Annotated in this window: 60 protein-coding genes and 1 pseudogene; 34 read left to right on the top strand and 27 right to left on the bottom strand. The window is 68.6% G+C overall.

What is annotated here, in order from left to right:
* Positions 1-52: 52 nt before the first annotated feature.
* Genes VRZ77_RS14675 through tsaD form a run of 4 tightly spaced genes read right to left on the bottom strand, consistent with a single transcriptional unit; the run spans position 53 to position 3,214 of the window.
* Positions 53-781 (bottom strand): class I SAM-dependent methyltransferase, encoded by a 729-nt coding sequence (locus tag VRZ77_RS14675; protein ID WP_414593383.1) that lies wholly within the window; start codon positions 779-781, stop codon positions 53-55.
* Positions 736-1,161: an EVE domain-containing protein gene (locus VRZ77_RS14670; RefSeq protein WP_414593382.1), complete on the bottom strand. Its 426-nt coding sequence runs from the start codon at positions 1,159-1,161 to the stop codon at positions 736-738. The genes VRZ77_RS14675 and VRZ77_RS14670 overlap by 46 nt, the downstream gene beginning before the upstream one ends.
* A 2-nt stretch (positions 1,162-1,163) precedes the next feature.
* On the bottom strand, positions 1,164-2,150 hold the full coding sequence (locus VRZ77_RS14665; RefSeq protein ID WP_414593381.1) for an NAD(P)H-dependent glycerol-3-phosphate dehydrogenase: 987 nt from the start codon (positions 2,148-2,150) through the stop codon (positions 1,164-1,166).
* A complete protein-coding gene (tsaD, locus tag VRZ77_RS14660) occupies positions 2,150-3,214 on the bottom strand; it encodes a tRNA (adenosine(37)-N6)-threonylcarbamoyltransferase complex transferase subunit TsaD (RefSeq protein ID WP_414593380.1) in 1,065 nt (354 codons plus the stop codon). The genes VRZ77_RS14665 and tsaD overlap by 1 nt, the downstream gene beginning before the upstream one ends.
* A 63-nt stretch (positions 3,215-3,277) precedes the next feature.
* Between tsaD and hemC the strand changes: the two genes are divergently transcribed.
* The 4 genes from hemC (at position 3,278) to VRZ77_RS14640 (ending at position 7,911) form a co-directional block, all read left to right on the top strand.
* A complete protein-coding gene (hemC, locus tag VRZ77_RS14655) occupies positions 3,278-4,207 on the top strand; it encodes a hydroxymethylbilane synthase (protein ID WP_414593379.1) in 930 nt (309 codons plus the stop codon).
* A gap of 4 nt (positions 4,208-4,211) precedes the next feature.
* On the top strand, positions 4,212-4,916 hold the full coding sequence (locus VRZ77_RS14650; RefSeq protein WP_414593378.1) for a uroporphyrinogen-III synthase: 705 nt from the start codon (positions 4,212-4,214) through the stop codon (positions 4,914-4,916).
* Positions 4,917-5,008: 92 nt separating this feature from the next.
* Positions 5,009-6,274, top strand: coding sequence for a COG4223 family protein (locus VRZ77_RS14645; RefSeq protein WP_414593377.1), 1,266 nt, complete (start codon positions 5,009-5,011; stop codon positions 6,272-6,274).
* Complete coding sequence (locus tag VRZ77_RS14640) at positions 6,271-7,911, top strand: heme biosynthesis protein HemY (protein ID WP_414593376.1); 1,641 nt, start codon at positions 6,271-6,273, stop codon at positions 7,909-7,911. Before VRZ77_RS14645 ends, VRZ77_RS14640 begins: the two co-directional genes overlap by 4 nt.
* Positions 7,912-8,209: 298 nt before the next feature.
* On the opposite strand, the gene cobT is transcribed toward VRZ77_RS14640, so the two are convergent.
* From cobT to VRZ77_RS14625, 3 genes are all read right to left on the bottom strand, one after another.
* Positions 8,210-10,147 carry a cobaltochelatase subunit CobT gene (cobT, locus tag VRZ77_RS14635; RefSeq protein ID WP_414593375.1) on the bottom strand — a complete coding sequence of 646 codons (1,938 nt, stop codon included), beginning with the start codon at positions 10,145-10,147 and terminating at the stop codon, positions 8,210-8,212.
* A gap of 213 nt (positions 10,148-10,360) precedes the next feature.
* Entirely contained in the window at positions 10,361-11,359 is a 999-nt protein-coding gene (gene cobS, locus VRZ77_RS14630) for a cobaltochelatase subunit CobS (protein ID WP_414593374.1), read from the bottom strand.
* 49 nt (positions 11,360-11,408) lie between these two features.
* Positions 11,409-12,032 (bottom strand): J domain-containing protein, encoded by a 624-nt coding sequence (locus VRZ77_RS14625; RefSeq protein ID WP_414593373.1) that lies wholly within the window; start codon positions 12,030-12,032, stop codon positions 11,409-11,411.
* Positions 12,033-12,143: 111 nt separating this feature from the next.
* On the opposite strand from VRZ77_RS14625, the gene VRZ77_RS14620 reads away from it, so the two are divergent.
* Positions 12,144-12,455, top strand: coding sequence for a BolA family protein (locus VRZ77_RS14620; protein ID WP_414593372.1), 312 nt, complete (start codon positions 12,144-12,146; stop codon positions 12,453-12,455).
* Positions 12,456-12,623: 168 nt separating this feature from the next.
* Here VRZ77_RS14620 and VRZ77_RS14615 read toward each other — a convergent pair whose 3' ends face one another.
* A complete protein-coding gene (locus VRZ77_RS14615; protein ID WP_414593371.1) occupies positions 12,624-13,460 on the bottom strand; it encodes an META domain-containing protein in 837 nt (278 codons plus the stop codon).
* Between the two features lie 242 nt (positions 13,461-13,702).
* On the opposite strand from VRZ77_RS14615, the gene VRZ77_RS14610 reads away from it, so the two are divergent.
* Entirely contained in the window at positions 13,703-14,224 is a 522-nt protein-coding gene (locus tag VRZ77_RS14610; protein WP_414593370.1) for a hypothetical protein, read from the top strand.
* 13 nt (positions 14,225-14,237) lie between these two features.
* Here the strand turns inward: VRZ77_RS14610 and VRZ77_RS14605 are convergent.
* The 3 genes and pseudogenes from VRZ77_RS14605 to VRZ77_RS14595 all read right to left on the bottom strand — a co-directional run.
* A pseudogene (locus VRZ77_RS14605) lies at positions 14,238-15,032 on the bottom strand (transporter associated domain-containing protein); the annotation flags it as partial.
* A gap of 97 nt (positions 15,033-15,129) precedes the next feature.
* Positions 15,130-16,263: a 3-dehydroquinate synthase gene (gene aroB, locus VRZ77_RS14600; protein WP_414593369.1), complete on the bottom strand. Its 1,134-nt coding sequence runs from the start codon at positions 16,261-16,263 to the stop codon at positions 15,130-15,132.
* Positions 16,260-16,856 carry a shikimate kinase gene (locus VRZ77_RS14595; protein ID WP_414593368.1) on the bottom strand — a complete coding sequence of 199 codons (597 nt, stop codon included), beginning with the start codon at positions 16,854-16,856 and terminating at the stop codon, positions 16,260-16,262. The genes aroB and VRZ77_RS14595 overlap by 4 nt, the downstream gene beginning before the upstream one ends.
* Positions 16,857-17,060: 204 nt before the next feature.
* On the opposite strand from VRZ77_RS14595, the gene VRZ77_RS14590 reads away from it, so the two are divergent.
* The 4 genes from VRZ77_RS14590 (at position 17,061) to VRZ77_RS14575 (ending at position 21,164) form a co-directional block, all read left to right on the top strand.
* Positions 17,061-17,204: a hypothetical protein gene (locus VRZ77_RS14590; RefSeq protein ID WP_241621702.1), complete on the top strand. Its 144-nt coding sequence runs from the start codon at positions 17,061-17,063 to the stop codon at positions 17,202-17,204.
* Complete coding sequence (locus VRZ77_RS14585) at positions 17,201-18,184, top strand: site-specific tyrosine recombinase XerD (protein ID WP_414593367.1); 984 nt, start codon at positions 17,201-17,203, stop codon at positions 18,182-18,184. The genes VRZ77_RS14590 and VRZ77_RS14585 overlap by 4 nt, the downstream gene beginning before the upstream one ends.
* Before the next feature lie 117 nt (positions 18,185-18,301).
* Positions 18,302-19,255, top strand: a complete 954-nt coding sequence (locus tag VRZ77_RS14580; RefSeq protein WP_414593366.1) for an acetyl-CoA carboxylase carboxyltransferase subunit alpha — start codon at positions 18,302-18,304, stop codon at positions 19,253-19,255.
* Between the two features lie 112 nt (positions 19,256-19,367).
* Positions 19,368-21,164 carry a L,D-transpeptidase family protein gene (locus tag VRZ77_RS14575; RefSeq protein ID WP_414593365.1) on the top strand — a complete coding sequence of 599 codons (1,797 nt, stop codon included), beginning with the start codon at positions 19,368-19,370 and terminating at the stop codon, positions 21,162-21,164.
* 453 nt (positions 21,165-21,617) lie between these two features.
* On the opposite strand, the gene VRZ77_RS14570 is transcribed toward VRZ77_RS14575, so the two are convergent.
* Positions 21,618-21,989, bottom strand: a complete 372-nt coding sequence (locus tag VRZ77_RS14570) for a nuclear transport factor 2 family protein (RefSeq protein ID WP_414593364.1) — start codon at positions 21,987-21,989, stop codon at positions 21,618-21,620.
* Positions 21,986-24,784 carry a preprotein translocase subunit SecA gene (secA, locus tag VRZ77_RS14565; protein ID WP_414593363.1) on the bottom strand — a complete coding sequence of 933 codons (2,799 nt, stop codon included), beginning with the start codon at positions 24,782-24,784 and terminating at the stop codon, positions 21,986-21,988. The genes VRZ77_RS14570 and secA overlap by 4 nt, the downstream gene beginning before the upstream one ends.
* 389 nt (positions 24,785-25,173) lie before the next feature.
* On the opposite strand from secA, the gene VRZ77_RS14560 reads away from it, so the two are divergent.
* Positions 25,174-26,154 (top strand): peptidylprolyl isomerase, encoded by a 981-nt coding sequence (locus tag VRZ77_RS14560; RefSeq protein ID WP_414593362.1) that lies wholly within the window; start codon positions 25,174-25,176, stop codon positions 26,152-26,154.
* A 100-nt stretch (positions 26,155-26,254) separates the two neighbouring features.
* Here the strand turns inward: VRZ77_RS14560 and VRZ77_RS14555 are convergent, their stop codons facing one another.
* Entirely contained in the window at positions 26,255-26,689 is a 435-nt protein-coding gene (locus tag VRZ77_RS14555; protein ID WP_414593361.1) for a hypothetical protein, read from the bottom strand.
* A 35-nt stretch (positions 26,690-26,724) separates the two neighbouring features.
* Positions 26,725-27,162 (bottom strand): glycosyltransferase family 2 protein, encoded by a 438-nt coding sequence (locus VRZ77_RS14550; protein ID WP_414593360.1) that lies wholly within the window; start codon positions 27,160-27,162, stop codon positions 26,725-26,727.
* Positions 27,163-27,367: 205 nt separating this feature from the next.
* On the opposite strand from VRZ77_RS14550, the gene argJ reads away from it, so the two are divergent.
* Complete coding sequence (gene argJ / locus VRZ77_RS14545) at positions 27,368-28,606, top strand: bifunctional glutamate N-acetyltransferase/amino-acid acetyltransferase ArgJ (protein ID WP_414593359.1); 1,239 nt, start codon at positions 27,368-27,370, stop codon at positions 28,604-28,606.
* A 19-nt stretch (positions 28,607-28,625) separates the two neighbouring features.
* Positions 28,626-29,036 (top strand): 8-oxo-dGTP diphosphatase MutT, encoded by a 411-nt coding sequence (gene mutT / locus VRZ77_RS14540; RefSeq protein WP_241621711.1) that lies wholly within the window; start codon positions 28,626-28,628, stop codon positions 29,034-29,036.
* Positions 29,037-29,088: 52 nt separating this feature from the next.
* On the opposite strand, the gene VRZ77_RS14535 is transcribed toward mutT, so the two are convergent.
* Complete coding sequence (locus tag VRZ77_RS14535) at positions 29,089-29,967, bottom strand: methyltransferase domain-containing protein (RefSeq protein ID WP_414593358.1); 879 nt, start codon at positions 29,965-29,967, stop codon at positions 29,089-29,091.
* 131 nt (positions 29,968-30,098) lie between these two features.
* Here VRZ77_RS14535 and VRZ77_RS14530 point away from each other — a divergent pair, with 131 nt between their 5' ends.
* From VRZ77_RS14530 to VRZ77_RS14515, 4 genes are read left to right on the top strand one after another with little or no spacing between them, the layout of a single operon-like run.
* Positions 30,099-30,926, top strand: a complete 828-nt coding sequence (locus VRZ77_RS14530; protein ID WP_414593357.1) for a ComF family protein — start codon at positions 30,099-30,101, stop codon at positions 30,924-30,926.
* 55 nt (positions 30,927-30,981) lie between these two features.
* Positions 30,982-31,239 (top strand): glutaredoxin 3, encoded by a 258-nt coding sequence (grxC, locus tag VRZ77_RS14525; RefSeq protein ID WP_414593356.1) that lies wholly within the window; start codon positions 30,982-30,984, stop codon positions 31,237-31,239.
* A 32-nt stretch (positions 31,240-31,271) separates the two neighbouring features.
* Positions 31,272-32,189: a carbon-nitrogen hydrolase family protein gene (locus VRZ77_RS14520; protein ID WP_414593355.1), complete on the top strand. Its 918-nt coding sequence runs from the start codon at positions 31,272-31,274 to the stop codon at positions 32,187-32,189.
* Complete coding sequence (locus tag VRZ77_RS14515) at positions 32,186-32,653, top strand: DUF1178 family protein (protein ID WP_414593354.1); 468 nt, start codon at positions 32,186-32,188, stop codon at positions 32,651-32,653. The genes VRZ77_RS14520 and VRZ77_RS14515 overlap by 4 nt, the downstream gene beginning before the upstream one ends.
* A 101-nt stretch (positions 32,654-32,754) precedes the next feature.
* On the opposite strand, the gene VRZ77_RS14510 is transcribed toward VRZ77_RS14515, so the two are convergent.
* The 8 genes from VRZ77_RS14510 to VRZ77_RS14475 all read right to left on the bottom strand — a co-directional run bounded on the left by VRZ77_RS14510 (position 32,755) and on the right by VRZ77_RS14475 (position 38,232).
* The gene (locus VRZ77_RS14510) at positions 32,755-33,306 is read right to left on the bottom strand and encodes a hypothetical protein (protein ID WP_414593353.1); all 552 of its coding nucleotides are present in this window, start codon (positions 33,304-33,306) and stop codon (positions 32,755-32,757) included.
* Positions 33,307-33,447: 141 nt separating this feature from the next.
* A complete protein-coding gene (rplS, locus tag VRZ77_RS14505; RefSeq protein ID WP_414593352.1) occupies positions 33,448-33,858 on the bottom strand; it encodes a 50S ribosomal protein L19 in 411 nt (136 codons plus the stop codon).
* A 127-nt stretch (positions 33,859-33,985) separates the two neighbouring features.
* Positions 33,986-34,699 (bottom strand): tRNA (guanosine(37)-N1)-methyltransferase TrmD, encoded by a 714-nt coding sequence (trmD, locus tag VRZ77_RS14500; RefSeq protein ID WP_414593351.1) that lies wholly within the window; start codon positions 34,697-34,699, stop codon positions 33,986-33,988.
* A gap of 63 nt (positions 34,700-34,762) precedes the next feature.
* Positions 34,763-35,305, bottom strand: a complete 543-nt coding sequence (gene rimM, locus VRZ77_RS14495; protein WP_414593350.1) for a ribosome maturation factor RimM — start codon at positions 35,303-35,305, stop codon at positions 34,763-34,765.
* Between the two features lie 190 nt (positions 35,306-35,495).
* Positions 35,496-35,864 carry a 30S ribosomal protein S16 gene (gene rpsP, locus VRZ77_RS14490; RefSeq protein WP_241621718.1) on the bottom strand — a complete coding sequence of 123 codons (369 nt, stop codon included), beginning with the start codon at positions 35,862-35,864 and terminating at the stop codon, positions 35,496-35,498.
* Positions 35,865-35,906: 42 nt separating this feature from the next.
* Positions 35,907-37,451 (bottom strand): signal recognition particle protein, encoded by a 1,545-nt coding sequence (gene ffh / locus VRZ77_RS14485; protein WP_414593349.1) that lies wholly within the window; start codon positions 37,449-37,451, stop codon positions 35,907-35,909.
* 200 nt (positions 37,452-37,651) lie between these two features.
* Positions 37,652-37,774 (bottom strand): hypothetical protein, encoded by a 123-nt coding sequence (locus tag VRZ77_RS14480; protein WP_414593348.1) that lies wholly within the window; start codon positions 37,772-37,774, stop codon positions 37,652-37,654.
* Between the two features lie 56 nt (positions 37,775-37,830).
* Positions 37,831-38,232, bottom strand: a complete 402-nt coding sequence (locus tag VRZ77_RS14475) for a DUF930 domain-containing protein (protein ID WP_414593347.1) — start codon at positions 38,230-38,232, stop codon at positions 37,831-37,833.
* Positions 38,233-38,430: 198 nt separating this feature from the next.
* On the opposite strand from VRZ77_RS14475, the gene VRZ77_RS14470 reads away from it, so the two are divergent.
* The 4 genes from VRZ77_RS14470 to VRZ77_RS14455 all read left to right on the top strand — a co-directional run bounded on the left by VRZ77_RS14470 (position 38,431) and on the right by VRZ77_RS14455 (position 41,615).
* Entirely contained in the window at positions 38,431-39,945 is a 1,515-nt protein-coding gene (locus tag VRZ77_RS14470; RefSeq protein ID WP_414593346.1) for a pyruvate kinase, read from the top strand.
* A 97-nt stretch (positions 39,946-40,042) separates the two neighbouring features.
* Positions 40,043-40,777, top strand: a complete 735-nt coding sequence (locus VRZ77_RS14465) for a heme ABC transporter permease (protein ID WP_414593345.1) — start codon at positions 40,043-40,045, stop codon at positions 40,775-40,777.
* Between the two features lie 8 nt (positions 40,778-40,785).
* On the top strand, positions 40,786-40,995 hold the full coding sequence (ccmD, locus tag VRZ77_RS14460; protein WP_414593344.1) for a heme exporter protein CcmD: 210 nt from the start codon (positions 40,786-40,788) through the stop codon (positions 40,993-40,995).
* Complete coding sequence (locus tag VRZ77_RS14455; protein WP_414593343.1) at positions 40,992-41,615, top strand: DsbE family thiol:disulfide interchange protein; 624 nt, start codon at positions 40,992-40,994, stop codon at positions 41,613-41,615. The genes ccmD and VRZ77_RS14455 overlap by 4 nt, the downstream gene beginning before the upstream one ends.
* 16 nt (positions 41,616-41,631) lie before the next feature.
* On the opposite strand, the gene VRZ77_RS14450 is transcribed toward VRZ77_RS14455, so the two are convergent.
* The gene (locus VRZ77_RS14450) at positions 41,632-41,964 is read right to left on the bottom strand and encodes a hypothetical protein (protein ID WP_414593342.1); all 333 of its coding nucleotides are present in this window, start codon (positions 41,962-41,964) and stop codon (positions 41,632-41,634) included.
* Between the two features lie 152 nt (positions 41,965-42,116).
* Between VRZ77_RS14450 and VRZ77_RS14445 the strand changes: the two genes are divergently transcribed.
* The 9 genes from VRZ77_RS14445 to leuB all read left to right on the top strand — a co-directional run bounded on the left by VRZ77_RS14445 (position 42,117) and on the right by leuB (position 47,792).
* Positions 42,117-42,314: a hypothetical protein gene (locus tag VRZ77_RS14445; RefSeq protein WP_414593341.1), complete on the top strand. Its 198-nt coding sequence runs from the start codon at positions 42,117-42,119 to the stop codon at positions 42,312-42,314.
* A 102-nt stretch (positions 42,315-42,416) separates the two neighbouring features.
* Positions 42,417-43,838, top strand: a complete 1,422-nt coding sequence (leuC, locus tag VRZ77_RS14440) for a 3-isopropylmalate dehydratase large subunit (RefSeq protein ID WP_414593340.1) — start codon at positions 42,417-42,419, stop codon at positions 43,836-43,838.
* A 10-nt stretch (positions 43,839-43,848) separates the two neighbouring features.
* Complete coding sequence (locus VRZ77_RS14435; protein WP_414593339.1) at positions 43,849-43,983, top strand: hypothetical protein; 135 nt, start codon at positions 43,849-43,851, stop codon at positions 43,981-43,983.
* 6 nt (positions 43,984-43,989) lie between these two features.
* A complete protein-coding gene (locus VRZ77_RS14430) occupies positions 43,990-44,433 on the top strand; it encodes a metallopeptidase family protein (protein ID WP_414593338.1) in 444 nt (147 codons plus the stop codon).
* Positions 44,434-44,497: 64 nt separating this feature from the next.
* A complete protein-coding gene (locus tag VRZ77_RS14425) occupies positions 44,498-45,058 on the top strand; it encodes a cytochrome b (protein WP_241621728.1) in 561 nt (186 codons plus the stop codon).
* 103 nt (positions 45,059-45,161) lie between these two features.
* On the top strand, positions 45,162-45,767 hold the full coding sequence (gene leuD / locus VRZ77_RS14420; protein WP_414593337.1) for a 3-isopropylmalate dehydratase small subunit: 606 nt from the start codon (positions 45,162-45,164) through the stop codon (positions 45,765-45,767).
* 8 nt (positions 45,768-45,775) lie between these two features.
* Positions 45,776-46,156 carry a RidA family protein gene (locus VRZ77_RS14415; protein WP_414593400.1) on the top strand — a complete coding sequence of 127 codons (381 nt, stop codon included), beginning with the start codon at positions 45,776-45,778 and terminating at the stop codon, positions 46,154-46,156.
* A gap of 29 nt (positions 46,157-46,185) precedes the next feature.
* Positions 46,186-46,581 carry a VOC family protein gene (locus tag VRZ77_RS14410; RefSeq protein ID WP_414593336.1) on the top strand — a complete coding sequence of 132 codons (396 nt, stop codon included), beginning with the start codon at positions 46,186-46,188 and terminating at the stop codon, positions 46,579-46,581.
* A 101-nt stretch (positions 46,582-46,682) separates the two neighbouring features.
* Positions 46,683-47,792: a 3-isopropylmalate dehydrogenase gene (gene leuB, locus VRZ77_RS14405; RefSeq protein WP_414593335.1), complete on the top strand. Its 1,110-nt coding sequence runs from the start codon at positions 46,683-46,685 to the stop codon at positions 47,790-47,792.
* A 143-nt stretch (positions 47,793-47,935) separates the two neighbouring features.
* On the opposite strand, the gene VRZ77_RS14400 is transcribed toward leuB, so the two are convergent.
* Together VRZ77_RS14400 and VRZ77_RS14395 are read right to left on the bottom strand one after the other, a co-directional pair.
* Positions 47,936-48,214, bottom strand: coding sequence for a hypothetical protein (locus VRZ77_RS14400; RefSeq protein ID WP_414593334.1), 279 nt, complete (start codon positions 48,212-48,214; stop codon positions 47,936-47,938).
* Between the two features lie 111 nt (positions 48,215-48,325).
* On the bottom strand, positions 48,326-49,246 hold the full coding sequence (locus tag VRZ77_RS14395; RefSeq protein ID WP_414593333.1) for a polyprenyl synthetase family protein: 921 nt from the start codon (positions 49,244-49,246) through the stop codon (positions 48,326-48,328).
* Between the two features lie 183 nt (positions 49,247-49,429).
* On the opposite strand from VRZ77_RS14395, the gene VRZ77_RS14390 reads away from it, so the two are divergent.
* From VRZ77_RS14390 to VRZ77_RS14375, 4 genes are all read left to right on the top strand, one after another.
* A complete protein-coding gene (locus VRZ77_RS14390) occupies positions 49,430-50,101 on the top strand; it encodes a YoaK family protein (protein ID WP_414593332.1) in 672 nt (223 codons plus the stop codon).
* A 96-nt stretch (positions 50,102-50,197) separates the two neighbouring features.
* Positions 50,198-50,878, top strand: coding sequence for a monofunctional biosynthetic peptidoglycan transglycosylase (mtgA, locus tag VRZ77_RS14385; protein ID WP_414593331.1), 681 nt, complete (start codon positions 50,198-50,200; stop codon positions 50,876-50,878).
* A gap of 192 nt (positions 50,879-51,070) precedes the next feature.
* Entirely contained in the window at positions 51,071-51,256 is a 186-nt protein-coding gene (rpmF, locus tag VRZ77_RS14380; RefSeq protein WP_018387408.1) for a 50S ribosomal protein L32, read from the top strand.
* 341 nt (positions 51,257-51,597) lie between these two features.
* Positions 51,598-53,328: an EAL domain-containing protein gene (locus VRZ77_RS14375; RefSeq protein ID WP_414593330.1), complete on the top strand. Its 1,731-nt coding sequence runs from the start codon at positions 51,598-51,600 to the stop codon at positions 53,326-53,328.
* Positions 53,329-53,451: the final 123 nt, after the last annotated feature.

Genomic DNA, 53,451 nt, shown 5'->3' with positions numbered 1-53,451 from the left:
TCGCGTGCCGACAAGCGGAGCGCCGCGAGACTTTGGTCGTGAGGCAAATTGCTTACGACGACCGGCCGAGGGCGTGGGGCGCAAGATGGCGCGGCCGCCACACCGCTGTGCGCTTGATCTCACAATCCTCCAGCTCGCGCGAGACCGGTACGCCATATTCGGCGAGCTTTTCCAGCGCGTCGCGCGGCAGGTAGGTGCGGCCGGGATCGCCGATCAGCACCCGCGCGCCGCGCGCGGACAGGGCGAGCAACCAGGCGAACACCCGCGCGCTGAGCTCGCGCTCATAGGCGATGTCGCCCGCCAGCACCACATCCCAGCCGCCATCGCTACCGATCAGGTCGGCGCCGGTGGGGGTGATGGCGTCGACGCCGTTGAGCTGCGCGTTGAGCGTGATCGCGGCTTGCGCGAACCGGTCGATATCGGCCGCCTCGACCGATGCCGCGCCGGCCTTCATCGCGGCAATGGCGACGAGGCCGGAACCCGAGGCAAAATCCAGCACGCGACGGCAGGCCACCAGCTCGGGATGGTCGAGCACATGGCGGGAGAGCGCCTGCCCGCCGGCCCAGGCGAAGGCCCAGAACGGCGGCGGCAGCCCGATCTCGCCCAGCTCCTCCTCGGTGCTCTGCCAGATCGGCACCGCCTCGCTGGCAAGGTGCAGGGTGATCTCGGGCACCATCGGCACCGGCAGCGGCCGGGTCTGCGCGCGGATGAAGGCGTGGGGATCCCTGACGGCGCTCACCGGGGCGCGCCGGCGCGGGACATCTCCAGCACGATCGCCCATTCCTCGTCCGTCACCGGCTGCACCGAGAGGCGCGAGAACTTCATCAGCGCCATTTCCGACAGGCGCGGCTCGGCCTTGACGGCGGCGAGCGTGACCGGGTTCGGCAGCGCCTCCACCGCTTTAATGTCGACCATGACGAACTTGCCGGTCGGGTCGGAGGGATCGGGATAGGCTTCGCGGATCACCTCGACGACGCCGACGATCTCCTTGCCCTCGTTGGAGTGATAGAAGAAGCCGCGATCGCCGATCTTCATCGCCAGCAGCTGCTGCTTGGCGAGGTGGTTGCGCACGCCGTCCCAATGCGTGCCCTTGGCGCCGGCGGCGACCTGCTGGTCCCAGGACCATTTGAAGGGTTCGGACTTGTAGAGCCAGTGGGCCATGGTCACGCTTCCGCTTTCTGCGGCCGGGCCAGCAGGGACCCAATCGCCTGTTCGATGTCGCTGCGCCCCGCCAACACCGCCTCGACGGCCCGGCAGATCGGCATGTCGATGCCGCGCGCCTGCGCCATGGCGACCAGCACGCCGGCGGTGAGCGCGCCCTCGGTCAGAGCGCCGCCAGGCGAATGCTGGCCACGCCCGAGCGCGAGGCCGAGCGCGTAGTTGCGCGACTGCGCGGTGGAGGCGGTGAGGATCAGGTCGCCGAGGCCCGAGAGCCCGGTCAGCGTCTCCGAGCGCGCGCCGAACGCCCTGCCGAATCGCGTCAGCTCGGCGAAGCCGCGCGCGATCAGCGCCGCCGCCGCGCTGGCACCAAGCGCCCGCCCGCCGACGATGCCGGCGGCGATGGCGAGCACGTTCTTCGCCGCGCCGCCGATCTCGACGCCGCGCACGTCGTCGCTGTGATAGAGCCGGAACGAGGAGGAGCCGAGCGCGGTCGCCAGCGCCTCAGCCAGTCCCGCGTCGCGGGTGGCGAGCGTGACGGCGGTCGGCAGGCCGGCGGCGACATCGGCCGCGAAGCTCGGCCCGGACAGGATGGCCGGCACGGTGTGCGGCGCCGCCTGCTCCAGCACCTCGGTCATGAACAGCGAGGTGCGGCTCTCGATGCCCTTGGCGCAGGTGATGAGCGGCACGCCGGGCAGGATGTGCGGCGACAGCTGCTCCGCCGCCGCGCGGCTCGCCTGCGCGGGCACGACCAGCAGAACCGCGTCGCAGCTCGCGGCGCGGATCAGCGAGGTGGTCGGCGTCACGGCCTCGGCCAGCTCCACGCCGGGCAGATGCGCGTCGTTGCGCCGGGTGCGGGCGAGGGTGGCGATCGCCTCGGCGTCGCGGCCCCACAGCACGACCTCGCGCCCGGCGCGGGCGCTGGCATTGGCGAGCGCGGTGCCCCAGGCGCCGGCACCCACCACGCCGATGGTCGAAAACCTCGCCGCCATCAGCGGTCGGTCTCCGGCACGCCTTCGATCTCGTCGAGCGGCCAGCGCGCGCGCGGCGAGACGGCGAGACCGTCATCGAGCCCGAGCGCGAGCCGCTCCGCCCCGGCCCAGGCGATCATCGCGCCATTGTCGGTGCACAGTTCCGGCGGCGGCACGGCGAGGCGTGTGCCGCCATCGGCCGCGACCTTGTGCAGCGAGCGGCGGATCGCCTGGTTGGCCCCGACGCCGCCGGCCAGCACCAGCGCATGGGGCACCGTGCCGCGCTCGCGCATCGCCCGCAGCGCGTAGCGCACCCGGTCGGCCACGATGTCGACGATGGCGGCCTGGAACGACGCGCACAGGTCATACACGTCCTGCTCGCTCAAGGGGGCGATCTTCAGCGCCTCCAGCCGCACGGCGGTCTTGAGGCCGGAAAGCGAGAAATCCGGCGTCGCCCGGCCCAGCAGCGGGCGCGGCAGGGCAAAGCGCGAGGCATCGCCCTTCAGCGCGGCGCGCTCCACCGCCGGTCCGCCGGGATAGGGCAGGCCGAGCATCTTGGCGGTCTTGTCGAAGGCCTCGCCGATGGCGTCGTCGATGGTGCCGCCGAGCTTGGTGTATTCGCCGACGCCGGTGACGCAGACCAGCTGGGTATGCCCACCCGAGGCCAGCAGCAGCAGGTAGGGGAAGGGCACGGCATCGGTGAGCCGGGCGGTCAGCGCATGGGCTTCGAGATGGTTCACTGCCAGCAGCGGCTTCTCGGCGGCAAGCGCCAGCGCCTTGGCCGAGGTGAGCCCGACAATGACGCCGCCGATCAGCCCGGGCCCAGCCGCCGCCGCGATGCCGTCCAGCCCCGTCAGCGGCACGCCGGCCGCCTTGAGCGCGCGCGCGATCACATGGTCGAGCACCTCGACATGAGCGCGCGCGGCGATCTCGGGCACCACGCCGCCATAGGCCGCGTGATCCTCCACCTGCGAGAGCACGATATTGGACAGGATGGTGCCGGTGCCGTCGTCGCGACGACGCACGACGGCAGCCGCCGTCTCGTCACAGGTCGTCTCGATACCCAGCAGGAGAAGATCGCTCATTGACTTTATGGTTCCGGCCGGTGTTCTGAACCGCGTATCGAACCGCTAGCATCGCAGGACCTCATGACGCAATCGCTTCCAAAGCTCCGTCTCGGCACCCGCGGCTCTCCGCTCGCGCTGTGGCAGGCCCATGCGGTGCGCGACGCGCTGCTGAAAGCCCACGGCTGGGAAGCGGAAGCGGTGTCGGTGGAGGTGATCCGCACCACGGGCGACGCCATCACCGACCGCGCTTTGGCGCAGGCCGGCGGCAAGGGGCTGTTCACCAAGGAGCTGGAAGAGGCGCTGCTCGACCGGCGCATCGATCTCGCCGTGCATTCCGCCAAGGACATGGCGACCACGCTCCCCGAGGGGCTGCACATCGTCGGCTATCTGCCCCGCGCGGATGTGCGCGACGCGCTGATTCTGCGCGAGGGATCCTCGCTGGCCGATCTGCCCATGGGCGCGCGCGTCGGCACCGCCTCGCTGCGGCGCGAGGCGCAGCTGCGCCGGCTTCGGCCGGATCTTCAGGTCTCGCTGCTGCGCGGCAACGTGCAGCGCCGGCTCGACCAGGTGGCCAGTGGCGCGTTCGACGCCACCCTGCTCGCGCTCGCCGGCCTGACGCGGCTCGGCATGGCGGACCGGGTGAGCGCGGTGCTCGACACCGCCGATTTCCTCCCCGCCGTGGGGCAGGGCGCGGTGGCGATCGAGACCCGGCACGGCGATCTGGCGGTCGACATGCTGGTCGCCCGCGTGGTGTGCCGGGCCACCGCGACGGCGCTTCGTGCTGAGCGCGGCTTCCTCGCCGAGATGGACGGCTCCTGCCGTACCCCGATCGCCGGGCTCGCGACGGTGGAGGGCGACGAGCTGAGCTTCCGGGGCGTGGTGCTCGCGCCGGATGGCAGCGCTTATTACGAGATCGTGCGCCACGGCGCCGCCGCGCAGGCCGCGCAGCTCGGCGTTTCCGCCGGCCGGGAGATGCGCGCCATGGTGCCGCCCGGCCTGATCGGGGGCTGAGGCGATGCGGGTGCTGGTGACGCGCCCGGAGCCGGATTCGCAGGCCACAGCCGAGCGGTTGCGGGCGCTCGGTCACGATGTCGTGCGTGACCCGCTGCTGATCATCGAGCCGATAGCCGACGCGACGCTGCCGCCGGGGCGCTTCGACGCCGTGGTGCTCACCAGCGTCAACGGCGCGCGCGCGCTGGCACAGCGGCCGGAGCTGGCGGCGCTGCGCGATCTGCCGCTCTACGCGGTGGGCCGGCGCACCGAGGCTGTCGCGCCGCCGGGCTTTTCCCGCCGTCTGGTGGCCGGGGGCAATGGTGCGGCGCTCGCCGCCTTGCTGCGCGCCGAGCTCTCGCCCAGGTCCCGCGTGCTGCACGTCTGCGGCGAGGAGCGGGCGGTGGATCTCGGGGCGGAGCTGGCGGGCGACGGCCATGCGGTCGCGCTGTTCACGATCTATCGCGCGCGCGCCGCGGAGCATCTTTTGCCGGCTACGGAGGCGGCGATCCGGGGGAGGCAGATCGACGCGGCCTTCCATTTCTCGCCCCGCACCGCCGCCACGCTGGCGCGGCTCGCCGGGCAGGCCGGCCTCACGGAACACGGCGCCGGCTTCGTGCATTTGTGCTTCTCAGCGAACGTCGCAGCGCCGCTCATCCCGGCCGGCTGGCCGACGCGAATCGCCAACGAACCGACCGAAGACGGGCTGTTCGCGTTGTTGTCGACGTAAACCATCGGATGAGACCGAGGTTGCGGCGACGGAAGCGGGGGTTTATCCCGAGGGAAGGGCCGGAGCGGGCTTAAAGATCGGAGACAGACGCAGTGGCGAAGGACGATCCGACCAAAAACGAGGCCGCGGACGCGGCGGTCGATACCGGCACCGGGACGTCGGAGCCCGCCACCGAGACGGTTGCGGCTGAGGCCGTCCCGAAGGATACCGCGCCGGCCGAAGATACTGCGGTCGAAGACCTTACGGCGGACGAGGCCGCCCGCGAGGAGGCTGCCCACGAGGTCTTGGCGGCGGATGCCATCGAAGGGGCGCCTGCTTCCCTCGATCCCGAGCCCGTCCCCACGCCCGTGACCGAGCGCCCGCGCCGCCAGCTCGGCTGGTTCGGCGTGTCCGTCGCCGCGCTGATCTCCGGTCTGATCGGCGGCGCCGTCGCCTTCGCGCTGGTCGGCACCTTCTACAGCGCCGACGCCAATATCGATGCCATCACCGATCTGGAGGCGCGCGCGCTCGATCTGCGCCAGCGTGTCGAGCGGTTGGAGAACCAGACCGCGGCCGCACCGGCCCCCGCTCCGGCGACACAGGAACTGGCCGCCCGGCTGGACGCGCTGGAAACCGGCCTCACTTCCCTCGGCGGCAAGGTCGATGCGCTGCCGGCTGCCGGCGCGCCCCCGGCCGATACCAGCGAGCTTTCCGGCCGTATCAGCGCGCTTGAGCAGCATTTCACCGCGCTGCAAGCCGCCTCGCCGGAGGCGGTGAATGCGCTCGGGGCACGGCTCGATACGCTCCAGCAGCAGGTTTCGCAGGCGACTGCCGCGCAGAAGGCCGGCACGCAGGGCACCGCGCAACTGGTCGCGCTCGGCGCGCTTGAGGAGGCGATCCTCGCCGGCAGGCCGTTTGCCACCGAGCTTGCCGCCAGCCGCGCCCTGCTGGGTTCGGCCGGTGACGGCCTCGCCCCGCTTCAGGCTGGCGCGACCGCCGGTTTCCCCCAAGGCATGACGCTCGCGGTCCAGCTCGCGGCGGCTGAAGACCGTGCGGCCGCGGCCAAGGCGCCGGCCGAGACCTCGGCGGGCGTGCTGGACCGGCTGATGGACAGCGCCTCCAAGCTGGTGACCATCCGCCGCGCCGACGATCCGGTGAACGATCCCGAATCCGACCGCGCGCGCCTCAGGCTCGCCCGGCTCGCGCTTGAGCGCGGCGACTTCGCGGCGGCGGCGCGCGCCATCGACGCCCTGTCCGCCTCCGCCCGCGCGCCGCTCGCGGAGGTCGCCCAGACCATCGAGGCCCGCCAGTCGGCGCTTGCCACGGTGGCGGCGCTGAAGCAGCAGATCCTCGCCACCCTGCCCGGAGGTGCGCAGTGATACGGCTCATCGTCTATCTGCTCATCCTCGCCGGCGTCGCCTTCGGCGTTGCCTGGATCGCGGACCGGCCCGGCGCGCTCACCATCGACTGGCAGGGCTGGCATCTGGAAACCAGCGTGCTGGTGGCGTTCAGCGCGCTGCTGGTGCTGGTCGCCGTGGCCATTCTCGGCTGGGGCCTGCTCCGGCTGGTCCTGCGCTCCCCCGACTTGCTCACCGGCTCGCTGCGCAACCGCCGCGCCAATCGCGGCTGGGCGGCGATTTCGCGTGGGCTGATCGCGGTTGGCACCGGCGATGTCGCGGGCGCCCGCCGCGCGGCGAGCGACGCCGAACGGCTGATCGGCCGCGAGCCGCTGACCCAGCTCCTCGCCGCGCAGGCCGCCCAGCTTGCCGGCGACACGGCGGCGGCCGAGCGCGCGTTCCAGGCCATGACGCAGACCGCGTCGACCCGGCTGCTGGGGCTGCGGGGCCTTCATGTCGAGGCGCGCCGGCGCGGCGATGCCGAGGCGGCGCAGGCGGCGGCGGAAGAGGCGGCCCAGCTTGAGCCCGGCCTGATCTGGGCGGCGGACGCCGTGATCGAATCGCGCTGTCTCGCGGGAGATTACACCGGCGCGCTGGCGATGCTGGAGCGCGAGGCCGCGCATGGCGGGCTCGACCGCGCCGCGCATCGCCGCCGCCGCGCAGTCCTGCTGGCCGCGCAGGCGCAGGCTCAGGAACTGTCGGACCCGGCCACGGCGCGGGAAAAGGCGGTGGAGGCCGCCAAGCTCGCCCCGACGCTGGTGCCGGCGGCGGAAATCGCCGGGCGCCTGCTCGGTGCGGCGGGAGATACCCGCAAGGCGGCGAAGATCCTCGAAGCTGCCTTCGCTGCCACGCCGCATCCCGATCTCGCCGAGGCTTATCTGCATCTGCGGGTCGGGGATTCGGTGCGCGAGCGGCTGAAGCGCATGCGCGCGCTCACCGCCCGCATGCCCTCGCATCCGGAAAGCGTGATGGCGCTCGCCAGCGCCGCCATCGACGCGCAGGACTTCGCCACCGCACGTTCGGTTCTGGCGCCGTTGCTCGACGCGCCGACGCAGCGCATCTGCCTGCTGATGGCGGAGCTGGAAGCGGCCGAGCACAATGATGTCGGCAAGGCCCGTGAATGGACCGCCCGCGCCGTGCGTGCGCCGCGCGATCCGGCCTGGGTGGCGGACGGCTTCGTCGCCGAGCGCTGGGGCCCGATCTCGCCGATCACCGGTAAGCTCGACGCCTTTGTGTGGAAGGTGCCGCCCGGCGTGGCGGCCTCGCCGGTGCTGGAGCACGAGGCCGAGCGCGTGCGCGCGGCGATCCAGGCCGCGATCGAGGCTCAGCTTCCCGCGCCGACGGCCGCGCCGGTGGTGGGTCCCGAAATTGAGACCGTCGCCGCGCCCGAGCCGGCCGATACCGCCCCGGTGGCGCCGGCGATGCCGCCGGCCGCGAGCCAGACGCCAGCGACCAGCCAGGCGCCTGCAGCAAGCTCTGCGCCAGCGGCGAACGCCGCACCGGCGGCCGTGGTCGCGATGCCGAACCTGCCGGACGATCCCGGCCCGGAAGCGGCCTCGTTCCTTGACGAGTCCGAATCCAAGCCCCACGCCTCGGCCCGCCCGCCCTTCGGCGTGTGAGGTCGCGGCGGGGAGCGCGGCGCAAAAAAAGACCGGCCTTAGGCCGGTCTTGTCATTCTCGCTTTGGAGAGCGTCCCACCAGAGAGCCGGCCTCTCGTCAGGAGGCCGAAGGGAATGAGGCGGGTCGGAGTACATCCGTCCTGACCCGTATCCATCCGGCGCGGCGCTGACGAGGCGCCTGCGGGCCGGAAGCCCTGCTCTGGCTGGGATGAGGCTTATTTAGGCAGCCTCGCCGGCATTTCAAGAGGCGCGACGAGTCTCGCGCCCGATCGGCTTCGTTTGCGGTACAGACCGGCCGTCAGTGCAGCCGTCCGCCGCCCATCGCCTTGCCACCCACGGCTTTGCCGCCGGGCTTCTTGCCGGCGACGCCCTGCCGCTCGTCAAACAATTCGGCGAGCTTGTCGGTCATGGCCCCGCTCAGCTCCTCGGCATCCACGATGGTTACCGCGCGCTTGTAGTAGCGCGTCACATCGTGGCCGATGCCGATGGCGATCAGCTCGACCGGGGACTTGTCCTCGATCTGCTGGATCACCCAGCGCAAATGCCGCTCCAGATAATTGCCCGGATTCACCGAAAGCGTGGAATCGTCCACCGGTGCGCCGTCGGAAATCATCATCAGGATGCGGCGCTGCTCGTTGCGGGCCAGCAGACGGTTATGCGCCCAGTCCAGCGCCTCGCCGTCGATGTTCTCCTTGAGCAGGCCCTCGCGCATCATCAGGCCGAGATTCTTGCGCGCGCGGCGCCAGGGCGCGTCGGCGGATTTGTAGATGATGTGGCGCAGGTCGTTCAGCCGGCCGGGCGCGCCCGGCTTGCCGGCGGACAGCCAGGTCTCGCGCGCCTGCCCACCCTTCCACGCCTTGGTGGTGAAGCCGAGAATCTCGACCTTCACGCCGCAGCGCTCAAGGGTGCGGGCCAGAATATCCGCGCAGGCGGCGGCGACCGTGATCGGGCGCCCGCGCATCGAGCCGGAATTGTCCAGCAGCAGCGTCACCACCGTGTCGCGGAAGTCAGTGTCGCGCTCGCGCTTGAAGGAGAGCGGCTGCATCGGGTCGATGATGATGCGGTGCAGGCGCGCCGGGTCGAGCATGCCCTCTTCGAGGTCGAACTCCCAGCCGCGATTCTGCTGCGCCATCAGCTTGCGCTGCAGGCGATTGGCGAGGCGCGCGACGATGCCCTGGAGATGCACGAGCTGCTTGTCGAGATAGGAGCGCAGCCGGGCCAGCTCCTCCGGGTCGCACAGTTCGTCCGCGTTCACCGTCTCGTCGAAGCGCGGCGTGAAGGGGTGGTACTCCGGCGGGCGCGGCTCGGTCGGTGAGAGGTTCTGCGGGCGCCACGGCTCGGAGGAATCGTCGGATTCGCCCAGCTCCGCGTCGTCGGACAGCTCGGAATTGGGCTGCTCCTGCTGCTCCTCGGATTCTTCCGGGTTCTGGTCGGAGGACAGGTCGGTGTCGACCTCGGTCGTGCCTTCGGCATTCTCATCCTGCTCGGCATCCGATCCCTTGCCGGAATCGTCCTCGCGGGTGTCGTCGGCCTCGGTGGAGGGGTCGTTGCTCTCGTCGAACGGGGCGATGTCCTCGCCCATGCCGAGCGAGGACAACAGGTCGCGCATCGCCTCGGCGAAGCGGCCCTGGTCGTCGGCGGCGCCGGCCAGCTCGTCGAGCGCGGTGGCGCCGTGCTCCTCGATGAAGCCGCGCCACAGGTTCACCATCTCGCGCGCGGCGGCGGGCGGGGCCATGCCAGTCATGCGCTCGCGCAGGATCAGCGACAGCGCGTCCTCCAGCGGGGCGTCCTCGCGGGAGGCGAGATTGGCGAAATTGGCCTTCTGATAGCGGTCTTCCAGCATAGCGGAGAGATTCAGCGCCACGCCGTCCATGCGCTGGGCGCCGAGCGCCTCGCAGCGGGTCTGCTCGGCGGCGTCGAAGGCGGCTCTCGCCTGCTGGCCGACCGGCACCAGCTTCTTGTGCACCTTGGGGTCGTGGCAGGCGAGGCGCAGCGCCATGGAATCGGCGTGGCCGCGCATGATCGCGGCGTCCTGCTTGGTCATGCGGCGCGAGGGCTCGGGCAGCCGGGCGCGGCCGTCGGCATAGCCGGGCTTTTCCGAGCCGAAGGTGACCTCGATATTGCTGTCGCCGGCGATGGCGCGCAGGCAGCTCGTCACCGCGCGCTTCAGCGGCTCCGTCGGCGCCTCCTTGGGCGGCGTGCGGGTCGGGCGGTTGGTCGTGGTCGAGCTGCTCATGGCGATGGCCTTGGATGCTGGGCGTTACCTTGCCCCGTCGGGGAAAGGTCGGCCCCGCGCGTGGAGGCCTTATCTTTCCCTCTCCCCGGTGGGGAGAGGTGGCCCGCGTAGCGGGGCGGTGAGGAGGAGGGAGAGGACTGGAAAGCTCCGAGCCCCCTCACTCACCCCTCTCCCCTCGGAGGAGGGGCCTGTCGCTCTCGCGGGTCGGCGTCCTTACGACATCACGACGTTGACGGCGGATTCCGTCAGCTCCTTGCCGAAGCAGCGCTGATAGAACTCGGCCACCAGCGCGCGCTCCAGCTCGTCGCACTTGTTGAGGAAGGTCACGCGGAACGCGAAGCCGAGGTCCTGGAAGATCTCGGCGTTCTCGGCCCAGGTGATCACGGTGCGCGGGCTCATCACGGTGGAGAGGTCGCCATTGACGAAGGCCTGCCGGGTGAGGTCGGCGAGGCGCACCATGCGGGCCACGTTGTCGCGGCCTTCCGGGGTCTGGAAGTGCTTGGCCTTGGAGACGACGATGTCGACTTCCTTGTCGTGCGCCAGATAGTTCAGCGTGGTGACGATGGACCAGCGGTCCATCTGCGCCTGGTTGATCTGCTGGGTGCCATGATAGAGGCCGGTGGTGTCGCCGAGGCCGATCGTGTTCGCCGTCGAGAACAGGCGGAACGCGCCATGCGGGCGGATCACGCGGTTCTGGTCGAGCAGCGTCAGGCGGCCGGCGCTCTCCAGCACGCGCTGGATCACGAACATCACGTCCGGGCGGCCGGCGTCGTATTCGTCGAACACGAGGGCGACGTTGTTCTGGTAGGCCCAGGGCAGGATGCCGTCGCGGAATTCCGTGATCTGCTTGCCTTCCTTGACCACGATCGCGTCCTTGCCGATCAGGTCGATGCGGCTGATGTGGCTGTCGAGGTTGACGCGCACGCACGGCCAGTTCAGCCGGGCCGCCACCTGCTCGATGTGGCTCGACTTGCCGGTGCCGTGATAGCCGGTGACCATGACGCGGCGGTTATGCGCGAAGCCCGCGAGGATGGCCAGCGTGGTCGGGCGATCGAACAGGTAGTCGGGATCGATGTCCGGCACATAGGCGTCGGGTTCGGCATAGGCCGGCACGTCGAGGTCGACATCGATGCCGAACACCTGCCGGACCGAGACCTTCATGTCCGGCATGGGAGCGACGATCGGCGCGGCTTGGGTGAGCGAGGCGGTCATTATTCCTCCGTTGCCGCGTTAGCGCGCGGCGGGTCTGACATAAGCGGGATCAACAATAGCCCGCGCTCTTGAGATGATTATAGGACTGGATCACGTCGCGCAGGCGGTCCTCGGTGGAGGTGTCGCCGCCATTGACGTCGGGGTGGTATTTCTTGGCGAGCGTCTTGAAGCGGGCCTTGATCTCCTCGGCGCTGGCGCTGATCTCCAGCCCGAGCGATTCGAAGGCCCGGCGCTCGGCATTGCGGATCATCCGGCCCTCGCGCGCGGGCTGCGGGTCCGGCCGCGCCGTGCCGCCCAGATCACTGAACACGCCGAACGGATCGGCGAAGCCTTCGGGCGCGTGGCGCTTGATGTGCTCGGACGCCGCCCGGCCGGTGCCGCCCTTGCTGCCCATCTTCCAGGTCGGACGATGCCCGGTGAGCGCGTCCTTCTGGTAGGCCATCACCGCGTCGTCGGCCATGCCGGAGAAGTAATTATAGTTCTGGTTGTACTGGCGCACATGGTCGAAGCAGTAGCGCCAGAACTGGTTTTCGCGGTCGCGCCCCTTCGGCGCCCGGTGCGTCGCGGGCTTGTCGCAGCCGGCCCAATCGCATGCCGGGCATTCCGCCTTGAGGCGGCGATCCCGGTCCGGCTTGACGCGAATGCGGTCGAATATGGGGGAGTCGAGCTTCATGATCGGGCGATTATGCTGTTGCTGATGGAGGTATACAAGAAACCAACACGACGTCACCGCCGATTAGAGACATATTGACCGCGCGCGAGGCGGCGGATACCCCGTTCGGCCATGAGCGAACCCCTTCATCCTGCGTCCCCTCCGCCTGCCGATGCCGTCGCGCAGGCGCTCTCCCGCGTGCGGCTCGCGCTGGCCGAATTGTCGCCCTCGGTCCTCGAACTGGAGGATGAGAGCCATCGCCATGAAGGCCATGGCGGCCACCGTCCAGGGCAGCTCACGCATCTGCGCGTGCGCATCGTCGCCGAGGTGTTCGCCGGGCAGAACCGGCTCGCCCGCCACCGGCTGGTGAACGGGCTGCTCGCCGACGAGATCGCGCGCGGGCTGCATGCCCTTGCCATAGACGCGAAGGCGCCGGGCGAGTGAACCCGGCGCCGTGAGGAAACCTGCCGCTCTATATGGGTGGATTTCGGGCGGATTCCAGAACTCTTTCCGGTCGGGCGGCATCACCCGATCGACCGGAAGCACCCTGAACCCGATGCGCCAAGGGCGCTTCCTCGTCGCGCAGGCCGATCGGCCGGCGCGAAACATGCTCTAACGCGCGATCTGGAGCACGCGCCGGCCCGAGGCGTCGAGGAAGGCGATCTGCCCCTCGCGATACTCCCAGGAGCGCACCGCACCCATCGCCGAGGCGAGGTTCTGCTCATAGACCTGCTCGGCATTATTGCAGGCCATCCGGGTCATCATCACCCGCGAGAACGTCGCATTGCGCCCGTTGACGCTCATCCGCGAACTGAGCGTGTTGCAGCCGAGCGAGGCGCTGACGTTCATGTCGCGGCCGATGTCGAAGCGCACCCGGGCGCCATGGGGCACGCGGACGCCGCGCCCGTCCACGCCGATGATCCAGAGCTGCCCCCAATTTCCGGTCCAGTTGAAGGCCGGGGTAGAGGTCTGGGCCGGCGGTCGGCTGGGGCGCTGGCGGTCCGGCACGGTGATCAGGCGGAACTGGGCGTGGGTGCCGCGCATCGGCGCGGAAGCCGCGAGCTGGCCGCGCGGATCGACGGTGACGTATTTGCCGTTCTGTACCGAGCGCAGCGAATAGGTATCGCCGCCATGGGGGTCCATCTCGAAGGTCTCCCAGCCGCGAATATGCGGGCTGCCGGTGCCGAGCAGCGTGTCGGGCCCGATGCCGGCCCGTACATAGCTGCCATCCTGCGCACGCAGTGCGATGCGCCGGCCTTCCAGCCGCACGACCTCGAAGCGGGCGGCGTCGCGTGTATTGCCGACGGCGACGAGCATGCCGGAGCGCTCCGTCACATTGGCGTTGTTGCTCGCCCATTGCAGAACGATGTCGGCGGCGGCGGCCGGCAGGCTTAACAGCCCCATCAAGCCGACGATGGCGAGGCCGCGGCTGAAGATGTTGAACCTCATAATATCCCCCTGAAGCCCGATGTGACGTTAAGGAATATACTATCCCACCGCGCTGAAGCGTTGCTGACCTCGCAGTTCATGCGCCGTTCATCGCGCCGGGCCGGTCTTCCTTGACTTCCGGGCACCGCGCGCCAGTTCGATGTCACCTAACGTTAGCTGCACCGTCTTGCCCGCAGGCATGGGCGCGTGCGGTGGGCGCCGGGCGTGGATGCCCCGGTGGCCGGTTGAAAGGACCCTCGATCATGTCGTCTTCCCGCCGTTCCGAACGCAGCCTGATCAGCCATGATGAAGACGAGGTGGTGCGGCTCAGCCATCACCCCGCGATCTACGAGGTGGAGACCGAGGCGCTGCAGGGACTGCGCCGCCGCATCCGGGAATTTCACGAGAAGGAGCGCACGCTTTCGCGCCACAAGCGCCGCGTGGTGCGCGGGAAGGCGGAGGAGCGCGGGCGCAGCTTTCCCGGCACCGCCGAGCGCCCGGCCCAGCGCAAGCAGGTGTTCGCGGCGGCGATGAAGCGCGTCAACAGCGAACTGCGCCGTCGCGCCGACCTCGAATCGCGGGCGAGCCAGGCCGAGATCGCGCACAAGGCGCTGGCGCTGCGCCGCTCGGCGAATTTCACCAAGCCGCCGGTGGCCGACCGCACGGCGGATACCGGGATGGACGTGATCCCCAGCCGCCGCCGCACCACGGTCCCGCCCGCCAAGATCGGCAGCATCTCGCAGCAGGTGAAGAACGCGCAGGCCCGGCGCGACCGGCGCGCCTGACGTTGCGCAAGAGCTAGCGTGTGCCGGCTATAGCCGGCGCACCCGGCCTCCGGGCGCCCAGCGGCACGATGCGCAGCAAGGTGAGGCGGTTGCGCTGGCGGCGCATCACCTGGAAGCGGAAATCGTGGAAGATGAAGGTCTGGCCCGGCTCGGGGATGATCCGCGCCTCGTGGATCACCAGCCCGGCGACCGTGGTCGCCTCCTCGTCCGGCAGGTTCCAGCCCATGAAGCGGTTGAGGTCGCGGATCGCCACCGAGCCCTCGACATTGACCGAGCCGTCCGGGTGGCGCCGCGCGCCGGTGAAGGCGATGTCGTGCTCGTCGGATATCTCGCCGACGATCTCCTCCAGAATGTCTTCCAGCGTGACGAGGCCCATCACCTCGCCATACTCGTCGACCACGAGGGCGAAATGCTGCTTGCGGCGGCGGAACGCCTTGAGCTGATCGGCCAGCGTGGTGCCGTCCGGCACGAACCAGGCCGGGCGGGCGATCTTCTCGATGTCGAGCCTGGAGATGTCGTTGCCGAGCGCCTGAAGCTCGCGCAGCAGGTCCTTGGCGTGCAGCACGCCGACAATGTTGTCCGGGGTGTCGCGCCACAGCGGCAGGCGGGTGAAGGGCGAGGCGAGCGCCTCGCGCACGAGGTCGGCGGGAGGCTCGCCCGCGTCCAATGTCGCCATCTTGGTGCGGTGGACCATGGCGTCGGAGACTTCGAGCTCGCGCAGATTGACGAGGCCCGCCACCATGTCGCGGTCGTCATTGCCGAGCGAGGCCGCGCGCTGGAGATGCGCCAGCGCCGCGCGGATTTCCTCGCGGCTGTCCGGCTCGGGTGGCGGCGGCGGTTCCGGCGCGTGGCGCGGACGCCAGCGGCCGAGCAGCGCGAGCGCCTTGCGGCTCATCGCGGCATCCTCATGCCCGTTCCGCGTCGAGGAAGGCACGCACCGCCGCCGGGTCGACATCGCGGGCGATGAAGCTCTGGCCGATGCCGCGCGCGAGAATGAAGGTGAGCGCCCCGCGCGAGACCTTCTTGTCCTGGCCGATCAGCGTCATCAGCCCGTCCGTGTCCGGCAGTTCGCCGGGAATGTCGGCGATGCGGGTCGGCAGGCCGACCGCCTTGAGATGGGCGGCAACGCGGGCGGCGTCCTCGGCCGGGCATAGGCCCTGCGCGGCGGAGAAGCGGAATGCCTGCGCCATGCCGACCGCCACCGCCTCGCCATGCAGCAGGCGCTGCGAGAAGCCGGCGCCCGCTTCGAGCGCGTGGCCGAAGGTGTGGCCGAGATTGAGCAAAGCGCGGTCGCCGGTCTCCAGCTCGTCGCGCGCCACGACGGCCGCCTTGGCCGCGCAGCTGGTCGCGATCGCCTCGATGCGGGCGGGGCCGCCGGCGAACACGTCCTTCCACTTGCGCTCCAGCCAGGCGAAGAACGGGGCGTTGTCGATCAGCCCGTATTTGGCGACCTCGGCATAGCCCGAGCGGAACTCGCGCAGCGGCAGCGTGTCGAGCACGCGTGTGTCGGCCAGCACCAGCACCGGCTGATGGAAGGCGCCGACCAGGTTCTTGCCGTGACGCGAATTGATGCCGGTCTTGCCGCCGACCGAGGAATCGACCTGCGCCAGCAGGCTGGTCGGGACCTGCACGAAATCGACGCCGCGCCGGAGCGCCGCCGCCGCGAAGCCCGAGAGATCGCCGACAACCCCGCCACCAAGCGCCAGCACGAGGTCGCGCCGCTCGATGCGGGCGGAAAGCAGCTCGTCGATCACATGCTCGAAGGTGGCGAAGTTCTTGGAGCCCTCGCCGGGCGGGACCACGATGGCCGAGGAGGTGAGCCCGGCCGCCTTCAGCGAGGCTTCCACCGTCGCCAGATGCCGCTCGGCGACATTGGCGTCGGTGACGATGCCCACGCGCGCGCCGGGGCGCAGGCTGGCGATGCGCGCGCCGATCTCTTCCAGCAGGTGCGGGCCGATCACGATGTCATAGGAGCGCGACCCGAGCCCGACGCTGAGCCGGGTGATGTCGGCGCGGGCGATATCGGCAGCTTTGTTCACGGGTTTTCTCCGGTAGCGGGCGGCGTGCCGAGATGGGCCGACATCGCGTCGATCACTTCCTCGACCATGACATCCTGCGGCACGTCGTGCGAGACGACCGTGACATGGGCCTCAGCATAGACCGGATAGCGCTGGTCGATCAGCGCCGCCAGCGTCGCGGCCGGGTCGGCGGTCCTGAGAAGCGGGCGGTCGTCGCGCCGGCGCACCCGGCGCAGCAGCACGTCGAGGTCAGCCTTGAGCCACACCGCAACGGCATGGCGGGCGATGGTCTCGCGGGTTTCGGCGTTCATATAGGCGCCGCCGCCGGTCGCCAGCACCAGCGGGCCGGTCTCCAGCAGGCGGGAAATCACCCGCTTCTCGCCGTCGCGGAACGCGGGTTCGCCGTGATGGGCGAAAATCTCAGGGATCGTCATGCCCGCCGCCTGCTCGATCTCGGTATCGGCATCGGCGAAGGGCATGGAGAGGCGACGCGCGAGGCGCTTGCCGACCGAGGACTTGCCGGCGCCCATCATGCCGACCAGCACGATTGAGCGCGCGCCGAGGCGCTGGCGCAGCGTCGCCGCCTTGTCATCCTGCTGGTGCTCGGCCGTCATCTTGTCGTTCCGTTCCCTTGCTGGCGGACTATCATCCGCCGGTTTCGCGCGCAATGCAGGCCCGCCTGCTGGCGCACGCGCAAATGCCCAGAGGGAGGCCTCCGGCCGCTTTTCCGGCTGGTTTCTGTTTCATTAGGGCTCGGCATCCTACCATGGGTCCCGGTCCCCGCCGCGAATCGTCCACGATCGGAAAATCGAGACACGATGCCGAGCCTTATCCGACTGATCGTCGTCCTCGCCGTCATCGGCGGCGTCTGCTACGGGGTGCTGTGGTCCTTCGCCAACCTCGTCGCGCCGCAGCCGCGCGAGATGAGCGTCACCATTCCCGCCGACAGGTTCGCCAAATGAACGCGCCGCAGCGGCGCGGGCGCGGCGGAACGGCGGCGGCCTTTCTCGACATGCTGACCGCCGAGCGCGGGGCGAGCGTCAATACCATCGCTTCCTATGCCCGCGACCTTGAGGATTTCGAGGCGTTCATGACGGGTGAGGGCGTCGGCCTTGATGCCGGCTCCACCGACCATATCCGCGCCTATCTCGCCGAGCTGACGGCGCGGGGCCTTGCGAGCGCCAGCGTGGCGCGGCGCCTGTCCTGCCTGCGCCAGTTCCACCGCTTCCTTTATGTCGAAGGCTACCGCGACGAGGACCCCGCCGCCGTGCTGGAAGGCCCCCGGCGGACGCGGCCGCTGCCCAAGGTGCTGTCGGTGGAGGAGGTCGGCCGGCTGATCGATACCGCCCATGCCCGCGCCGCCGAGCCGGTGCCGAGCCTGCCCGAGGCCGCGCGGCGCGCGCGGATGGCGTGCTTCGTCGAGCTGCTCTACGCCACCGGCCTGCGCGTTTCCGAGCTCGCGGCGCTGCCGGCCAGCGCGGCGGGCCTGAAGGGCGAGGCGATCATCGTGCGCGGCAAGGGCGCCAAGGAGCGCATGGTGCCGCTCGGCGAGCGCGCCCGCGCCGCGATGACGGCCTATCGCACCGCGCTCGACGCCGTGCGGCGCGCGACGAAGGGCAAAAGCCGGACAGAGCCGGCGGCCGGGCGCTGGCTGTTTCCCTCCGGCGCCGCTTCCGGCCACATCACCCGCCAGCAGATCGCGCTCGACCTCAAGGAACTCGCGATCGCCGCCGACCTTGATCCGGCGCGGCTCTCGCCCCATGTGCTGCGCCACGCCTTCGCCAGCCATCTGCTGGCGCATGGCGCGGACCTTCGCATCGTGCAGACGCTGCTCGGGCATACCGATATTTCGACCACGCAGATCTATACCCATGTGCTGGACGAGCGGCTTAAGAGCCTTGTGCGCGATCTGCACCCGCTGAACGATACGGCGGGCGGATGAGGCGGTTCGTGCCGTCCGCCTTGACGTCGCCACCCTCTCGGGGCAGCTTCCCGGCAAAATTCGCGGGGGGTCCGTCCGGGCCGCCCTCTTTTCTCATGTTGGACCGATCGACGACCGATGCGCAGCTACCTCGACTTTGAGAAGCCCGTGGCCGAACTCGAGGCCAAGCTGGAAGAATTGCGGGCGCTCGCCGCCGATGGCGGCACCGTGTCGATCGGGGACGATATTACCCGGCTCGAAGGCAAGGCCAATGACGCGCTGGTCCAGCTCTATGCCAACCTGACGCCGTGGCAGAAGACGGCGGTGGCGCGCCATCCGCTGCGCCCACATTTTACGGACTATGCCGCGCATCTGTTCGAGGATTTCGATCCGCTCGCCGGCGATCGCTCCTTCGGCGAGGACGAGGCCATCCTCGGCGGCTTCGCCCGCTTCCGCGGGCAGGCGGTGTGCCTGATGGGCCATGAGAAGGGCTCCACCACCGAGACCCGCATCAAGCACAATTTCGGCATGGCGCGGCCCGAGGGCTACCGCAAGGCGGTGCGGCTGATGGAACTGGCGGACCGCTTCTCGCTGCCGGTGATCTCGCTGGTCGACACCGCCGGTGCCTATCCGGGAATCGGCGCCGAGGAGCGCGGGCAGGCCGAGGCCATCGCCCGCTCCACCGAGGAATGCCTCAAGCTCGGCGTCCCCAATGTCGCCGTTATCATCGGCGAGGGTGGTTCGGGTGGCGCGATCGCCATTGCCACGGCGAACCGGGTGCTCATGCTCGAACATGCGATCTACAGCGTGATCTCGCCCGAGGGCGCGGCCTCGATCCTGTGGCGCGACACCTCCAAGGCGCAGGACGCGGCGACCAACATGCGCATCACCGCGCAGGACCTCGCCCGGCTCAACGTCATCGACAGCATCATTCCCGAGCCGCCGGGCGGCGCGCATCGCGATCCGGTCGCGATGATGAACGCTGCGGGCGACGCCATCGAATCGTCACTGCACGCGCTCGACGGGCTGACGCCGCAGGAACTGCGCAAGGCGCGCCGCGAGAAGTTCCTCGCCATAGGCCGCACGCTGTGACGGCGCGCGCGCTTTCCCTGGCCGCGCGGGCCGCTCTTGCGGTAACCTGTGGTCAAGGATAACGCTTTATGATGACCCTCATGGTTTTACGGGACTGACGGGGAGTTTCGCGTTGGGCCGCTCTGGCAATCAAGGCCGCTTCGCCCGCATGGTGGGCGCACGGTGGCGCGGCATCCTGCTGGCGGGCTGCGCCGCGCTGGCGCTCGCCGCCTGCACCGGCGACGGCGGACCCTCGCCCAATGCCAAGGCGATGAAGGCGCTGTCCCCGCAGACGCTCGCGCTCATCAGCGAGAAGGGCATGCGCACCGACAGCCCGGTCGTGGTGCGCATCTACAAGGAAGAATCCGAGCTTGAGGTCTGGAAGCAGAATTCCAGCGGCGAGTTCGCCCTGCTCAAGACCTACCCGATCTGCCGCTGGTCCGGCGAGCTGGGGCCGAAGATCAAGGAAGGCGACCGGCAGGCGCCGGAAGGCTTCTACACGATCACGCCGGGTCAGATGAACCCGAACTCCAGCTATTACCTGTCATTCAATCTCGGCTTCCCGAACGCCTATGACCGCGCCTGGGGCCGCACCGGCGCCCATCTGATGGTGCATGGCGACTGTTCCTCCGCCGGCTGCTACGCCATGACCGACGAGCAGATCCAGGAAATCTTCGCGCTCGGCCGCGAGAGCTTCAAGGGTGGCCAGCGTGCCTTCCAGGTGCAGGCCTATCCGTTCCGCATGACCGCGGACAACATGGTGCGCCACCGCAACAACCCGAACATGCCGTTCTGGCGGATGCTCAAGGAAGGCAGCGACACGTTCGAGCTGACCAAGGCGCTGCCCAAGGTGGACGTTTGCGGCAAGCGCTACGTGTTCAACGCCACGCCGGTGGACCCGCGGGCGAAATTCGACCCCTCCGCGCCGTGCCCCGAATATTCGCAGCCGGAAGGTTTGCAGCAGGCAATCGCCGCGCGCAGCCAGGAAGTCACCCGGATGATGGCGAGCGCCGGCTCCTACACGCCGGTCGCGCCGGTGAAGACCGGCAAGGATGGCGGGATGCATCAGGTGTTCCTCGCCAAGCTGCAGAACCCCGAGCTGAAGGCGCCGGGCTCGCTGCCGCCGGTGGTGAAGCCGCCGGGGAGCGACTATGGCGTCGATACCAACGCGCCGGCCCCGGCCGAGAGCATCGCGCTCGCTCAGGCTGATTCGGTGGTTGCCACCGCGCCGGCCGCCGTCGCCGCCGCAGGTAGCGTGCCGATGCCGGCTCCGCGCCCGACCGATGCGCCCGGCGGCGGGAGCACTCAGGTGGCAACCTCCTCCGGTACGACGCTGTTCGGCGGCCGCGCGGCCGGCACCAGCGTCGAGGTCGCCTCGGCCGATGGCAGCGGAAGCTGGCTAAGCGGCGTGAGCCGGCTGTTCAACCGCGAGGAGCCGGCCACGGCGCCGACGGCCAATGCGCAGAGCGTGACGGCACCGAACTCGGTGTCCATGGCCCCGCCCGCCAGTTCCGCCTTCTCCTTCGGCAATCTGTTCGGCGGCGGCTCCGCGCCGCAGCCGACCGCCGCGACCACGCCGGAAGCGGTGCCGAACGTGCTGAGCACCGGCACGGTGCCGGTGCCGCAGGCGCGTCCCCCGGTGCCTCAGGCGGCCCCGCGCGCACAGGCGCCGCGTCCGGCCGCGGTCCCGCAGGCCGCAGCGCCCCAGGTCGCGCCCCAAGTCGCACCCCATGCGGCGCCCCAGCTGTATTCGTCGGTGCCGACTCCGGCGGCGGCCGCCGCCCCGGCCTATGGCGCGGTGCCGACCCCGGCTGCCGCGGCGGCGGGCGTGCCTCAATTGCGGCCCTCCATGCCGTCCAGCGGCAGCTCCGCAGCCCTGCCGGGCGCCGGCATCATCTCGACCGGCGGTTTCTCGACCAGCGTGCAGTGACATTGCGCGGCCCTTCCGGGGCGGTGCTGCTTCATCTCCGTCACGCCCGATTCCGACCGTGCGCGGCCAGCGTGCGATCCCCGTCGGTGGTCGAGGACGACATCCGCGCGTCCGGCCGGCCACGGATTACGCCGGACGACCTCACTCGCGCCTCAGGCGTGAAGACCGGCGGATGGCCGGAGGTTCCGCAAGCTGCGCCTCGTGCCGCTTGAGGGGCTACCTACCGCGTTCCCGGGGATGTCGCTGATGGGTTCGTTGCCTCGTCCGGCCTCGCCAGAGCCGGCCAATCCGCCACGCGCGAGGTGCGGGGCGTCCATCACACGCCTTTCACAGGCCTGTCTTCACCCCGCCTCGCGAGTGCGGGCATGACTCGGGCGCGCTTATGACCGCTTCATCGAGGGGCCACGCGGGGACGAGGCGCCGGCGCCTCTCGCGGCCGGCGGGTGAGGGCGGTCAGGCGATCAGCGAACTATGGGCCGCGGCCAACTGCCAGCCCTTCGCCCCGAGCCGCCACAGCTGGCTGTAGCGCATCGCGGCGGAGAAGCGGGCGCCTTGCGCGTTGCCTTCGGCTTCGACGCGCAGATGGCAATGCGCGGTGCAGGCATCGAACGTCCGGATTTCGATGTCGTGGAAGTCGAGCCGCTTCAACCGCAGCATGCCGCTGGTGTGGCGGCCGAGATTGTCCGCCTTGTCGCCGACCATGCCCATGAAGTCGACGAACACGACGTCGTCGGCCAGCAGCACGTCGAGCGCCGCCACGTCGCCGGTGAGGACGGCGACACGCAGGCGCTCTTCGGCTTCATGGATGTGAGCGGCGACGCTCACACGAAGCGGCCGTGGCAGTGCTTGTATTTCAGGCCCGAACCGCAGGGGCAGGGTTCGTTGCGCCCGACCCGACCCCAGCTCGACGGGTCGTTCGGGTCGCGGGCGGGGGAATTGGCATCGGCGGCCGGGGCGAGCGTCGCCGCGCTGGCGAACTCGGCATCCGCGAGCGCGAACTCGTCGTCGCCGGTTGCCGGGTCGGCGTGGTGCGCCTCCATCACCGGCAGTTCTTCCGGCGGCGGCGCGGTCATCACCTCGACACGCATGAGCTGGGCGGTCACCGCCTCGCGCAGGCTGGAGAGCATGGTCTCGAACAGCTGGAACGCCTCGGACTTGTACTCGTTCAGCGGGTCGCGCTGGCCATAGCCGCGCAGGCCGATGACCTGGCGCAGGTGGTCGAGCGTGACGAGGTGCTCGCGCCACAGATGATCCAGCGTCTGGAGAAGGATGGACTTCTCGACATAGCGCATGATCTCGGGGCCGTATTTGGCGAGCTTCAGCGCCATGGCCTCGTCGGTCCGGGCGCGAATGCGCTCGCGCATCTCCTCGTCGGCGATGCCTTCCTCGGCCGCCCATTCCTTCACCGGCAGGTCGAGGCCGGTGAGGCCGCCGAGCGCCTGATGCAGACCGTCCGTGTCCCACTGCTCGGGATAGGCGTTGGGCGGCACGAATCGGGTCACGATGTCGTCGATCACGCCGTGGCGCATCTCGGCGACGGTTTCGGCGACGTCCTCGTCCTGCATCAGCTCGACGCGCTGCTCGAACACCACCTTGCGCTGGTCGTTCATCACGTCGTCGTATTTCAGCAGGTTCTTGCGGATGTCGTAGTTGCGGGCTTCGACCTTGCTCTGGGCCTTTTCCAGCGCCTTGTTGATCCAGGGATGGACGATGGCCTCGCCCTCCTTGAGGCCGAGCCGCTGCAGCATGCTGTCGAGCCGATCCGACCCGAAGATGCGCATCAGATCGTCTTCCAGCGACAGGAAGAAATGCGAGTGGCCGGGGTCGCCCTGGCGGCCGGAGCGGCCGCGCAGCTGGTTGTCGATGCGCCGGCTTTCATGGCGCTCGGTGCCGATGACATAAAGGCCGCCGGCCTCCAGCGCCTTCTGCTTGAGCTTGGCGATCTCCTCGCGGATGTTGGCCTCGGCGGCGGCGCGCTGCTCGCCCTCGGGCATGCCGGCCAGCTCGTGCTGGATGCGCATCTCGGCATTGCCGCCGAGCTGAATGTCGGTGCCGCGGCCAGCCATGTTGGTGGCGATGGTGATCGCGCCCGGCACGCCGGCCTGGGAGACGATGTAGGATTCCTGCTCGTGGTGGCGGGCGTTGAGCACCGCGAAGACGAGGTCCTCGCTGTTGCCCTGGTCGCCGTCATAGAGCGGGCGGAACGCGTCCGGGTCGGAGAAGTCCTTCTGGCGGAAGCCGCGCTTCTTCAGCAGCTCGGCCAGAAGTTCGGACTTCTCGATCGAGGTGGTGCCGACCAGCACCGGCTGGCCGCGCTTCTTGCAGTCGATGATGACCTCGATGATGGCGTTGTATTTCTCGCCAGCGGTCCGGTAGACCTCGTCGTCGTCGTCGATGCGCTTCACCGGCAGGTTGGTCGGAATCTCGACCACTTCGAGCCGGTAGATGTCGCCGAATTCCGCCGCCTCGGTGTTTGCCGTGCCGGTCATGCCGGCCAGCTTCTCGTACATACGGAAATAGTTCTGGAAGGTGATGGAGGCCAGCGTCTGGTTCTCGGGCTGGACCTGGACCCGCTCCTTGGCTTCCAGCGCCTGATGCAGGCCTTCCGAATAGCGCCGGCCCGGCATCATGCGGCCGGTGAACTCGTCGATGATGACGACCTCGCCATTGCGCACGATGTAGTCCTTGTCGCGCTGGAACAGCGTGTGGGCGCGCAGGGCCTGGTTGACGTGATGCACCACCGAGACGTTCTCGACGTCGTAGAGCCCGCCATCGCCCTTGAGCAGACCGGCCTCGCGCAGCAGCACTTCCATCTTTTCCATGCCGGCCTCGGTCATGGCGACCGAGCGCTGCTTCTCGTCGACCTCGTAGTCTTCCTTCGAGAGCTTCGGGATGTAGGTATCGATGGTGTTGTAGAAGTCGGAGCGGTCGTCGAGCGGGCCGGAAATGATGAGCGGGGTGCGCGCCTCGTCGATCAGGATCGAGTCCACCTCGTCGACCACCGCGTAATGATGCGGGCGCTGGACCATCTGGCCCAGCTCGTACTTCATGTTGTCGCGCAGATAGTCGAAGCCGAGCTCGTTATTCGTGGCGTAGGTGACGTCGCAGGCATAGGCCGCGCGGCGCTCGTCGTCATCGAGCCCGTGGACGATGATGCCGGTGGTGAGCCCGAGGAAACGGTAGACCCGGCCCATCCATTCGGCGTCGCGCTTGGCGAGGTAGTCGTTGACCGTGACGACGTGGACGCCCTTGCCGGTCAGCGCGTTGAGATAGACCGGGGCGGTCGCGACCAGCGTCTTGCCTTCGCCGGTGCGCATCTCGGCGATGCCGCGCTCGTGTAGCACCATGCCGCCGATGAGCTGGACGTCGAAATGCCGCTGGCCCAGCGCCCGGCGCGCGCCCTCGCGCACGGTGGCGAAGGCGGGCACCAGAAGATCGTCGAGGCTCGCGCCTGCCGCGAGCTGCTCCTTGAACTGGGCGGTGCGCGCGCGCAGCTCCTCGTCGCTCAGCTTCAGGAGCTCGGGTTCCAGCGCGTTGATGGCGGCAACTTTCGGCTGGTAGCCGCGCACGCGGCGGTCATTGGCCGATCCGAAGAGCTTTCGCGCGAGAGCGCCGAACATGAGGCTTCCAATCCGTGTCCGCCAGGGCATATGTCGGAACCCGGCGATGGCGGGCCGCCGGGCCCTTCGATTTCGCACACATCCGCCAGGCGTCGGGCGCGAAGCCGCCTGCCGGGCACATGGAGACGCGGTTTGCGGCCGAAATGGGTCCGGCGCAGCCTGCCGCCCACCACCGGCGCGCGGCATTTCGCGTCACAAGAATGCGAGCGCCGGGGAGGCTTCGCACCGCGTGCCACACTTATGAACGGGTTTGGGGGTTGTCAATCGCAGGCAAGGCGACAGTCTGTATGCTTGGCGGGGCTCGATGCCCGCTTGCAAGCGGCTTGCGTCTGAGCCAGCTTTCGCCGCCCGAACCGCGGACAACCGCAAACTCCCAAGGAACCTCTCTCATGAACCCCCATCGTCCGCACGCCGCGCTCAAGGCGCGCAGCCGCCACCCCGCCGGCCTGCGTGCCGGCCTCGTCGCCGTGCTGCTCGGGACCACCCTGTTCACCGCGCTGCCCGCCAGTGCCCAGACTCCCCCGCCTGCGGCCACTGCCGCCGCGACCGACGATCCGGTGCTCGCCACCGTCAACGGCACGCCGATCCGCCGCAGCGAGGTCAACGCCGCCGCTGCCGAGCTCTCTTCCAACCTGCCGCCGCAGATCCAGGGGCCGGCCCGCGACGAATATGTGCTCGGCTTCCTGATCGATCTCACCGCCATGGCGCAGCTCGCCGAGCAGCAGAAGCTCGACCAGACCGAGGCGTTCAAGCAGCAGCTGGACTTCATCCGCAAGCGCGTGCTGATGCAGGCGGCGCTGGAAAACGTGACCAAGGCCGCGCTGACCGACGAGGCGCTGAAAAAGACCTATGACGAGGCCGTCGGCAAGCAGAAGCCGGAAGAGGAAGTGCACGCTCGCCACATCCTGTTCCGCGTCGATCCCGCCAATCCGGGGAGCGACGCCGAGGCCAAGAAGAAGGCCGAGGAGGTCGAGGCCCGGCTGAAGAAGGGCGAGGATTTCTCCAAGCTCGCGTCCGAACTGACCGAGGACCCCTCGGGCAAGGAAGACGGCGGCGATCTCGGCTTCTTCGTCAAGGACCAGATGGTGCCGGAATTCGCCGACGCCGCCTTCGCCGCCAAGGCGGGCGACGTCACCGCCCCGGTGAAGACCCAGTTCGGCTGGCACGTCATCAAGGTCGAGGAAAAGCGCCAGAAGCCGGTGCCGACTTTCGACGAGGTGAAGCCGCAGCTTGAGCAGTACCTCGCCCAGAAGGCGCAGGCCGAGGCCGTTCAGAAGGCCCGCGACGCCGCGAAGGTCGAGAAGACCGCCGCCGCGCCCAAGCCTTCCGACCTGCTGACCCCGCCGAACGACGCCCCCAAGGCGCCCTGACAAGCCTCATCAGGCGGTTCCCCGGAGCCGCCTGATGAGGCCGGCACGCAGCGGCCGGCACGTAGCGGCCGGGTCGCTCAGGCCCGGCCACTCCGGCCGCTCAGGCCGGCAACATCCTGTAGCGGAGCGCGATGTGCAGCGCGGCGGCAAGCAACAGCCGCCGCAGCCGGACATCGCGCACCAGCTCTTCCGGGCGGCCATAGACGTCGAGGCGCCCGGCGCGGTCAGCACTGTTCGCCGCCCAGACGCTCGCGCTCAGGCCATCGAGCGTCGCCTTTTCGTGGAAGCGCGACTGCCAGCTCACGGCGTCGTCCTCGCGCAGCGCACGGCGTCTGGCCTCATAGTTCAGGGCGCGCTTGGTGATTTCGCTCTGCGCACGCAGCGGCAGGTGGAAGATCTGTCTTTCCAGCGGGTCCCGGATTTGCGGGCCGTCGACGAGCATGTGCTGACCCCGGTCAAACCGGACGGGGTGCTCGCTCCAGATGGCTATCTTGGTCTCGCGATGGTTCACGAACGCATCGGCAAAGGCTTCCACGCCCGTCGGAGTCGCGCGGCCGTCGGCACGGTATGTCACCCCAGAAACCCGAAAGGCGTGGGGTGGCGGCGGTTGCGGCGCTGCACGAAATTGCTCCACCGCGCCCCGATGATTCGTGGTTCGCGCTGATCGACCATGGTCGCGACATCGGTCGGAGAGAGCGCCCAGAACTCATCGGAATCGAAGGGCAGTATCAGGCGAAACCCCTCGCCGATCAGCGTGTTGGCCGCCGCGGAAATCAGTTCGGGCTGCCGGTATTCGTTGAGCACATGCCGCTCGACGCGCACCCGGCCCCGCGATCTGTGCGCCAGTTGCTCCAGCTTCTCGAAGGTGCCATCGGTCGATCCGTCGTCGATGATGTGCAGTCGTTCAAGACCCATCCGCAGATAGTGGCCGCACAGGATGAGCGCGATGTCGGAGGCATCGCGCATGACGCAGACGCCCGCCGTCTTCGGTATGACCGCGAAGGCCATGAGTGTCAGCATCCATTGGTGGGAACCGCACCGCGCGACGAGGCTTGAGTGAGCCGGACGCAGCTTGAAGCCTAGCGCGCCGTCACAGAGGCGCACGCGCGTTCACGACGCTATGTGACAGAGTTCGCCCGGCTATCCGCCTTGCGCTCGGGCCTGCCTTCGGGCACACCCGTTCGGCCCTTGTCCCGCCGCACGAGTTCCCCCGATGGCTCACGCTTCCCCCGTTTCCCCGCTCGCTCCGAAGTCCGTTCCCGATGTCGGCCCGGTCGCCGGCGTGCGCTTTGCCACCGCCGAGGCGGGCATCCGCTACAAGGGCCGCACCGACGTGCTGCTGCTGACCATGGACGCGGGCACCACGGTCGCTGGCGTGTTCACCAAGTCCAAGTGCCCCTCCGCTCCGGTGGAGTGGTGCCGCGCCAACCTGCCCAACGGCACGGCGCGGGCGCTGGTGGTGAATTCCGGCAATGCCAATGCCTTCACCGGCGCCAAGGGGCGTGAATCCACCAAGCTCACCGCCGAGATCGCCGCCCGCGCGCTGGGCTGCCGCGAGGAGGAGATCTATCTCGCCTCGACCGGCGTGATCGGCGAGCCGCTCGACGCCACCAAGTTCGAAGGCGTGCTGGAAGAGACCGCGACGCGGCTCGCCCCGCTGCCCTGGATCGAGCCCGCCAAGGCGATCATGACCACGGACACCTTCCCCAAGCTCGCCACGGCGACGGTGAAGATCGACGGCGTGAGCGTGACCATTGCGGGCATCGCCAAGGGCGCCGGCATGATCGCCCCGGACATGGCGACCATGCTGTCCTTCGTGTTCACCGACGCCACCATTGCCGCCCCGGCGCTTCAGGCGCTGCTGTCCAAGGGCGTGACCGACAGTTTCAACGCCGTGACCATCGACGGCGACACCTCGACCTCCGACACGCTGATGCTGTTCGCCACCGGCGCCTCCAAGGCCCCGCTGATCGAGGACGCGAAAGACCCGCGCCTTGCGCGCTTCCGCAAGGCGTTGCAGGGCGTGCTGGCGGACCTCGCCGAGCAGGTCGCCCGCGACGGCGAGGGCGCGCGCAAGCTGGTGCGCATCCACGTCACCGGCGCGGTGTCCAAGCGCTCGGCACGGCGCATCGCCATGGCCATCGCCAATTCGCCGCTGGTGAAGACCGCGATCGCCGGTGAGGACGCCAATTGGGGCCGCGTGGTGATGGCGGTCGGCAAGGCGGGCGAGCCCGCCGAGCGCGACCGGCTCTCCATCGCCTTCGGCCCGATCCGCGTGGCGCATGAAGGCGCGCGCGACCCGGCCTATGACGAGGCCGAGACCTCCGCCTACATGAAGAACGACGTGATCGACCTCTCCGTTGACCTCGGACTCGGGCGCGGCTCGGACCGTGTGATGACCTGCGACCTCACCAAGGAATATGTCGCCATCAATGGCGACTACCGTTCGTGAGCGGGAAGGGGCTTTCCGCATGAAGCTGGTGCTCGTCGCCGCCTGCGCGCTGGTCGATGCCGATGGGCGGGTGTTGCTCGCCCAGCGCCCCGAGGGCAAGCAGCTTGCCGGCATGTGGGAATTTCCCGGTGGCAAGGTCGAGCCGGGCGAGCGCCCCGAGGATTGCCTGATCCGCGAGCTGGACGAGGAACTCGGCATCGCCGTCAAGGAGCCGTGCCTCGCCCCGCTCACCTTCGCCAGCCACACCTACGAGACGTTCCAGCTGCTGATGCCCTTGTGGATCTGCCGGCGCTGGGAGGGCGTGGCGCAGGGCCGCGAGGGGCAGGCCATCGCCTGGGTGAAGCCGGGTCGCCTGCGCGACTACCCCATGCCGCCCGCCGACGAGCCGATCATTCCCGTACTGCTCGACCTGCTCGGCCCGGGGCGGTAGCACGGCCCCTCTGCCATGGCCGGGCCAGACCCGGCCTAAGGGCGCTGCACGCCTATCCCTCGCCCGGCTTGCCTTCCGGCACTTTGAGCGCGTCGGCGAGGCGCATCTTGGCGGAGCCCGGGCGCAGCGGCTTCTGCTGGCTCTCGTGCGGCGCCCAGCCGGAAATCCAGCAGATTTCAAACGTCGCCCGCAGCCGTCCGTCCGGGTCGGAGAAGCGCTCGGCATAGACCTCAAAGGCGCGCACCAATGTCTTGCGCAGCAGCGGCACGCGTGTGCGGTCGGTCAGCGGGTTGGCCGCGCCCATGCGCCGGAGATCGTGCAGCAGCGACAAGGGATCGCCATAGCGTACCACCACCCGGTCGACATCGGTCACCGGCAGGGCGAGCCCGGCGCGCTGCATCAGCCCGCCGAGATCGCGCAGATCGGCGAAGGGGGCAACGCGCGGCGAGATGCCGCCCAGCGTGTCGCTCTCGGCAATGGCGAAGGCCTCGCGCAGTTCGGCCAGCGTGCCGGAACCGAACAGCGCGGCGAGCAGCAGCCCGTCCGGCCGCAGCGCGCGACGAATCTGCGCCAGCACGCCCGGTAGGTCGTTGACGGTCTGGAGCGCGAGCCCCGACACCACGAGATCGAGCGAGGCGGGCGCGAAGGGCAGGGCCTCGGCATCGATCACCGCCGCGACATCCGCCCGCTCCGCCGGGCCGAACGCGAGCAGGCGCCCGATCATCGGCGCGCCGGCCAGCGCCCGGCGCACCGAATCGGCCGGCGTGCCGAGATCCGCGGCCACCGCGAAATCGCGCTTCACCGCGGCGAGCCGGTCGGCGAGGTCTTCGGCCACCCGCTCCAGCAGGAAGGTTTCCGCTCCCAGCGCCAGGGCGCGCCGGCGGCGGGCGGCAAGCGCGCGGGGATCGAAGATGTCGGCGGGTCCTGACATGGCGGGCTCGGGATTTTTATGGGCCGTTGCGCCCCGCAATAGAGCTTTTTCGCGCCCGCGCAAATCATGCGATGGCCCGTGCGGGACGCGGCGGGCGATGTTACCATTCGCCGATGGAGCCCCTTGCCGACATGGAAGCCCTTGCCGAAACGCCGCCCGCGCTCGTGCCCAGCGGACCCTGGCGTGATGTGCGCGCCGGGATCGGCGCCGGTCTGCGCCGATTTGGCCGGTTCCTCCTCGATGTCGTGCTGCCGCCCGGCTGCATGGCCTGCCGCGCGGCGGTGGACGAGCCCGGCTGCCTGTGCGGGGCGTGCTGGCGTCGGCTGGAATTCATCGATGCGCCTTATTGCGAGCGGCTGGGTATCCCGCTCTCGGCAGGCGAATTCGGGCGAGGTGCGCGCCTTTCCATTGCCGCGCTCGACCATCCCCCGGTCTATGAGCGCGCCCGTGCCGTGGCGGTGTTCGGCGATGTCGCGCGTGAACTGGTGCACGGGCTGAAATATGCCGACCGGCTGGAATTCGCCCCGCCCATGGCGCGGATGATGGCGCGCGCCGGCCGCGACCTGCTGGCGGACGCCGACGCGCTGGTGCCGGTGCCGCTCTATCCCACCCGGCTGTGGCGGCGGCGCTTTAACCAGTCCGCGCTGCTGGCGGGCGGCATCGCGCGGGAGACCGGCGTTCCGCTCCGCGCGAGCTGGCTGGCGCGCGGGCGTGCCACCGTACCCCAGGTCGGGCTGGACCGCGCGGCGCGCGCGGCCAATGTCGCCGGGGCCTTCAGCGTGCCGGAGGGCGAGGCTCTGGAACTGCGGGGCCGGCGTATCGTGCTGGTCGACGACGTGCTGACCACCGGCGCCACCATCGACGCCTGCGCCAAGGCGCTGGCGCGCGCGGGAGCGGCGCGGGTCGATGTGCTGGTGTTCGCACGGGTTGTTGACGGCGCGCGGCGGCCCATATCATAGCAATGTCACATGCATGGGCCGCCGTAGAGTGGCGCCTACCGGGAGCACGACGCTCATGACCGATGTCGAGATCTACACCACCTTCACCTGCCCCTATTGCCACGCCGCCAAGGATCTCTTGAAGCGCAAGGGCGTGGCCTTCTCCGAGATCAACGTGACCGGCGATCCGGTGAAGCGCTCCACCATGTCCAGCCGCGCCAATGGCCGCACCAGCGTGCCGCAGATCTTCATCGGCGGGCGCCATGTCGGGGGCTGCGACGACCTGTACGCGCTCGACGAGGCCGGCGAGCTCGACGCGCTGCTGGCCGGCTGATCCTCCCGTTCCTCCTGAAGAGAGCTGATCCCATGACCGCTCCGGCCGCCTCCGCCCCCAAGCCGCTGCATCTGGGCAAACCGTTCCGCGCCGCGCTGGTGCAGATGCGCACCGCCAAGAGCGTCGCCGCCAATATCGAGGCCGCCTCCGCGCTGATCCGCCAGGCGGCGGGCGCGGGCGCGAGCTATGTGCAGACGCCGGAAATGACCGGCACCATGGAAGAGAACCGCGAGGCGCTGTTCAAGGTGCTGCACGAGGAGGAGGCCGACCCGGCGCTCGCTCATTTCCGCCTGCTGGCGAAGGAACTCGGCATCCACCTCCATATCGGCTCGCTGGCGGTGAGGGCGAGCGAGCACCGCGCCGCCAACCGCGCCTTCCTGATCGGTCCGGACGGCGACATCCGCGCGCGCTACGACAAGATCCACATGTTCGACGTCGACCTGCCCAATGGCGACGTCTACCGCGAATCCGCCGCCTATCGGCCCGGCGAGCGCGCGGTGCTGGCGGATTTGCCCGACATCCGGCTCGGCTTTTCGATCTGCTACGATCTGCGTTTTCCCGCGCTGTTCCGCGCGCTGGCGGAAGCCGGGGCCGGAATGATCGCGGTGCCCGCCGCCTTCACCCAGTCCACCGGCGAGGCGCACTGGCACATCCTGCTGCGCGCCCGCGCGATCGAGACCGGCTCCTATGTGCTGGCAGCGGCGCAGGGTGGGACTCATGAGAACGGCCGCAAGACCTTCGGCCACAGCCTGATCATCGATCCGTGGGGAACGGTTCTCGCCGAGGCCGGCTCCGACCCCGGCGTGATCCACGCCGAGATCGACCCCGCCAAGGTGGCGGCGGTGCGCGCGCGCATTCCCTCGCTGGAGAACGGCCGGCGCTTCGAGCTGGTGACGCCCGCCGAGACCGCCTATCTCCACCTCGCCGCCTCCGAGGGCGACGCGGCATGATGCTGTATCGCCTGCATTGCGGGCAGGACCATGATTTCGAGAGCTGGTTCCGGGATTCGGCGGCATTTGACTCGCAGAAGGCGCGTGGTCTGGTGACGTGCCCGGTCTGCGGTTCGGCCGAGGTGGAGAAGGCGATCATGGCGCCCGCGCTTGGCGCCGGCACCCGCAAATTCGCGCCCGAGGAACCGGCGGTCCCGGCCGCGGCTCCCGCTCCCGCGCCGGTGGCGCTGATGGGCGAGAAGGAACAGGCGCTCCGCGCCATGCTCAAGGCCGTGCGCGAGCATGTGGTGAACAACGCCGATTATGTCGGCGAGGACTTCGCCGCCAAGGCGCGTGCCATGCATGAGGGCGACGAGGAAAAGCGCGCCATCTATGGCGAGGCCTCGCCCGACGAGGTGCGCGCGCTGATCGAGGACGAGATCGAGGTGCTGCCGCTGCCGGGCCTGCCGGACGAGCGGAACTGAGGGGTGTGGGTCAGTTCTTTCTCAAGCGAAGAAGGGAAGGCACTCATGACGAACTTTCTCCTTCCTGCGGTCGGTTTTACGAGCGGCGTTTCATTTGATGGCTACCAGCGTCCGTTTCGCCAATGAAATGGATCTTCAGAATTCGGATAGATTTTTACATAAAAACGATCTTGATTATCCAACAGATACTCCCACGTGTCTTCTTGGACAATATATGGCCATTCGAGGAGGTTGTGAGTCCCACCAAGTCGAGTAATCAAGCCCTTGGCTACAAGAGGCGCGAGTCGTCGATCCCCAAATTCCGCAACGAATGCCTTTCGGCCCGAGGTTACCATGTAGCATAGAAGCTCTTTTTCCTGTGGCGGCGCGCTCTCTATTTCTCGTAATATTCTTTCTTTTCTGATTTTATTGTGTCTCTGGCGACGGTATCGCTGCCATAGGATCGCTGGGAGATAAGCGACGTTCGCGATAAGGACGCTGAGCGAAAATGTGGCAATCACTACAGCAGTCGTGATAATACCCGACGGGGTGGTGTCCAGATATCGTATCTTGAAATAATCGCCGATTAGGATGATGCCGCACCCTACTAAGGCGGCCAAGGCCGGAAACCACCCGGCCTGCAAAGCTGCTACGAAATCTTTCAAGCTTGGCATAAGGTCATCCAGTAATGCGGAGGCTCCTGCATATGCTTGCTCGCTCTGACTGCAAGAGCAACATTCAATTTGTTCTCCGCCACACAAACAAAAAGGCCGGGGCATGCCCCGGCCTTCGTCATTTTGCCCTGAGGGCGAAGCTCACTCGGCGGCGGTCGCCGCGGCGGCCTTCTTGCCCTTGACGGCGTTCTTGTCCTGACGCTCGGCGATACGGGCGGCCTTGCCGCGACGGTCGCGCAGGTAATACAGCTTGGCGCGGCGCACCTTGCCGCGACGGACAACCTTGAGGCTGTCGATGTTCGGCGAGTAGAGCGGGAACACGCGCTCGACACCTTCGCCGTAGGAAATCTTGCGAACCGTGAAGTTCTCGTTGATGCCGCCGCCCGAGCGCGCGATCACCACGCCTTCATAGGCCTGAACGCGCGAGCGCTCGCCTTCCTTCACCTTGACGTTCACGATCACCGTGTCGCCCGGCTGGAAGTCGGGAATGGTCTTGCCTTCGGAGAGCTTGGCGATCTGCTCAAGATCGATTTCGCGGATAATGTCGGTCATCTTATCACCTCGCGCGAACGTCGCCGGTCAGGCCCGTTCGCATCTTGCTGTTTTCAGTTGGGGTAGTGACGGCGCGCCCTATACGCCAGATTAGGGCACTTGTCATGTCCTAATCGTCGCCGAACCGTCATCGGCTCCCGGATTTGTGCTGCGCTGCGACATAGGCCTCCCACAGGTCCGGCCGGCGCGCGCGGGTGACGGCCTCCGCTTGTTCGCGGCGCCAGCGCGCGACCTTGGCGTGGTCGCCGCCGGTCAGCACCTCGGGAATGCCCACGCCCTCGAACGCCTGGGGGCGGGTATATTGCGGATATTCCAGCAGCCCGGCGGAGAAGCTCTCCTCGGTGCCGGACTCGGGATGCCCCATCACGCCCGGCAGCAGGCGCACGCAGGCATCCAGCAGCAGCAGCGCGCCGATCTCGCCGCCCGAGAGCACGACATCGCCGACCGAGACCTCCTCCAGTCCGCGCGCGGCGACCAGCCGGTCGTCCACCCCCTCGAAACGTCCGCACACGATGACGACGCCGGGGCCGCCGGCAAGCTCGCGGACGCGGGCCTGCGTCAGTGGCTTGCCGCGCGGCGTCATCAGCAGGCGGGGGCGGGCGTCGCCCTCGGGCGCAGCGGCATCGACCGCGCGGGCCAGCACGTCGACCCGCATCACCATGCCAGGCCCGCCGCCGGCCGGGGTGTCGTCCACCGAGCGGTGGCGGTCAGTGGCGTGGTCGCGCGGGTCGACGGCGTCGAGCGCCCAGCCGCCATTACCCAGCGCACGCCCGGCCAGCGACAGGCCGAGCGGGCCGGGGAACATGTCCGGGAAGATGGTGACGAGGGTGGCGCGCCACATGGCGAGGGTTTCCAATCGCGGAAGCATCGTCCCGGCCAGCCAGCAGGCCGGGATGTCGTCTGGCTAGCCGCGGTCGGCCTCGGGTGGCGGGGCTTCTTCCTTCGCCCATTCCGCCGGATCGACCACCACCCGTCCGCCGGCGATGTCGACGCTCGGCACCACGGCCTTGGTGAAGGGCAGCATCAGCGTCTTGCCGCCGCCTTCGGGCGCGATTTCGAGAATGTCGCCGGCGCCGAAATCATGCACCGCGACGATCCTGCCGAACAGCGCGCCGTCGGCGAGTTGGGCGGCCAGGCCGATCAGGTCGGCATGGTAGAAATCGTCCGCGTCCTCCGGCTCGGGCAGGAGGTCGCGGGCGACATAGACCCCGGCGTTGGTCAGGGTTTCCGCCGCCTCGCGGGTGGCGACACCTTCGATCCGGGCGACGAAATGGTCCTTGGCTTCGCGCAGCGCGGCGAGGCGGAAGGTCCGCCGCCCGGTCTCGTCGGTGAGCGGCGCATAGTCGAACAGCGCCTGCGGGTCCTGCGCGAACACGAACAGCCGCACCTCGCCCTTCACCCCGTGCGGGGCGCCAATACGGGCGAGGAGGATGCGGTCAATGGCCATGGGTCGTCGGTCCCGTTCTGAAACGCAGAGCCGCATGCGCACGGCTCTCGCGTCTCGTCGCCGCCCTCATGGCCGGGCCATCAGCGGCGGGCGCAGCGTTTGCCGCACATCGCGGTTGCCCGGCGCTCGGCCGGGCATGACGTGCGGGCGTGTGCCGGGAGATGTCGCGGGCGATGCCCGCGACACCCGATCACTCGGCGGAAGCAGCGGCGGCGGCAGCGGCTTCGGCGGCCTTGGCGGCTTCGGCGGCGCGCTCCTGCGCCTTCTTGCCGGGCACGGCCTTCTCCGGGTTGTTGCGCGGGGCGCGCTTGGCGATTTCCAGCGCGTCGAAGAAGCGGGCCACGCGGTCGGTCGGCTGGGCGCCCTTGGCGAGCCACTCCTTGGCCTTCTCCACGTCGAGCGTGAAGCGGTCGGCGGCGTCCTTGGGCTTCAGCGGATCGAAGGTGCCGATCTTCTCGATGAAGCGGCCATCGCGCGGCGAGCGGGCGTCGGCGACGACGATGCGGTAATAGGGACGCTTCTTGGCGCCGCCACGGGCGAGACGGATCTTGAGGGACATTCTGGTCTTCCTTTCAGGGACGTAACGTTCAGTTCAAAGGGTTCATTTCTTTTTCGGCGGGAAGCCCGGCAGGCCCGGAAGCCCCCCCGGCTTGCCGCCGACACCCGGAAGGCCGGGAAGGCCGCCGGGGAATTTCGCGGGAAGGCCGCCGGGCATGCCGCCCAGGCCACCCGGCATCTTCTCGGCCATCTGCCGGAGCTGGTCGGGGGAGGGCATGCCGCCCATGCCACCGCCGCCGAGGCCGAACATGTTGGCGAGGCCCGCCATTGGCCCGCCGCGCTTGCCGCCGCTGGCGCCCATCGCCTTCATCATGTCCGCCATCTGGCGGTGCATCTTCATCAGCTTGTTGACGTCCTCGACCTTGGTGCCGGAGCCGGCCGCGATGCGCTTGCGGCGCGAGCCGTCCATCAGCTTCGGGTTGCGGCGCTCCTTCTTGGTCATCGAATCGATGATCGCCTTCTGGCGCTTGATGATGCGGTCGTCCATGCCGGCCGCCGCCATCTGGTTCTTCATCTTGCCGACGCCGGGCAGCATGCCCATCAGCCCGCCGAGGCCGCCGAGCTTCTCCATCTGGTCGAGCTGCATGCGCAAGTCGTCGAGGTCGAACGAGCCCTTGCGCATGCGCTCGGCGACTTCCATCGCCTTCTGGGCATCGATGTTCTCGACCGCCTTCTCGACCAGCGACACCACGTCGCCCATGCCGAGGATACGGCCGGCGACGCGCTTGGGATCGAAATCCTCCAGCGCGTCCATCTTTTCGCCGGTACCGATCAGCTTGATCGGCTTGCCGGTGACGGCGCGCATGGACAGGGCGGCGCCGCCGCGCCCGTCGCCATCCGCACGGGTCAGCACGATGCCCGTGAGGCCGACGCGCTCGTCGAAGGCTTTGGCCGTATTAACGGCATCCTGGCCGGTGAGGCTGTCGGCGACCAGCATGACTTCATGCGGGCGGGTCGCGGCCTTCACCTCGGCCACTTCCGCCATCAGCGCCTCGTCGAGCGTGACGCGGCCGGCGGTGTCGAGCATCACCACGTCATAGCCGCCGAGACGGGCGGCCTCGATGGCGCGGCGGGCGATCTGCACGGCGCTCTGGCCGGCGACGATCGGCAGCGTTTCCACGCCCACCTGCTTGCCGAGCGTGGCGAGCTGTTCCATCGCCGCCGGGCGGCGGGTGTCGAGCGAGGCCATCAACACCTTGCGGCCGGCCTTCTCGGTCAGGCGCTTGGCGATCTTGGCGGTGGAGGTGGTCTTGCCCGAGCCCTGCAGGCCGACCATCAGCACCGGCACCGGCGGGGCGGCGTCGAGATCGATCGGCTTGGCGTCCGAGCCGAGCATGGCGATCAGCTCGTCATGGACGATCTTGACCACCATCTGGCCGGGGGTGATCGACTTCACCACCTCGGCGCCGACGGCGCGCGCGCGCACCCGGTCGGTGAAGGAGCGCACCACGTCGAGCGCGACGTCGGCCTCGATCAGCGCACGGCGCACCTCGCGCATGGCCTCGTTCACGTCGGCCTCGGAGAGGGCGCCGCGTTTCTTGAGCCGGTCGAGTATGCCGCCGAGGCGGTCGCTCAGTGAGTCGAACATGCGTTCGTCGCTCCGTGGTTTCCAGCGCGTTTCACGCAAAGCCGAAAACGCCCGAGGGCGCACAGCGCTGTCGGGCGTGGACCTCCAGGCTCTGGGCCCGGGCGGCGAATCGGCTCGCGAAATCGGCGAGGATTGCGGCGTTTCCTAAGGGCGGCCGGCGGCAAAGTCAAGAAATCCGGCCTTCTTCGGCCAGGCTCCGCCTATTCGGTGTCGAATCCGGTGAAAACGATCAGCACGAGCGTGGCGAAGATGATCACGCCCATCGAGGCGAAGATCAACTTCGGGTCGATGCCGAAATCCAGCCAGTGAGCCATGGTGCGCATGGCTTATTCATAGCGCGCAATGTGGCCCGCGAAAAGTGCCGCAACGGGCGAGCCGCTCACGGGGCGACGAGATAATGGGCGTCCCATTCGCCCTTCGGGATAATGCTGCCGAGCGTATAGTCGAAGGCGGTGACATCCATTCCATCATGGGAGGTCTGGCAGCTATAGGACAGGTGATACCAGTCGCCGCCGCTGCGCACCGCCGCGCCCGGCGCCTTGATGCCCCCATGGTCGACGACGGTGTTGGCATAGGCATAGGCCACCAGCTCGTCGGGATGCAGGCCCTTGTGCTCGCGCTGCAGCAGGCCCATGCCGCGGGCATTGCAGCGCTGCTCGATCCGCGCCGTCGGGTCCAGCATCAGCATCTGGTCGGCGGTGGAGCGTGCCAGCGCCGCGCCGGCGAGCAGCGGCAGAAGGGAGAGGGCGAAGGCGAAGGGAAGGGTGGGAGTAGTGGTCACGTCCGTACCTGATTCCTGTGCTCGGCTCTTGTCCCGACTTTTGCGGGTGAGCGTTCAACGATCCTCATGTGGCCATCGCGTGGCGGGGGTCTCGGGTGCGAGGCTGCGGCGGCTTCACGCCCCCGTTACAGGCCACCGTTAGCGTGCGACGCACCTTGAGCCCGACCCGCCGCGAACCGCGTGGAAAAGAGCATCGCCATGGACAATGTGCAACCCGTCGCCTCCGATGCCCCCGAGGCGGCCTCCGTGCTGCTGGAGGAGGTGATCGAACTGCGCGCCCGTGTGGCGGCGCAGGCGGCGCCGGTGATCGAGCGTTTCGCGCGGCTTGCCGGCCGGCACGACCCGTCGTTGGAAAACCTCGCTCATTACCTGGCCCTGCGCCAGCATGACCTGCGCCCGCTTCAGCGCCGGCTGATGGCGCGCGGCCTGTCCTCGCTGGGCCGGCTGGAGAGCCGGGTATTGCCGACGCTCGACGCCGTGATCGGCGCGCTCTCCGCACTGTGCGGCCAGCCGGCCCCGCTGGCGGTGCCCGACGAGACGGCGTTCTTTGCCGGCGAGAGGCGGCTGGACGAGGCCAGCCTCGCCGTCCTAGGCCCGGTGCCCGCCGGGCGGCGTACCCGCATCATGGTGACGCTGCCAAGCGAGGCGTCGGGCGACCCCGCCTATATTCGTGACCTCGCCCGCCACGGCATGGATGTCGCCCGCATCAATTGCGCTCATGACACCCCGCAGGACTGGCGCGCGATGACGGCGCATGTGCGCGCCGCCGGGGCCGAGTTCGGCCGCGAGATCGCCGTGCTCATGGACGTGGCCGGGCCGAAGATCCGCACCGGCGCGGTGGCGCCGATGAAGAAGGGGAAGCCGGCCGGCCGGCTCACCCCCGGCGCGCTGTTCCGCCTGGTGGCCGACGGCGCCCCCCGCATCGACGAGCGGGCGCCCTTCAGCGCAGCGGTGTCGCTGCCGGACATCGTCACCCGCCTGAGCGTCGGCGACCGCGTGCGCTATGACGACGGCAAGGTCGAGGGCGTTGTCGAGGCGCTCCGCGACGGAGAGGCCCTGGTGCGGGTGACCCACGCCAAGGCCGGAGGCACCAAGCTCAAGCCCGAGCAGGGCCTCAACCTTCCCGACACCGACCTCGGCCTCTCCCCGCTCACCGCCAAGGACACCGAGGACCTCGCGACCGTGATCGAATGCGCCGACATGATCGGCTATTCCTTCGTCAGCCGCTCTCAGGACATCGACCTGCTCGACGAAGTGATGGCCCGCTATGATCGCGGCGCGCGCCCGCTCGGCCTGTGCGCCAAGATCGAGCGGCCGGAGGCGGTGCGCAATCTTCCCGATCTGATCGCCCGCGCCGCGCGCCGCGGTCCGTTCACCGTGATGATCGCGCGGGGCGACCTCGCCGCCGAGATCGGCTTCGAGCGCCTCGCCGAGATGCAGGAAGAGCTGCTGTGGATCTGCGAGGCCGGCGCGGTGCCGGCGATCTGGGCGACTCAGGTTCTGGAAGATCTGGTGCGCGACGGCACCCCTTCGCGCGGCGAGATGACCGACGCCGCCATGGCCGCCCGCGCCGAATGCGTGATGCTGAACAAGGGGCCGGCGGTGCTGGAAGCGATCGACCTGCTGGTGAGTCTGCTCGACCGCATGGACGACCACTTCCTCAAGAAGACGCCGATGCTGCGCGCACTCGGTTCCTGGCCACTGCAGGCGTGAGCAGCGGGCTCAGCGAGCTGCGCCCCATCATCACATCCGCGTTGTGACTAATGCGCGGCGTGTTGCCGGGCGGTGCGGGGCGGATTAGAACCGCCCCATGGCGCTGATGGATCTCGCGAACCCGACCCGTTTCCTCGCTCTCGCCGAGCGGGTGCTGCCGTGGCTCGCGGGGCTGAGCGCGGTGACGTTGGCGGTCGGCTTCTACCTCGCCTTTCGCGCGCCCGCCGACTACCAGCAGGGCGAGACGGTGCGGATCATGTACATCCATGTGCCGTTCGCCTGGCTCGCCATGTTCGGCTATTCGCTGCTGGCGCTATCCGCGCTCGGCATCCTGGTCTGGCGCCACCCGCTGGCCGATGTCGCGCACAAGGCGCTGGCGCCGATAGGGGCGATCTTCGCCTTTCTGTGCCTGTTCACCGGCTCGCTCTGGGGCCGGCCGATGTGGGGTACCTACTGGGTATGGGACGCGCGGCTGACCTCGATGCTGGTGCTGCTGCTGCTCTATCTCGGCCTGCTGGCGCTGCGCTCGGCGATCGAGGACCCCAACCAGGCCGGCCGCGCTGCGGCGGTGCTGACGCTGGTCGGCTTCGTCAACGTGCCGATCGTGAAATTCTCGGTCGACTGGTGGAACACGCTGCACCAGCCGGCCTCGGTGTTTCGCATGGGCGGGCCGACCATCCATTCCAGCTTGCTCTGGCCGCTGCTGGTGTGCGCGGTGGGTTTCACGCTGCTGATGAGCACGCTGCACTTTGCCGCCATGCGCAATGAAATCCTGCGCCGCCGCCTGCGCGCGCTCGAAGCCCGCGCCGCCGCCGAGGCCTCCTATGTGTGAGGCGCATCATGATTGACGCGATGCTGGGCGAGCACGGCGGCTTCATCCTGGCCTGCTATGGCGTGAGCCTCGGCGTGCTTGGCGCCATGGGGGTGTGGATCGTGCTCGACGGGCGCGGCGTGCGCCGCCGCCTCGCGCAGATGGAGGCGCGCGGCGTGCGTCGCCGTTCCGCCCGCGCCGCTTCCGTGCGCGAAGACGCCCCGGAAAACGTCGGATGAGCCTGCCGTCCCCTGAAAGCCCGTCTCCCGAGACGGAAGCCCCGGCATCGGGCACGACGCTGCGCCGCCGGTTGGTCGTGCTGCTGCCGCTGATCGCCTTCGCGGCGCTGGCCGCGCTGTTCTACGGCCGGCTGTTCTCCGGCGATCCCTCGCGCATCCCCTCCGCCCTGATCGGCCGCGAGGCCCCGGCGCTGAACCTGCCGCCGCTGGAAGGCCTTGCGCGCGACGGCGCCCCGGTGCCCGGCCTGACCTCGGCCGGGCTCGCGGGGGAGGTAACGGTGCTGAACGTCTTCGCGTCCTGGTGCGTGCCGTGCCGCGACGAGCATCCGTTCCTGGTGGAGCTGTCGAAAATGCCGGGCTTCCGGCTGGTCGGGCTCAACTACAAGGACGCCCCGGACAATGCCCGGCGCTTCCTCGGCACCTTCGGCAATCCCTATGCGGCGGTCGGCGTCGACGCCAATGGGCGCACCGCGATCGACTGGGGGGTCTATGGCGTGCCGGAGACCTTCGTGATCGGCAAGGACGGGCGCATCGCCTACAAATATATCGGCCCGATCGACGCCGAGGGCCTGCGCGCGCGGCTGGTGCCGGAAATCGAAAAGGCGCGGGCGGCGCCCTGAGCGTCGGCGCGACCGGTCAGCAATCCTTGATATGGGCGACCCGGGTGCGGGTCTGCTGCTCGACCAGCAGCGTGCCGTCGCCGAGGAAGGCGGCCTGCATCACGGTGGCGAATTCGGGCTTTCGCAGCGGGCAGGTGATGAGCTGCGCCTCCTGATGGCCGGCATTCACGGGCTGCGACGGCGCGATTTCGGCGCGGTTGTACGAACTTTCCGCCATGAGGAAAGCTGCAGCCGCAGCTGCCACCAACACAAAATCGGAAACGCGCATGTGCCCCCGCTCGGCTGAAATGATTGGTGAATCGTAAACCAGCTCGGGCCTCTGCGCTATATCGGGATGACGTTTGGTCACGCCCGTTTTTCGATTTAGAGAGTGAGTGAAATACTTTATAATACATTATTCCAGACAGTAGACGGCGTCGCGGGTTTGGGACTTGCGCCGGCAAGCGCGCTCCCCACATGACATTCCTTGTTTGGCGTTCCCGGACTTGCTAGAAACATTCCATGATCGAGCGCAGGGCACATGGTGAGACCGTCTGCGCGGGCGTGGCTTCGGCCGCCGGCCCGGCCGATGTTGCGCGTCCGGAAGCCCGTCGCCGCCTGCCGACCACGATCGGCTTCGCGGCTGTTCCCGATCACGTTCGCCTGCCGGCCCGGTTCTTTGGTCGTTTCACCGCCTGCGCGGTGGCGGGCCTTAGCTGAGCGCCGCCCGGAGCCGATTCCGGCCATGCTCCGCCATGGCCAGCTCCCGGCCGCGCTGCCTTCAGCCCTGCCACATCCCTAGATAACAGCCGAGATGCCGAGATGAGCACGTCCGCTCCGCGTACCCTGTATGACAAGATTTTCGACGATCACGTGATTGACCGGCAGGAGGATGGCACCTGCCTGCTCTATATCGACCGCCACCTCGTGCATGAGGTGACCTCGCCGCAGGCCTTCGAGGGGCTGCGCGTCGCCGGCCGCAAGGTGCACTCGCCGAGCCGCACGCTCGCCGTGGTCGATCACAACGTCCAGACCACGGACCGGCGCTTCGGCATCGAGGATCCCGAGAGCCGGATGCAGGTCGAGACGCTGGCCGAGAACGCCCGCGACTTCGGCATCGAGTATTTCAACGAGCTCGACAAGCGCCAGGGCATCGTCCACGTCATCGGCCCGGAGCAGGGCTTCACCCTGCCGGGCACCACCATCGTGTGCGGTGACAGCCACACCTCGACCCATGGCGCCTTCGGCGCGCTCGCCCATGGCATCGGCACCTCGGAGGTGGAGCATGTGCTCGCCACCCAGACGCTGATCCAGAAGAAGAGCAAGAACATGCGCGTCACCGTCGACGGGAAGCTGCCCGACGGCGTGACCGCCAAGGACGTGACGCTGGCCATCATCGGCACCACCGGCACCGCCGGCGGCACCGGCTATGTCATCGAATATGCCGGCGAGGTGTTCCGCAACCTGTCGATGGAAGGCCGCATGACGGTCTGCAACATGTCGATCGAGGGCGGCGCGCGCGCAGGGATGGTCGCGCCCGACGAGACCACCTATGCCTATGTGAAGGACCGCCCACGCGCGCCCAAGGGCGCGGACTGGGACGCCGCCCGCCGCTACTGGGATACGCTGCATACCGACGAGGGCGCGTTCTTCGACCATGAGGTGCGGCTCGACGGCGCCTCGCTGCCGCCCATCGTCTCCTGGGGCACCAGCCCCGAGGACGTGATTTCGGTCGAGGGCCTCGTGCCCGATCCCGATCTGATCGCGGACGAGGGCAAGCGCGACGCCAAGAAGCGCGCGCTCCATTATATGGGGCTCACCGCCGGCACGAAGATCACCGACATCGCCATCGACAAGGTGTTCATCGGCTCCTGCACCAATGCCCGCATCGAGGACCTGCGCGCCGCCGCCGCCATCGTGCGCGGCCACAAGGTGCGCGAGGGCGTGTCCGGCATGATCGTGCCGGGCTCTGGCCTGGTGAAGCTGCAGGCCGAGGCCGAGGGGCTGGACGCGATCTTCAAGGCCGCCGGCTTCGACTGGCGCGAGCCGGGCTGCTCGATGTGCCTCGCCATGAACGCCGACAAGCTCGGCCCCGAGGAGCGTTGCGCCTCGACCTCGAACCGCAATTTCGAGGGCCGGCAGGGCCACAAGGGCCGCACCCATCTCGTCTCCCCCGCCATGGCGGCGGCGGCGGCGATCGCGGGCCGCTTCGTAGACGTGCGGCAGTGGCCGCGCGCGAGCTGACGGCGGAACGATGCGCGGCGATCCGTTCTGGGAACCCCCGCCCGACGACCCCATGGAAGTGTGGGGCCGCCGGATCGGGCGTTCGCTCGCGGTGATCGCGGCGCTGGTGCTCGTCTATTACCTGTTCTTGACCTATCTCAGGTGAGGCACGATGAACGAGGCGGCCAATCGGCTGGACGCTGAACCCGAAGCCTGGGCCCCGGTGAAGGCGCCCTCGCTGGCGCAGATGGAAGTGATGGCGCAGGCGGCCTATGAGCGGCTGCCCGACCACTTTCGCGCCATGTGCGGCAACATGGTGGTTCAGGTCGACGATTTCCCCAGCGACGAGGTGCTGGAGGAGATGGAGGCGGAAACGCCGTTCGACCTGCTCGGGCTGTTTCAGGGCATCGGGCTGGCGCAGGGTTTCGACACGGCGGGCGGCGTGCTGCCCAACATGATCCACCTCTACCGCCGGCCGATCCTCGATTATTGGGCCGAGAACGACGAGACGCTCGGCGCCATCGTCACCCATGTGCTCATCCACGAGATCGGCCACCATTTCGGCCTGTCGGACGAGGACATGGAGCGGATCGAGGAGGAGGGCGGCTCTACGTAGGCCTCCGCATGGGAAACGGCGCGATACCAGATTAGAAAATATCTAATCTGTGTGGAGAGCGACCATGACCAAGCTTGCTTCCGGTGTGCCGACCGTCGCGACCTATACCTGGCCCATGAGGGCGCTGCACTGGCTGACGGTGATCGCGATCCTCCTGGTGTATGGCGTGACCTATCTGGAAGGCCTGTTCGAGCGCGGCACGCCCGCGCGGGCCCTCATCTGGTGGACCCACATTTCGGTGGGCCTCACCATTCTCGGCCTGGTGGCGCTGCGCTTTGCGTGCCGCGCCGTCGGGCCTGTGCCGCCGCCGTCGGCGGCCCTGTCCCGGCCGGTTCATCTGGCCGCGACCGCGGCTCATCTGCTGCTGTATCTGCTGCTGGTGGTCACCCCGTTGGTCGGCATCTATCTCGCCTTCCTGCGTGGCAACGAGGTGACGTTCTTCGGCCTGTTCACGATCCCCTCGCCAATGGCGGTGGACCGGGAGGCGGCCCGGCCGGTGCAGGAGGTGCATGAATGGCTGGCCAATGCGCTGGTGCTGCTGGCTCTTGTCCATGCGCTCGCTGCGCTGGCGCATCATGTCGTGCTGAAGGACGACGTTCTGCGCCGCATGCTGCCTCGGTCCTGATGGAGCGCGGCTGGGCACCGGCGGCGCGGCTTGTTATGGAAGGCGGGATGTTTCCGGCGGGCGGCGCGCAAGGCGCCCGGCCTTCGGATCGATGGAGGATGCGTTGGATAAGTTCACCACCCTGACCGGCGTCGCCGCGCCGCTGCCGCTGGTCAATGTCGACACCGACATGATCATCCCCAAGCAGTATCTGAAGACCATCAAGCGCACCGGGCTCGGCAAGGGCCTGTTCTCGGAGCTGCGCTACAATGACGACGGCTCCGACAACCCGGATTTCGTGCTGAACAAGCCGGCCTATCGCAATGCCAGCATTCTGGTCGCCGGTGACAATTTCGGCTGTGGCTCCTCGCGCGAACATGCGCCCTGGGCGCTGCTGGACCACGGCATTCGCTGCGTGATCTCCACGTCCTTCGCCGACATTTTTTACAATAACTGCTTCAAGAACGGCATTCTGCCGATTGCCGTCACCCAGGAGCAGCTCGACGCCCTGTTTGACGACGCCTCGCGCGGTGCCAACGCGATCGTGACGGTGGACCTGGAGAGCCAGACCATCACCGGCCCCGATGGCGGCTCCATCAGCTTCGAGATCGACCCGTTCCGCAAACACTGCCTGCTCAACGGGCTGGACGATATCGGCCTGACCAAGGTGAAGGCCGACAAGATCCACGATTACGAGACCCGCCTCGCCGGCGAGCGTCCCTGGGCATGAGCGCGCCAGTGTCGCGCCGCCTCATCTCCTCCGGCTCGCCCTTCGAGAAGGCCTCGGGCTATTCGCGCGCGGTGGTCGACGGCGACTTCATCTTCGTCGCTGGCACCACCGGCTATGATTACGCGACGATGGTCATGCCGGAGAGCGTGGAGGAGCAGGCCCATGCCTGCTTCCGCACCATCTCCGCCGTGCTCGCCGAGGCGGGGGCGAGCCTGAGCGATGTCGTGCGCGTGCGCTACATCATCACCGACGCGGGCTATGCCGATGCCGTGTTCCCGATCTTCGGGCACTATTTCGGCGAGATCCGCCCCGCCGGCACGCTGATCGTCGCCGGGCTGCTGAAGCCGGAGATGAAGATCGAGATCGAGGTGACGGCCCGCCGTCGCTGACCCTTCCCCATTTCCCGCAAGGTGCCGCCATGGCCAAGGCCATTCACTCGATGATCCGCGTGCTCGACGAGGCGCGCTCGGTCGATTTCTACAAGCTCGCCTTCGGGCTCGACATCGCGGACCGCTACGCCTTCGACGGCTTCACCTTGGTCTATCTGCGCAACGCGGACGCGGATTTCGAGGTCGAGCTGACGATCAATCACGGCCGGACCGAGCCCTATGCGCCGGGAGACGGCTATGGCCACCTCGCCTTCGCCGTTGAGGACGTTCGCGCCGAGCATGCGCGCTTCACTGCAGCCGGTTTCGCGCCGACCCCGGTGAAGGAGTTTCTCCACGAGGGCGCGCTGCTGGCGACCTTCTTCTTCGTCGCCGACCCCGACGGCTACAAGATCGAGGTTCTACAGATGGCCGGGCGCTACCGCTGAAGGCCGGCGATCCCGGCGTCGCGCTTGCCAGTGCGCGCGCCAGCGATTAGCACTCCGCACGCCCAATAATTTCGTTCCGACGCGAAAAGCGAGACAATCCCATGGCCACTCACAAGCTCCTGCTCCTCCCCGGCGACGGCATCGGCCCTGAAGTCATGGCGCAGGTGAAGCGTGTGCTCGGCTGGCTTGAGGCGCGCGGTCTCGCCTCCTTCGCCATCGAGGAGGACCTCGTGGGCGGCGCGGCCTATGATTCCTGCGGCCAGCCGATTTCCGAAGAGGCGATGAAGCGTGCCTTCGCCGCCGATGCCATTCTGCTCGGCGCGGTGGGCGGGACGAAATGGGCCAATGTGCCGTTCGATCTGCGCCCGGAAGCCGGCCTGTTGCGCCTGCGCAAGGACCTGCAGCTGTTCGCCAATCTGCGCCCGGCGCTCTGCTATCCCGCGCTCGCCGACGCTTCCAGCCTGAAGCGCGATCTGGTCGAGGGGCTCGACATCCTCATCGTGCGCGAACTCACCGGCGGCGTGTATTTCGGCGAGCCGAAGACCATCACCGACCTTGCTGACGGCCAGAAGCGTGCCATCGACACCCAGGTCTATGAATCCTACGAGATCGAGCGTATCGCCCGCGTTGCCTTCGAGCTGGCCCGCACCCGCCGCAACAAGGTGGTCTCGGCCGAGAAGCACAATGTGATGAAGTCCGGTCTGCTGTGGAAGCAGGTCGTGAGCGAGGTCCATGGCGCCGAGTACAACGACGTGACGCTGGAGCACCAGCTCGCCGACAGCTGCGCCATGCAGCTGGTGCGCGCGCCCAAGCAGTTCGACGTGCTGGTGACCGACAACCTGTTCGGTGATGTGCTCTCCGACGTGGCGGCGATGCTGACCGGCTCGCTCGGCATGCTGCCCTCCGCCTCGCTCGGCGGCGTGGAGGAGATTTCCGGCAAGCGCCGCGCGCTATACGAGCCCGTGCACGGCGCTGCCCCCGACATCGCCGGCAAGGGCGTCGCGAACCCGATCGCCATGGTCGGGTCGCTCGCCATGGCGCTGCGCTATTCCTTCGGCCTGGGAGAGGTCGCTGACCGCATCGAGGCGGCCATCGCCGGCGTTCTGGCATCCGGGTACCGCACCGGCGACATCTATGCCGAGGGCACGACCCGCGTCGGTACCGAAGGCATGGGCGACGCGCTGCTGGCCGAGCTCGATAAGGCGGCCTGAGCGCCGGACCCATCTGCTGAACATAAACGGCGCGCGCCACGGGTTGCGCGCCGTTTTCTTGTAAGGGCCGGGACCGAGGTCGCGAATCAAAAAGCCCGGCATGCGGGGCATGCCGGGCCGGAAAATCTCGCCGTCTCGGGCGCTCAGTACTTCGGCAGGTAGTACTGGTCGGGCAGCGGATAGCGCGTACCGGTGATGGTGCTGTTGTCACCATACTGCGGATAGCGCGACTGCACCACGTCGACATAGTTGAGATAGCGGCCGGTGCCGGGCTTCACCACGGTGCCGGGATCGAGATAGGACTTCGGCGCCGGCTTGCGAAGGGTCAGGCGCGTGGGCGAATCCTGCGCCTGCACAGGCGCCACGGCGAGCACGACGGCGCCGGACATCAGCACGGCAAGAGCGAACGGAACCAGACGCATGTGAACCTCCCAGAGACGCAACCAACGCGCCTGCCCGAACTATGGCAGGTCGAGGCTTACGTCACGATAAACATGGAGGCAAGGGAAGGTTCCGTCGAGTAGGGTGGATCACTAATTGCGGCGTTCGGCGATGAAACGGGCCGCTTCCGCCAGCAGTGTGGCTTTGCTGCCGAAGCCGGCGAGCGCGGCAGTGGCCTCCTCGACCAGCCGCGCCAGCTCGGTGCGGGCGCCTTCAATGCCCAGCAACTCGACGAAAGTGGCTTTGCCGGCATCCGCATCCTTGCCCACGGCCTTGCCGACGGTGCCGGCGTCGCCTTCGACATCCAGGAGGTCATCGGCGATCTGAAAAGCGCGGCCGATGGCGCGGGCATAGGTGTCGAGCGCCGCTTTCTCCGCAGGTGACGCGCCGCCAAGAAGCGCGCCCGCCTCGCAGGCATGGCGCAGCAGCGCGCCGGTCTTCAGCGCCTGAAGGTGCATGATGGCGTCGGCATCGAGCCGGGGGCGGCCGTCGCCCTCGAAGCGGCCCTCGGCGGCGAGGTCGAGCATCTGCCCGCCCACCATGCCGCCGCCGCCGGCCGCGCGGGCAAGGCTCGCCACCAGCGCCATACGCACCGCCGGGTCGGGATGCGTCGCCTCGCCGGCCAGTATCTCGAAGGCGAGAGTGAGCAGGGCATCACCCGCGAGAATCGCGGTCGCCTCGTCATAGGCGCGGTGCACCGTCGGCTGGCCACGGCGCAAATCGTCGTCGTCCATCGCCGGCAGGTCGTCATGCACCAGCGAATAGCAGTGCACGCATTCGAGCGCGGTGGCGGCCGGCAGGGCCTGCGCCGCGCCGACGCCGAACAGCGCGGCGCATTGGATGACGAGGAAGGGCCGCAGCCGCTTGCCCCCGTTCAGCGCGCCGTGGCGCATCGCGGCGGCGAGCCGCGCGCTGGGGATGCCGGCGCCGGCGATGGCCCGGTCGATGGAATGGCCGACCTCGTCGGCCGCGCGCGCCAGTGCTTCGGGAAGAGGGGTGTCGGGCGGCGTCATCGTCGATTCCGGCATGAAGGATCAGTACGGCTGGGATGGTTGCGTGCCCCGGCTGCGCTGCGCCGTCAAGCGTGGTCCCACCTCGAAGATTCGCACGGACAGGTGCGGGCCCTGCTTGCGCTGGCTTTGGCGCCCTCGGTTGCTTAGCCTTCCCAACGCCGATTTGCGAAAGGATGTGACGGAATGGCGCTGAACCGTGTTCCCCTCCTGCTGAGCTTGAACGGCGGCTATGTCGATACTGCCGGCTTCCTCGCCCTGCACGGGCTGTTCACCACCCACGTCACCGGCAATTTCGTGACCTTCGGAGCGTCGCTGGCGCACGGAGCCTCCGGCGCGGTGGCGAAGCTGCTGGCGCTTCCCGTTTTCTGCCTGGTCGTCGTCCTCACGCAGTTCCTGTCGGTCGTGATGCAGAAGCGCGGCCGGCGCGCCTTCCGGCTGCTGCTCGCCGTAAAGGCGCTGCTGCTGGTCGGCGCCGCGGTGCTGGCGATTCATTGCGGCCCGTTTCCCGACGGCGACGCCTGGCAAGCCCTCGTGACCGGAATGATACTGGTGAGCGCCATGGCGATGCAGAATGCGACCCATCGCCTGCACCTTGCCACCGCGCCGCCGACCACCGTCATGACCATGACAGTGACGCAGATCATGCTGGATGTCGGCACCCTGCTTCATGCCGCCCCGGACGAGAAGCGTGCCGCCGCGATCACGCGGATCCGCCAGATGACACCCTCCGCCGCGGCCTTCGCCCTTGGCTGCCTCGCGGCGGCGGGGCTGTTCATCGGCACGGGAATGTGGGTGTTCGTGGTTCCCCCGATCCTCGCCACCGTGCCGGCTCTGTGGACGGACACGCCGGGATAATGCGGGCGTATGTCCTCTTGGTTCACTATCCTTGCCGTCAGCCATTTGCGGAACCGCGCCTATCGCCTAGTTATTGAGGGCGGGCAGGGAGGCGAAATGGGCGGGTGGCTGAGGCGTTTGTTGCAGATCGCGCTGATCGTCATTGCGGTGCCGCTCGCGCTCGGCCTTGCCTATAATGTCGTGCCCCCGATTTCGACCCTCATGCTCTGGCGCTGGGCGACACTTCAGCCGGTGACCCGCGACTGGGTGCCGCTGGAGGAGATATCGCCGGCATTGGTGCGCTCGGTGCTCGCTTCCGAGGATGCGCGCTTCTGCAGCCATCACGGCGTCGACCTCGTGGAGCTGCAGAACGTGATGGACGATGCCGATGACGGCGAGCCCGCGCGCGGGGCCTCGACGATAACCATGCAGGTCGCCAAGAACCTGTTCCTGTGGAACGGGCGAAGCTTCATTCGCAAGGGGCTGGAAATTCCGCTCGCTCTCTATCTCGACGCGGTCATGCCCAAGCGGCGGCTGATCGAGATTTATCTCAACATCGCCGAATGGGGGCCGAACGGCGAATTTGGCGCGGAAGCCGGCGCGCAGCACGCCTTCGGCCGCCCGGCACGCGAGTTGACCGGCCGGCAGGCGGCGCTCATGGCGGTGATCCTGCCCAACCCGCATCGGCGCAGCGCGGCCAAGCCCGGCCCCGGCGTCTCGCGTCTTGCCGGGCGCTTGCAGGCCCGGCTGCCGCGCGAGGGCGCCGAGCTTACCGCCTGCCTCGGCCCGCTCGGCTGAGCCCGCCTTGAGAAAGCCGGCAGCCCGGGCGAAAGGATGCGGCGGGGATCGGCGCGCTTTGTCGAAAACGGCTGTCCGCAGCCCCTTTCGTTTGCGCGCATGAGTCTGTATAAGCCGCGCTCCAGATAAGCACGACCCGGCGCCGGCTCCCTTTCCAGGGTCTTGGGGCACGTCGGTACAGGAGTTGAGACTATGGCCGTTCCGAAGAAGAAGACCAGCCCGTCGCGCCGTGGCATGCGCCGCTCCGCCGACGCGCTCGCCAAGCCGACCTACATCGAGGACAAGGATTCCGGCGAGCTGCGCCGTCCGCACCACCTCGACCTGAAGACCGGCATGTACAAGGGCCGTCAGGTCCTCAAGGTGAAGGCCGAGGCCTGAGCCTTTTCGGCCGGCCGACGCGCAGGCGTCGCGGGAACAGAAAGCGTTGGGTTCGCTCGGCGCGTCGTTCCCGCCCCCGTCTGTCCTGTCGCCGCTGATTCGCTGCGAAATCCGTCGAGAGCGTCGCGTCAGCCTGTCTGGCGCGGCGTCTTTTTGCGTGGTGCGCCGCGCCGGTGTCGGCACTGCGGGCGTCCGCCGGTGCTTTCAGGCGGAAACGGCGCCTGTTCCCCCGGTCGAGGTGGACGGCACTCCGGTTCCATTATTTACTGTGCGGATTCACGGCACAGGGTGGAGGTGTGCTACCGTGCCGTCGTATAATGACACCATATCGGTGGCGCTCCATGGATGACGGAGTCCTGCTCGCCCGACCTGATTCCGAGCTGCCCCTCACATGCGAGGCGATGCGGCAGGTCATCTGCGAGTTGGGCGCGGCCGTCTATTCCTGGACCATCGACACCGATCAGGTGAGCTGGAGCGACAATGCGCGGGACCTGCTCGGGCCGCATCGTTGGCAGCGGGCGCGGACCGGTAAGGAATATGGCGCGCTGGTCGAGCCCGGCTCCGGTTTGTGCCGCGCCGAGGCCGCGATGGCGAGCAATCTCCATGGCGGCGGCCTGTTTCCGGGCCTTCAGGCGCTCTCCCCTCCCGATATCGGCCACGCCCGGCCCTTCGAGACCGTCTATTGCCTGTCGCTGCCGCCCGGCTGCGGCCAAAGGCGGCTGTGGATCGAGGATCGCGGCGTCGGACGCTTCGACGCCCATGGCCGGCTGGTGCAGGTCGACGGAATGATCCGGCGCTATTCGGTCGGGCGGCCGGTGCGCTACGCCAAGCCGCCGGGCATGCAGGCCGACCGCCAGCGCCTCGCCTCCATGATCGACGAGCGCCTTGCCGCCCGCTACGCCGATGGCGGTGAGTTCGGCTTCATGCTGGTATCGATCGACCAACTCAGCCAGTTCAACGATGCCTATGGCTACCGAGTCGCCGACGAGGTGATCGACATCGTTGGGCTGCGCCTCGCCGCGCAGCTGCGCGAGGGCGAGGAGATGGCGCGATTCTCCGGTAGCAAGTTCGCGCTGCTGCTGCGCGACTGGCCGGGCGAGAATCTGGCGGGCGCCGCGCATCGCTTTCTCACCGCCGTGAACGGCACGGCCGCGCGCACCGCGGCGGGTGCTGTCTCGGTGACGATTTCCGCCGGCGGGCTGGTCGCCCCGCGGCAGGGGCGCAATGTCGGCGAGATTTTCGCCCGGGCGCAGGACACGCTGCAACGCGTGCGCGCCTCCGCCGGCGGCACTTTTCTCAGCTATTCGCCGAGCTTCGACCGCGAGGCCGAGTGCCGCGCCAATCTGCGCTTCGCCGACGATATCGTGTCCGCGCTCAGCGAGGGGCGCGTGAAGCTGGCGTTCCAGCCGATCGCGGCTGGCGCGACGCGGCAGGTGGCGTTCCACGAATGTCTGGTGCGGATCGCGAGCCATAGTGGGCATGTCTTCGACGGCTCGGCGATCATTCCCACCGCCGAGCGCTTCGGCCTGACCCGGCTGATCGACCTGCGCAGCCTGGAACTGGCCTTCGCCGCGCTGGAGGCCGACCCGGCGCTGAGGCTCTCAGTCAACGTCTCGCCCGGCTCGATCCACGATGGCGCGTGGCTGAACCTGCTGGAAGAGCGATCGCGGCAGGGATTCGGCGAGCGCCTGATTCTGGAGCTTACCGAATCGGCCACCATTGCCGACCTCGATTCGGTGCGCCGGACCGTGAACTGGCTGCACGATCTTGGCTGCAAGGTCGCGATGGACGATTTCGGCGTCGGTTATACCTCGTTCCGCAACCTGCGGCGGCTCGGCGTCGATATGCTGAAGATCGACGGCAGCTTCATCAGCTCGCTCATGCAGTCGCCGGACGATCGGCATTTCGTGCGGGCGCTGCTCGATCTGGCGGGTAATCTCGGCATCGAGACCGTGGCCGAATGGGTGCTCGACGAGCCGACCGGCGAATTGCTGACGCAGTGGGGTTGCACCTACCTGCAGGGCCAGCTCATCGGGCTGGCGACGTGCACCGCGCCGCCCACCGCCGCCTAGGCAGTGGCCCCATAAATTTGCGGGCCGGCTAGGAGCGTGATTCAACCTCTCTCGATAGGGGAGAGAGAGATGCGCCGCCACGAATTGACGGACGAGGAATGGGCGATCATCGCCCCGCTTTTG

The organism is Ancylobacter sp. G4_0304 (assembly GCF_047501495.1).
GTDB lineage: Bacteria > Pseudomonadota > Alphaproteobacteria > Rhizobiales > Xanthobacteraceae > Ancylobacter.
The sequence above is the reverse complement of the archived record's forward strand: the minus strand, read 5'-3'. Positions and strand labels throughout refer to the sequence as shown.

What these genes read in the sequence shown, in the direction of transcription:
- VRZ77_RS14515 (WP_414593354.1), top strand. Translation starts at nt 32,186, where the DNA reads ATGATGCTGTATCGCCTGCATTGCGGGCAGGACCATGATTTCGAGAGC.
- VRZ77_RS14425 (WP_241621728.1), top strand. Translation starts at nt 44,498, where the DNA reads ATGACCAAGCTTGCTTCCGGTGTGCCGACCGTCGCGACCTATACCTGG.
- VRZ77_RS14430 (WP_414593338.1), top strand. Translation starts at nt 43,990, where the DNA reads ATGAACGAGGCGGCCAATCGGCTGGACGCTGAACCCGAAGCCTGGGCC.
- ccmD (WP_414593344.1), top strand. Translation starts at nt 40,786, where the DNA reads ATGATTGACGCGATGCTGGGCGAGCACGGCGGCTTCATCCTGGCCTGC.
- rpsP (WP_241621718.1), bottom strand. Translation starts at nt 35,864, where the DNA reads ATGTCCCTCAAGATCCGTCTCGCCCGTGGCGGCGCCAAGAAGCGTCCC.
- hemC (WP_414593379.1), top strand. Translation starts at nt 3,278, where the DNA reads ATGACGCAATCGCTTCCAAAGCTCCGTCTCGGCACCCGCGGCTCTCCG.
- VRZ77_RS14465 (WP_414593345.1), top strand. Translation starts at nt 40,043, where the DNA reads ATGGCGCTGATGGATCTCGCGAACCCGACCCGTTTCCTCGCTCTCGCC.
- grxC (WP_414593356.1), top strand. Translation starts at nt 30,982, where the DNA reads ATGACCGATGTCGAGATCTACACCACCTTCACCTGCCCCTATTGCCAC.
- VRZ77_RS14455 (WP_414593343.1), top strand. Translation starts at nt 40,992, where the DNA reads ATGAGCCTGCCGTCCCCTGAAAGCCCGTCTCCCGAGACGGAAGCCCCG.
- VRZ77_RS14650 (WP_414593378.1), top strand. Translation starts at nt 4,212, where the DNA reads ATGCGGGTGCTGGTGACGCGCCCGGAGCCGGATTCGCAGGCCACAGCC.
- VRZ77_RS14675 (WP_414593383.1), bottom strand. Translation starts at nt 781, where the DNA reads ATGGGCGATCGTGCTGGAGATGTCCCGCGCCGGCGCGCCCCGGTGAGC.
- leuB (WP_414593335.1), top strand. Translation starts at nt 46,683, where the DNA reads ATGGCCACTCACAAGCTCCTGCTCCTCCCCGGCGACGGCATCGGCCCT.
- cobT (WP_414593375.1), bottom strand. Translation starts at nt 10,147, where the DNA reads ATGAGCAGCTCGACCACGACCAACCGCCCGACCCGCACGCCGCCCAAG.
- VRZ77_RS14625 (WP_414593373.1), bottom strand. Translation starts at nt 12,032, where the DNA reads ATGAAGCTCGACTCCCCCATATTCGACCGCATTCGCGTCAAGCCGGAC.
- VRZ77_RS14390 (WP_414593332.1), top strand. Translation starts at nt 49,430, where the DNA reads ATGGCGCTGAACCGTGTTCCCCTCCTGCTGAGCTTGAACGGCGGCTAT.
- VRZ77_RS14530 (WP_414593357.1), top strand. Translation starts at nt 30,099, where the DNA reads ATGGAAGCCCTTGCCGAAACGCCGCCCGCGCTCGTGCCCAGCGGACCC.
- VRZ77_RS14375 (WP_414593330.1), top strand. Translation starts at nt 51,598, where the DNA reads ATGGATGACGGAGTCCTGCTCGCCCGACCTGATTCCGAGCTGCCCCTC.
- VRZ77_RS14665 (WP_414593381.1), bottom strand. Translation starts at nt 2,150, where the DNA reads ATGGCGGCGAGGTTTTCGACCATCGGCGTGGTGGGTGCCGGCGCCTGG.
- VRZ77_RS14395 (WP_414593333.1), bottom strand. Translation starts at nt 49,246, where the DNA reads ATGACGCCGCCCGACACCCCTCTTCCCGAAGCACTGGCGCGCGCGGCC.
- VRZ77_RS14470 (WP_414593346.1), top strand. Translation starts at nt 38,431, where the DNA reads ATGGACAATGTGCAACCCGTCGCCTCCGATGCCCCCGAGGCGGCCTCC.
- VRZ77_RS14520 (WP_414593355.1), top strand. Translation starts at nt 31,272, where the DNA reads ATGACCGCTCCGGCCGCCTCCGCCCCCAAGCCGCTGCATCTGGGCAAA.
- rimM (WP_414593350.1), bottom strand. Translation starts at nt 35,305, where the DNA reads ATGGCCATTGACCGCATCCTCCTCGCCCGTATTGGCGCCCCGCACGGG.
- VRZ77_RS14585 (WP_414593367.1), top strand. Translation starts at nt 17,201, where the DNA reads ATGAACGCGCCGCAGCGGCGCGGGCGCGGCGGAACGGCGGCGGCCTTT.
- tsaD (WP_414593380.1), bottom strand. Translation starts at nt 3,214, where the DNA reads ATGAGCGATCTTCTCCTGCTGGGTATCGAGACGACCTGTGACGAGACG.
- rpmF (WP_018387408.1), top strand. Translation starts at nt 51,071, where the DNA reads ATGGCCGTTCCGAAGAAGAAGACCAGCCCGTCGCGCCGTGGCATGCGC.
- VRZ77_RS14580 (WP_414593366.1), top strand. Translation starts at nt 18,302, where the DNA reads ATGCGCAGCTACCTCGACTTTGAGAAGCCCGTGGCCGAACTCGAGGCC.
- mutT (WP_241621711.1), top strand. Translation starts at nt 28,626, where the DNA reads ATGAAGCTGGTGCTCGTCGCCGCCTGCGCGCTGGTCGATGCCGATGGG.
- VRZ77_RS14670 (WP_414593382.1), bottom strand. Translation starts at nt 1,161, where the DNA reads ATGGCCCACTGGCTCTACAAGTCCGAACCCTTCAAATGGTCCTGGGAC.
- leuC (WP_414593340.1), top strand. Translation starts at nt 42,417, where the DNA reads ATGAGCACGTCCGCTCCGCGTACCCTGTATGACAAGATTTTCGACGAT.
- VRZ77_RS14400 (WP_414593334.1), bottom strand. Translation starts at nt 48,214, where the DNA reads ATGCGTCTGGTTCCGTTCGCTCTTGCCGTGCTGATGTCCGGCGCCGTC.
- VRZ77_RS14510 (WP_414593353.1), bottom strand. Translation starts at nt 33,306, where the DNA reads ATGCCAAGCTTGAAAGATTTCGTAGCAGCTTTGCAGGCCGGGTGGTTT.
- mtgA (WP_414593331.1), top strand. Translation starts at nt 50,198, where the DNA reads ATGGGCGGGTGGCTGAGGCGTTTGTTGCAGATCGCGCTGATCGTCATT.
- VRZ77_RS14620 (WP_414593372.1), top strand. Translation starts at nt 12,144, where the DNA reads ATGAGCGAACCCCTTCATCCTGCGTCCCCTCCGCCTGCCGATGCCGTC.
- VRZ77_RS14560 (WP_414593362.1), top strand. Translation starts at nt 25,174, where the DNA reads ATGAACCCCCATCGTCCGCACGCCGCGCTCAAGGCGCGCAGCCGCCAC.
- VRZ77_RS14590 (WP_241621702.1), top strand. Translation starts at nt 17,061, where the DNA reads ATGCCGAGCCTTATCCGACTGATCGTCGTCCTCGCCGTCATCGGCGGC.
- VRZ77_RS14435 (WP_414593339.1), top strand. Translation starts at nt 43,849, where the DNA reads ATGCGCGGCGATCCGTTCTGGGAACCCCCGCCCGACGACCCCATGGAA.
- VRZ77_RS14550 (WP_414593360.1), bottom strand. Translation starts at nt 27,162, where the DNA reads ATGGCCTTCGCGGTCATACCGAAGACGGCGGGCGTCTGCGTCATGCGC.
- VRZ77_RS14610 (WP_414593370.1), top strand. Translation starts at nt 13,703, where the DNA reads ATGTCGTCTTCCCGCCGTTCCGAACGCAGCCTGATCAGCCATGATGAA.
- VRZ77_RS14410 (WP_414593336.1), top strand. Translation starts at nt 46,186, where the DNA reads ATGGCCAAGGCCATTCACTCGATGATCCGCGTGCTCGACGAGGCGCGC.
- secA (WP_414593363.1), bottom strand. Translation starts at nt 24,784, where the DNA reads ATGTTCGGCGCTCTCGCGCGAAAGCTCTTCGGATCGGCCAATGACCGC.
- VRZ77_RS14535 (WP_414593358.1), bottom strand. Translation starts at nt 29,967, where the DNA reads ATGTCAGGACCCGCCGACATCTTCGATCCCCGCGCGCTTGCCGCCCGC.
- VRZ77_RS14445 (WP_414593341.1), top strand. Translation starts at nt 42,117, where the DNA reads ATGATCGAGCGCAGGGCACATGGTGAGACCGTCTGCGCGGGCGTGGCT.
- VRZ77_RS14595 (WP_414593368.1), bottom strand. Translation starts at nt 16,856, where the DNA reads ATGACGGCCGAGCACCAGCAGGATGACAAGGCGGCGACGCTGCGCCAG.
- ffh (WP_414593349.1), bottom strand. Translation starts at nt 37,451, where the DNA reads ATGTTCGACTCACTGAGCGACCGCCTCGGCGGCATACTCGACCGGCTC.
- trmD (WP_414593351.1), bottom strand. Translation starts at nt 34,699, where the DNA reads ATGTGGCGCGCCACCCTCGTCACCATCTTCCCGGACATGTTCCCCGGC.
- rplS (WP_414593352.1), bottom strand. Translation starts at nt 33,858, where the DNA reads ATGACCGACATTATCCGCGAAATCGATCTTGAGCAGATCGCCAAGCTC.
- argJ (WP_414593359.1), top strand. Translation starts at nt 27,368, where the DNA reads ATGGCTCACGCTTCCCCCGTTTCCCCGCTCGCTCCGAAGTCCGTTCCC.
- VRZ77_RS14480 (WP_414593348.1), bottom strand. Translation starts at nt 37,774, where the DNA reads ATGCGCACCATGGCTCACTGGCTGGATTTCGGCATCGACCCGAAGTTG.
- VRZ77_RS14615 (WP_414593371.1), bottom strand. Translation starts at nt 13,460, where the DNA reads ATGAGGTTCAACATCTTCAGCCGCGGCCTCGCCATCGTCGGCTTGATG.
- cobS (WP_414593374.1), bottom strand. Translation starts at nt 11,359, where the DNA reads ATGACCGCCTCGCTCACCCAAGCCGCGCCGATCGTCGCTCCCATGCCG.